Source organism: Flavobacterium sp. (assembly GCF_036741995.1).
Taxonomy (GTDB): Bacteria; Bacteroidota; Bacteroidia; order Flavobacteriales; family Flavobacteriaceae; genus Flavobacterium.
In genome coordinates this window covers 1-57,671 of record NZ_DAINRG010000002.1, presented here as the reverse complement: position 1 = coordinate 57,671, position 57,671 = coordinate 1, and the positions used below count along the sequence as shown (strand labels likewise).

At 39.0% G+C, this 57,671-nt stretch carries 49 protein-coding genes, 2 tRNA genes and 1 pseudogene (1 of these 52 running past the window's edge); 21 read left to right on the top strand and 31 right to left on the bottom strand.

All coding sequences use genetic code 11. The features are described 5' to 3' along the window. The 10 genes from V7D82_RS01670 to V7D82_RS01625 all read right to left on the bottom strand — a co-directional run. Positions 1–614, bottom strand: the 5' portion of a protein-coding gene (locus V7D82_RS01670) for a pirin family protein (RefSeq protein ID WP_333599236.1). Its footprint begins 67 nt before the window's first position; 614 of the gene's 681 nt are visible here — the first part of the coding sequence; the start codon lies at positions 612–614; its stop codon lies beyond the left edge, outside the window. Between the two features lies 1 nt (position 615). Beyond that, complete coding sequence (locus tag V7D82_RS01665; protein WP_333599235.1) at positions 616–1,299, bottom strand: LytR/AlgR family response regulator transcription factor; 684 nt, start codon at positions 1,297–1,299, stop codon at positions 616–618. After that, entirely contained in the window at positions 1,296–2,321 is a 1,026-nt protein-coding gene (locus V7D82_RS01660) for a sensor histidine kinase (RefSeq protein WP_333599234.1), read from the bottom strand. The genes V7D82_RS01665 and V7D82_RS01660 overlap by 4 nt, the downstream gene beginning before the upstream one ends. A 79-nt stretch (positions 2,322–2,400) precedes the next feature. Next, entirely contained in the window at positions 2,401–3,093 is a 693-nt protein-coding gene (locus V7D82_RS01655) for an SGNH/GDSL hydrolase family protein (protein ID WP_333599233.1), read from the bottom strand. Between the two features lie 48 nt (positions 3,094–3,141). Next, complete coding sequence (locus V7D82_RS01650; RefSeq protein ID WP_333599232.1) at positions 3,142–3,924, bottom strand: DUF3050 domain-containing protein; 783 nt, start codon at positions 3,922–3,924, stop codon at positions 3,142–3,144. Positions 3,925–4,043: 119 nt separating this feature from the next. Then, positions 4,044–5,222 (bottom strand): acyl-CoA dehydrogenase family protein, encoded by a 1,179-nt coding sequence (locus V7D82_RS01645; RefSeq protein WP_333599231.1) that lies wholly within the window; start codon positions 5,220–5,222, stop codon positions 4,044–4,046. Positions 5,223–5,306: 84 nt separating this feature from the next. After that, positions 5,307–6,035, bottom strand: a complete 729-nt coding sequence (locus tag V7D82_RS01640) for a hypothetical protein (RefSeq protein ID WP_333599230.1) — start codon at positions 6,033–6,035, stop codon at positions 5,307–5,309. A gap of 98 nt (positions 6,036–6,133) precedes the next feature. Beyond that, positions 6,134–6,796, bottom strand: coding sequence for a tRNA1(Val) (adenine(37)-N6)-methyltransferase (locus tag V7D82_RS01635; RefSeq protein WP_333599229.1), 663 nt, complete (start codon positions 6,794–6,796; stop codon positions 6,134–6,136). A 139-nt stretch (positions 6,797–6,935) separates the two neighbouring features. Next, positions 6,936–7,460 carry a ribosome maturation factor RimM gene (gene rimM / locus V7D82_RS01630; protein WP_333599228.1) on the bottom strand — a complete coding sequence of 175 codons (525 nt, stop codon included), beginning with the start codon at positions 7,458–7,460 and terminating at the stop codon, positions 6,936–6,938. A 15-nt stretch (positions 7,461–7,475) separates the two neighbouring features. Continuing rightward, positions 7,476–8,126: a 30S ribosomal protein S16 gene (locus tag V7D82_RS01625; RefSeq protein WP_333599227.1), complete on the bottom strand. Its 651-nt coding sequence runs from the start codon at positions 8,124–8,126 to the stop codon at positions 7,476–7,478. A gap of 201 nt (positions 8,127–8,327) precedes the next feature. Between V7D82_RS01625 and V7D82_RS01620 the strand changes: the two genes are divergently transcribed. From V7D82_RS01620 to V7D82_RS01580, 9 genes are all read left to right on the top strand, one after another. After that, complete coding sequence (locus V7D82_RS01620) at positions 8,328–9,044, top strand: DUF6252 family protein (RefSeq protein ID WP_333599226.1); 717 nt, start codon at positions 8,328–8,330, stop codon at positions 9,042–9,044. Positions 9,045–9,173: 129 nt separating this feature from the next. Next, positions 9,174–9,545: an RNA recognition motif domain-containing protein gene (locus V7D82_RS01615; RefSeq protein WP_333599225.1), complete on the top strand. Its 372-nt coding sequence runs from the start codon at positions 9,174–9,176 to the stop codon at positions 9,543–9,545. A gap of 135 nt (positions 9,546–9,680) precedes the next feature. After that, entirely contained in the window at positions 9,681–14,183 is a 4,503-nt protein-coding gene (dnaE, locus tag V7D82_RS01610) for a DNA polymerase III subunit alpha (RefSeq protein ID WP_333599224.1), read from the top strand. A gap of 114 nt (positions 14,184–14,297) precedes the next feature. After that, positions 14,298–14,615 carry a thioredoxin gene (gene trxA / locus V7D82_RS01605; protein ID WP_162126532.1) on the top strand — a complete coding sequence of 106 codons (318 nt, stop codon included), beginning with the start codon at positions 14,298–14,300 and terminating at the stop codon, positions 14,613–14,615. Positions 14,616–14,925: 310 nt separating this feature from the next. Then, a complete protein-coding gene (locus tag V7D82_RS01600) occupies positions 14,926–15,852 on the top strand; it encodes a DUF58 domain-containing protein (RefSeq protein ID WP_333599223.1) in 927 nt (308 codons plus the stop codon). 86 nt (positions 15,853–15,938) lie between these two features. After that, positions 15,939–16,012: transfer RNA gene (locus V7D82_RS01595), tRNA-Asp, on the top strand. 285 nt (positions 16,013–16,297) lie between these two features. Beyond that, complete coding sequence (locus tag V7D82_RS01590; RefSeq protein ID WP_333599222.1) at positions 16,298–19,603, top strand: DUF7619 domain-containing protein; 3,306 nt, start codon at positions 16,298–16,300, stop codon at positions 19,601–19,603. 117 nt (positions 19,604–19,720) lie between these two features. After that, positions 19,721–20,095 carry a hypothetical protein gene (locus tag V7D82_RS01585; RefSeq protein ID WP_333599221.1) on the top strand — a complete coding sequence of 125 codons (375 nt, stop codon included), beginning with the start codon at positions 19,721–19,723 and terminating at the stop codon, positions 20,093–20,095. Continuing rightward, positions 20,095–20,574: a hypothetical protein gene (locus tag V7D82_RS01580; protein WP_333599220.1), complete on the top strand. Its 480-nt coding sequence runs from the start codon at positions 20,095–20,097 to the stop codon at positions 20,572–20,574. Before V7D82_RS01585 ends, V7D82_RS01580 begins: the two co-directional genes overlap by 1 nt. Before the next feature lie 55 nt (positions 20,575–20,629). Here V7D82_RS01580 and V7D82_RS01575 read toward each other — a convergent pair whose 3' ends face one another. Beyond that, positions 20,630–21,763 carry a glycosyltransferase family 2 protein gene (locus V7D82_RS01575; protein ID WP_333599219.1) on the bottom strand — a complete coding sequence of 378 codons (1,134 nt, stop codon included), beginning with the start codon at positions 21,761–21,763 and terminating at the stop codon, positions 20,630–20,632. Further along, the gene (locus V7D82_RS01570; protein ID WP_333599218.1) at positions 21,754–22,677 is read right to left on the bottom strand and encodes a hypothetical protein; all 924 of its coding nucleotides are present in this window, start codon (positions 22,675–22,677) and stop codon (positions 21,754–21,756) included. Before V7D82_RS01570 ends, V7D82_RS01575 begins: the two co-directional genes overlap by 10 nt. Before the next feature lie 25 nt (positions 22,678–22,702). On the opposite strand from V7D82_RS01570, the gene ruvC reads away from it, so the two are divergent. The 6 genes from ruvC to V7D82_RS01540 are packed head-to-tail and all read left to right on the top strand — an operon-like array spanning position 22,703 to position 26,327. Then, positions 22,703–23,257 (top strand): crossover junction endodeoxyribonuclease RuvC, encoded by a 555-nt coding sequence (gene ruvC / locus V7D82_RS01565; RefSeq protein ID WP_333599217.1) that lies wholly within the window; start codon positions 22,703–22,705, stop codon positions 23,255–23,257. A 59-nt stretch (positions 23,258–23,316) separates the two neighbouring features. Beyond that, positions 23,317–24,450 carry a radical SAM family heme chaperone HemW gene (gene hemW, locus V7D82_RS01560; RefSeq protein WP_333599216.1) on the top strand — a complete coding sequence of 378 codons (1,134 nt, stop codon included), beginning with the start codon at positions 23,317–23,319 and terminating at the stop codon, positions 24,448–24,450. Continuing rightward, complete coding sequence (locus tag V7D82_RS01555) at positions 24,450–25,202, top strand: cyclase family protein (RefSeq protein ID WP_333599215.1); 753 nt, start codon at positions 24,450–24,452, stop codon at positions 25,200–25,202. The genes hemW and V7D82_RS01555 overlap by 1 nt, the downstream gene beginning before the upstream one ends. Continuing rightward, on the top strand, positions 25,199–25,600 hold the full coding sequence (locus V7D82_RS01550; RefSeq protein ID WP_333599214.1) for a GNAT family N-acetyltransferase: 402 nt from the start codon (positions 25,199–25,201) through the stop codon (positions 25,598–25,600). The genes V7D82_RS01555 and V7D82_RS01550 overlap by 4 nt, the downstream gene beginning before the upstream one ends. Then, a complete protein-coding gene (locus V7D82_RS01545; RefSeq protein WP_333599213.1) occupies positions 25,597–25,959 on the top strand; it encodes a DUF4260 domain-containing protein in 363 nt (120 codons plus the stop codon). The genes V7D82_RS01550 and V7D82_RS01545 overlap by 4 nt, the downstream gene beginning before the upstream one ends. After that, positions 25,956–26,327, top strand: coding sequence for an MmcQ/YjbR family DNA-binding protein (locus V7D82_RS01540; RefSeq protein WP_333599212.1), 372 nt, complete (start codon positions 25,956–25,958; stop codon positions 26,325–26,327). The genes V7D82_RS01545 and V7D82_RS01540 overlap by 4 nt, the downstream gene beginning before the upstream one ends. Before the next feature lie 12 nt (positions 26,328–26,339). Here V7D82_RS01540 and V7D82_RS01535 read toward each other — a convergent pair whose 3' ends face one another. Next, positions 26,340–27,440 carry a DUF4407 domain-containing protein gene (locus tag V7D82_RS01535; protein ID WP_333599211.1) on the bottom strand — a complete coding sequence of 367 codons (1,101 nt, stop codon included), beginning with the start codon at positions 27,438–27,440 and terminating at the stop codon, positions 26,340–26,342. A gap of 281 nt (positions 27,441–27,721) precedes the next feature. On the opposite strand from V7D82_RS01535, the gene V7D82_RS01530 reads away from it, so the two are divergent. Continuing rightward, on the top strand, positions 27,722–28,531 hold the full coding sequence (locus V7D82_RS01530) for a hypothetical protein (protein WP_333599210.1): 810 nt from the start codon (positions 27,722–27,724) through the stop codon (positions 28,529–28,531). Positions 28,532–28,561: 30 nt separating this feature from the next. Here V7D82_RS01530 and V7D82_RS01525 read toward each other — a convergent pair whose 3' ends face one another. Beyond that, positions 28,562–28,987, bottom strand: a complete 426-nt coding sequence (locus tag V7D82_RS01525) for a hypothetical protein (protein ID WP_333599209.1) — start codon at positions 28,985–28,987, stop codon at positions 28,562–28,564. A 59-nt stretch (positions 28,988–29,046) separates the two neighbouring features. After that, positions 29,047–30,435: a dipeptidase gene (locus tag V7D82_RS01520; RefSeq protein WP_333599208.1), complete on the bottom strand. Its 1,389-nt coding sequence runs from the start codon at positions 30,433–30,435 to the stop codon at positions 29,047–29,049. 107 nt (positions 30,436–30,542) lie between these two features. Here V7D82_RS01520 and V7D82_RS01515 point away from each other — a divergent pair. Both V7D82_RS01515 and V7D82_RS01510 read left to right on the top strand, forming a co-directional pair. Next, positions 30,543–30,624: transfer RNA gene (locus V7D82_RS01515), tRNA-Leu, on the top strand. Between the two features lie 168 nt (positions 30,625–30,792). Beyond that, complete coding sequence (locus V7D82_RS01510) at positions 30,793–31,539, top strand: hypothetical protein (protein WP_333599207.1); 747 nt, start codon at positions 30,793–30,795, stop codon at positions 31,537–31,539. A gap of 34 nt (positions 31,540–31,573) precedes the next feature. Here V7D82_RS01510 and V7D82_RS01505 read toward each other — a convergent pair whose 3' ends face one another. The 6 genes from V7D82_RS01505 to V7D82_RS01480 form a co-directional block, all read right to left on the bottom strand. Then, entirely contained in the window at positions 31,574–33,340 is a 1,767-nt protein-coding gene (locus V7D82_RS01505; protein WP_333599206.1) for a DUF885 domain-containing protein, read from the bottom strand. Between the two features lie 76 nt (positions 33,341–33,416). Next, positions 33,417–33,779, bottom strand: coding sequence for a nuclear transport factor 2 family protein (locus V7D82_RS01500; protein ID WP_333599205.1), 363 nt, complete (start codon positions 33,777–33,779; stop codon positions 33,417–33,419). Positions 33,780–33,841: 62 nt separating this feature from the next. Continuing rightward, positions 33,842–34,753 carry a pseudouridine synthase gene (locus V7D82_RS01495; protein WP_333599204.1) on the bottom strand — a complete coding sequence of 304 codons (912 nt, stop codon included), beginning with the start codon at positions 34,751–34,753 and terminating at the stop codon, positions 33,842–33,844. 145 nt (positions 34,754–34,898) lie between these two features. Further along, the gene (locus V7D82_RS01490; protein WP_333599203.1) at positions 34,899–35,819 is read right to left on the bottom strand and encodes a geranylgeranylglycerol-phosphate geranylgeranyltransferase; all 921 of its coding nucleotides are present in this window, start codon (positions 35,817–35,819) and stop codon (positions 34,899–34,901) included. 18 nt (positions 35,820–35,837) lie between these two features. Beyond that, positions 35,838–36,776 carry a mevalonate kinase family protein gene (locus V7D82_RS01485; RefSeq protein ID WP_333599202.1) on the bottom strand — a complete coding sequence of 313 codons (939 nt, stop codon included), beginning with the start codon at positions 36,774–36,776 and terminating at the stop codon, positions 35,838–35,840. Next, complete coding sequence (locus V7D82_RS01480) at positions 36,773–37,858, bottom strand: diphosphomevalonate/mevalonate 3,5-bisphosphate decarboxylase family protein (protein ID WP_333599201.1); 1,086 nt, start codon at positions 37,856–37,858, stop codon at positions 36,773–36,775. Before V7D82_RS01480 ends, V7D82_RS01485 begins: the two co-directional genes overlap by 4 nt. A 79-nt stretch (positions 37,859–37,937) precedes the next feature. Here V7D82_RS01480 and V7D82_RS01475 point away from each other — a divergent pair, with 79 nt between their 5' ends. Further along, positions 37,938–38,414, top strand: a complete 477-nt coding sequence (locus tag V7D82_RS01475) for a TspO/MBR family protein (protein WP_333599200.1) — start codon at positions 37,938–37,940, stop codon at positions 38,412–38,414. 39 nt (positions 38,415–38,453) lie between these two features. Here the strand turns inward: V7D82_RS01475 and V7D82_RS01470 are convergent, their stop codons facing one another. The 10 genes from V7D82_RS01470 to V7D82_RS01425 all read right to left on the bottom strand — a co-directional run bounded on the left by V7D82_RS01470 (position 38,454) and on the right by V7D82_RS01425 (position 54,291). After that, complete coding sequence (locus V7D82_RS01470) at positions 38,454–40,745, bottom strand: T9SS type A sorting domain-containing protein (protein WP_333599199.1); 2,292 nt, start codon at positions 40,743–40,745, stop codon at positions 38,454–38,456. 62 nt (positions 40,746–40,807) lie between these two features. Then, the gene (locus V7D82_RS01465) at positions 40,808–42,022 is read right to left on the bottom strand and encodes an NAD(P)/FAD-dependent oxidoreductase (RefSeq protein ID WP_333599198.1); all 1,215 of its coding nucleotides are present in this window, start codon (positions 42,020–42,022) and stop codon (positions 40,808–40,810) included. Further along, on the bottom strand, positions 42,019–42,666 hold the full coding sequence (locus V7D82_RS01460) for a glycerophosphodiester phosphodiesterase (protein ID WP_333599197.1): 648 nt from the start codon (positions 42,664–42,666) through the stop codon (positions 42,019–42,021). Before V7D82_RS01460 ends, V7D82_RS01465 begins: the two co-directional genes overlap by 4 nt. Before the next feature lie 6 nt (positions 42,667–42,672). After that, positions 42,673–44,325, bottom strand: a complete 1,653-nt coding sequence (locus V7D82_RS01455) for an alpha-amylase family glycosyl hydrolase (RefSeq protein WP_333599196.1) — start codon at positions 44,323–44,325, stop codon at positions 42,673–42,675. A gap of 4 nt (positions 44,326–44,329) precedes the next feature. Beyond that, positions 44,330–46,693: a glycoside hydrolase family 31 protein gene (locus V7D82_RS01450; protein ID WP_333599195.1), complete on the bottom strand. Its 2,364-nt coding sequence runs from the start codon at positions 46,691–46,693 to the stop codon at positions 44,330–44,332. A gap of 4 nt (positions 46,694–46,697) precedes the next feature. Continuing rightward, positions 46,698–48,530 (bottom strand): glycoside hydrolase family 13 protein, encoded by a 1,833-nt coding sequence (locus V7D82_RS01445; protein ID WP_333599194.1) that lies wholly within the window; start codon positions 48,528–48,530, stop codon positions 46,698–46,700. Positions 48,531–48,592: 62 nt separating this feature from the next. After that, entirely contained in the window at positions 48,593–50,902 is a 2,310-nt protein-coding gene (locus V7D82_RS01440) for a glycoside hydrolase family 65 protein (RefSeq protein ID WP_333599193.1), read from the bottom strand. A 34-nt stretch (positions 50,903–50,936) separates the two neighbouring features. Next, positions 50,937–51,590 carry a beta-phosphoglucomutase gene (gene pgmB, locus V7D82_RS01435; protein WP_333599192.1) on the bottom strand — a complete coding sequence of 218 codons (654 nt, stop codon included), beginning with the start codon at positions 51,588–51,590 and terminating at the stop codon, positions 50,937–50,939. After that, positions 51,583–53,112 carry an MFS transporter gene (locus V7D82_RS01430; RefSeq protein ID WP_333599191.1) on the bottom strand — a complete coding sequence of 510 codons (1,530 nt, stop codon included), beginning with the start codon at positions 53,110–53,112 and terminating at the stop codon, positions 51,583–51,585. The genes pgmB and V7D82_RS01430 overlap by 8 nt, the downstream gene beginning before the upstream one ends. Before the next feature lie 156 nt (positions 53,113–53,268). Then, the gene (locus V7D82_RS01425; RefSeq protein WP_333599190.1) at positions 53,269–54,291 is read right to left on the bottom strand and encodes a LacI family DNA-binding transcriptional regulator; all 1,023 of its coding nucleotides are present in this window, start codon (positions 54,289–54,291) and stop codon (positions 53,269–53,271) included. Positions 54,292–54,517: 226 nt separating this feature from the next. On the opposite strand from V7D82_RS01425, the gene V7D82_RS01420 reads away from it, so the two are divergent. After that, positions 54,518–57,454: a SusC/RagA family TonB-linked outer membrane protein gene (locus V7D82_RS01420; RefSeq protein ID WP_333599189.1), complete on the top strand. Its 2,937-nt coding sequence runs from the start codon at positions 54,518–54,520 to the stop codon at positions 57,452–57,454. Positions 57,455–57,464: 10 nt separating this feature from the next. Continuing rightward, positions 57,465–57,671: pseudogene (locus tag V7D82_RS01415) on the top strand (RagB/SusD family nutrient uptake outer membrane protein); the annotation flags it as partial.

The window sequence follows — 57,671 nt, the reverse complement described above, 5'->3', positions numbered from 1 at the left end:
TCGGCAGTTTCCCAAATGGCTAAGCCGTCACGAGATTCTACTAATCGGTTTTGAAATTCAAAAGCGCCATTGATGACAAAGGCAAAAACGCCATTGTTGTTTGCTGCCAAATGATACAAACCGTCGTTTCTGGAATCAAAAATTCCAATGGAAACTTTGGTGTTTTCATTTTCATAAATAGAAAACAATTCATTCCGGGTTGAAAAATGAAAAGCCCTTTTCTCCAAGTGATTCCCGATAATTTCCGGAGAATGTAATCGAATCTGCAGGTAATTAATCAACTCGTTTTCATACGGATTTTGGATTTGAAAAGAGGTTCCTTTTTGGGCTTTAAAAATCTGAATTTCTTCGGTGTTGCAATAGTTTTTGTTGCCAAACTCAATCGTTCCTACCAACGGTAGCAAAAGAATTTCGGTGTCTTCTTCCAGCAAAAATGATTTTGTTTTTTGAGCGTACAACGTTTCATCATTTAGCACCGTTATTCCGCCGAATGGTTTTCGGTTGCTGTCGAAATAATCGCCAAAGTTGAAAGTAGACAAACAGCGATAGTTTTCATCTTCCTGATGTCCCCGGAATTGCGCTTTGTATATTTGTGACGGACCTTGAGGAAGCATTTTATTGGAAGATTTTCAGAATTTCTTCTTTGTACGTTTCACCAATCGGCACCGAAAATTCAGCTACCTGAATTACTTTGTTCTGAATGGTTTTCACCTTGTTAATCGGAATAATAAATGAACGGTGCACTCTTAGGAATTTGGTTTCCGGCAATTTTCCCAAAATATTTTTCATCGAAAGACGCGCCACGATTTTGGTTTTATTTTTCAAATGAATCTGAATATAATCGTCTAAGCCTTCAATGAGTAAAATGTCTTCAAATTCAATGCGGTTCAGCTTATAATCGGCGCGAATCATCAAATGCGTTTGCACCGAAGTATTGTTTTTGAACTGATATTCGTTGCGCGCTTTTTGCACGGCCACTTCAAATCTTTCAAACGAAAAAGGCTTTAACAAATAATCCGTTGCATTGACATTAAATCCTTCTACAGCATATTCACTATGGGCGGTGGTAAAAATGACCATGACATCATTTTCCAATAGTTTAAAGAAATCGATGCCGTTTTTATTGGGCATTTGAATGTCTAGAAACAGCAAATCCACCGGGAATTTCTTCAAATGTTTCAGCGCTTCGCTTTGCTTGGTGAATGTTTTTTCGAGCGATACAAAATCAATTTGCTCACAGAAATGTGCAATCACCTGGAGTGCTAACGGTTCGTCATCTATGGCTATGGCGCGTATCATAACAGTTCAATTTTTAAGCGTACATCATAGGTTTTTTCATCTTGACTGACCTCCAAAGCGTAATTGCCCGAGTAAATTAAATCCAATCGTTTTTGGGTGTTTTTCAATCCTTCTTCGGTTTTAAACTCTTCCTCAATTTGACTGACCACAATGGCATTTTGCACATTCATCTGCAGCGTTTTATTTTGTATGGCAATGATTATTTTGATAAAAGAATCTTCATCGGGATTGATGCCATATTTGAATGCATTTTCAATAAACGGAATTAAAATCAGTGGCGCAATGACTCTTCCGGTGGGATTGCCTTCCACTACAAACGAAAGAGCAACACTACTGTCTAAGCGCAGTTTTTGCAATTCTATATAATCTTTGATATAGTTGAGTTCTTTGTCGAGTGACACAAATTCCTGAGCACTTTCGGTCACCACATACCGCATGATACTGGACAGTTTCAGCACGGCATTCGGGGCTTCGTTCGATTTTTGTAAAGTCAAAGCATACAGGCTGTTGAGTGTGTTAAACAGAAAATGTGGATTGATTTGTGCTTTGAGATAAGACACTTCGGCATTGAGTTTTTCGTCGTGAATTTCATTCAGTCGATTGTTGATTTTGATCAAAAAAGCCAAAGCAATCACCAATAGAAACGGAATTAGCATTTGGGAATCAAAAAAATCTGAATGTTCTGGTGGTTGCGGAAAATCCTGTGGGGAATTGTGTTTCGGAAAATGATTTTGTTGACCAAAAACGGCTTCGGTCAAACCGATTAAAACAAAATAAGAAGCCAGGACAGCGCCGGCAAAGAGCCATTTTTTGTTGTTGAAATATAACTTTGGAATGAAGTAATAATAGGAAGTGTAAAACAGTCCAAGCAACAAAATAAAGCGCACAAAACTTTTTTGAAACGGATTGATGTGAATCAGATTCCAGCCTTCTCCAAAATCGGGCGAAGAGAAAACCGGGATGCTCAAAAAGGCCAAACATCCTAAAAAATGAATCAAAAAAAGGCGTGTTGAATTCTTCATACGGTTTGCTGCTACTCAAAAGTAATCAGAATATTTTTGAATTGTACACGAAATGCGAGGAACAACAATTATTTGTAGGTCAATCGGTTAATTTGATTTTGACTTCCGGCAGAATTCGTTCGATGAATTTGGAGTAGGCTAACGTTGAAGGATGCAGCCCATCGCTTGCCACTAGTTCGGGTTGGAGCAAGCCCAATCGGGTAATGTCGGTAATGTTGATGAAAGTAATGTTATTGGCCTCGCAGTAACTTTTGGCGAAAGCATTATACTGATAAACGCCTCCCGAAATTGCCATGGAACCTTGACCAAATGGCGTATACGCATAATCAGGAATGGAAACCACGATGAGGTTTTTTTTGTCGCCTTTGGCAAAACCAATCGCTTGGTTGACCAACTCCGGAAATTCCTGTTCGTAAAGACTGAAAGGTTTGCCTTGGTATTGATTGTTAACGCCAATTAATAGCGTCACCAAATCATAATCACTAGTAGGGTTTTCAGCAGTAATAGCCGATTTTAAATTGGTTGTTGTCCAGCCCGTTTGTGCAATCATCTTGATTTGAAACGTGTCATTAGCATTTAAATACTGGTGAATGCTGTCTTTCAGTTGTTCTGGAAAACGGCAGGTTTCGCAAACACTTTGACCATAAGTATAGCTGTCGCCCAGCGCCAAATACTTGTAGTTTTTTGGCGGAACTACGGTGTTGTTTTCGGCACTGCAGCCTAATAAAAAGCTAATGCTGAACAGGAAAAATAAAGCGGTGCTGTATTTCATAAGTAATAATTCAATACAGGCATTTACGGTAAAGCAACGGCTTTAGTTTTATGCCAAGGTTAAACTGGCTTCGATTTTTTCTTCAATGGCGTTCCAAAGCCCGATTCTTTTTTCCAAAGCTAAGCGGGAAACTTCTTCCGTTTCTTTCCATTTTTGAGCATCGTCCTGACAAAGTTCATTAATCATGTGCATGGCCATTGGCCCGTGTTCATCGGCATCCAATTCGATATGTCTTTCAAAATAGTAAATCAGTTGGGACAAATCCACATCGGGGAAACTTTGTTGGAAATTTTTCAGGATTTGGGTGAACATAGTCGGAATCAAATCTTCCCGGCCAAAGGTAAAGGCAGCGGCAATTTTGTGTGCTTTTCCTTCTTCAATCACGCGGAAAGTAAAGTCGAGGAAGTCTTTAATTTTGGGATGCAAATCACTTTGTTTGATGGCGATAAAAACGTTTTTGGTATCGATAACACTTTGTAAAAAAGTATTTAATTCAGTAGTGTTGGCACCGCAACTGTGCATGGCTTCCACATACATTTCAAAATGGCTTAGTCGTTTTCCGTCTAAAGTCAAATCGCTTTCTTCGGCCAGTACAATTTCGTTGATTAAATAGCGTATTTCCGGATTTTTAGAAGCAAACCAGGGAGTCGTTGTACAAGTCAGTTTGCTTTGTAATGCTTTTAGCAACGACATAAAATCCCAAACGGCATAGACATGGCTTTCCAAAAATTGATGCAAATCATCAATGGTTTTTACTTTTTCATACAACGGATGTTGCAGTAAGATGGTTTTTTGAGACTTAATATTGTCGTTGATGGTGGAAGTATTCATGGCTTTTTTTAGATATATACGTAGAACAAAAAGGATGAGATTTTACCCTACAGCACAAAAGTAAAAATGCTCCTCCGAATAGAGAAGCATTTTATATAAATTTTATTTATTGTTTATTCTTATTTGAAAGCAGCGATGCCGGTGATGTCCATTCCGGTTATTAATAAATGGATATCGTGGGTTCCTTCGTACGTGATTACACTTTCTAAATTCATCATGTGACGCATGATAGAATATTCTCCGGTGATTCCCATTCCCCCTAATATTTGACGCGCTTCACGGGCAATGTGAATGGCCATATCCACATTATTTCTTTTCGCCATGGAGATTTGTGCTGAAGTCGCTCGACCTTCATTTCTCAATACTCCTAATCTCCAAGTTAATAATTGTGCTTTGGTGATTTCGGTAATCATTTCGGCCAATTTCTTTTGTTGCAATTGGGTTCCGGCGATAGGTTTGTCAAACTGAATTCTTTCTTTGGCATAACGCAAAGCAGTATCGTAACAATCCATCGCAGCACCGATAGCACCCCAGGCAATCCCGTAACGAGCCGAATCTAAACAACCAAGCGGTGCGCCTAATCCGGATTTGTTTGGCAATAAGTTTTCTTTAGGTACTTTAACATTGTCAAAAATCAATTCACCTGTTGCCGAAGCCCGAAGTGACCATTTGTTATGCGTTTCCGGAGTGGTAAAACCTTCCATGCCTCTTTCCACAATTAAACCGTGAATTCTTCCGGTTTCGTCTTTTGCCCAAACCACGGCAATGTCAGCAAACGGTGCATTCGAAATCCACATTTTGGCTCCGTTCAACAAATAATGGTCGCCCATGTCTTTGAAGTTGGTTGTCATCCCGCCAGGATTCGATCCGTGGTCAGGTTCGGTTAAACCAAAACAACCGATGAATTCTCCGGTAGCCAGTTTTGGTAAATATTTCATGCGTTGCTCTTCGTTTCCGTATTTCCAAATCGGATACATTACTAACGAAGATTGTACCGATGAGGTAGAACGCACACCAGAGTCTCCTCTTTCAATTTCCTGCATGATTAAACCATACGAAATCTGGTCTAAACCGGCACCGCCATATTCCTCAGGAATATACGGACCGAAACCGCCAATTTCGCCCAAACCTTTGATGATTTGTTTTGGAAATTCAGCACGTTGTGCATACTCTTCAATGATAGGGGAAACTTCGCGTTTCACCCACGCACGAGCCGAATCACGTACTAATTTGTGTTCTTCCGTTAGTAAATCGTCTAATAAATAGTAATCGGGAGCTTGAAATAAATCTGGTTTCATAAGATGTATGATGTATAGTATAAACTGTATATTCGTTTTACGAAAACGTTTGCAAAGGTATGCAAACTTAACCAAAAGCAAAAACTATTTTAGGGTATCAAATTCGCTTTTTTTAGTCAGTAGGAATTCTAAAATGGCAAGTTCGTCATTTTTCTCGATTGCCGTTTTTGATTTAGAATCGGCTTCACAATAGTCAAGAAAGCGGGGCGTTTCATCAGGTTTTAATTTGAGCGTTTTGGAAAAGAAAGATTCGTTAAAATTGGTTTTGGCATACTCTTTAAAATTCATGGTTTCCTCAGCCTTTTTGCTCTTAGGGTTTTTGCTTTTGAATAACTTTCCAACCATTTTCCCTATCTGGATAAAGTCAACACCATTCTCAATTTCTCCGGTATAAACATCCTTGTTTTTAGGTCTTGCGGCATCTTTTTGAATTTTGGCCATCTTCAGATCATTATACGAAACCGACTCGATTTTGATGGCTTTCACCTGATTGATTTCTACTTCTTCAAGCGGAATAGGTTTGTCTATCAATTTGATGAAAAGTGTTTTTTTCTGAAAGTCTTTGGCGGTCAGCGTATATTTTTGGTCTGCGAAATTTTCAGACATAAAAATGAGGACGTCGTTAATTTTGGCTTCTATATCAAATTCTCCCAAAGTATTGGTCTGAGTGATTTTTTTAGTGGTGAAATTGATAACATCAATGTTTTTCTGATAGCTATCCTGATAGGAAACTTTTCCGTGAATGACTTTTGCATTTTGCGAAAAGCAGACGCAAGAGAGGAATAGTAATACTATGGAGGTAATTTTTGACATGAGTATTGGAACAGATTGAATTCGAATACTAAAGTTAGTCAAATCACCTTACTTAAATTCAGAAGGGTTTGTTAAAAGTTTAATGCGAAAAGTTAAACTTACATTTTTAAGTAAAAATCCTTTGTCAAAGCAATGTATTCAGGAGTGTAGTGATGACGCGCCGTTTCGATGACAAGTTCGTCTATGGTAAAATTCACCTTTTCGCTATAGGAAAAAGCGAGTAAACTCCGTTTGATTTCGGTGGTGGAGGTTCCTTTTACGCGAGTAATTTTGAAAGGAAATAAGTTGCAGTCTTTGGCTAGGCCAATAAACCTGGTCTCTTCTTTGAATGGAATAATCACGGAGAAGATTCCGTTTTCGGAAAGTAAGACTGAAGCGGCTTCTACTAAATCTTCAAAAGGTAAAGCATCCTGGAACCGAGCTAAATCTCTTTGTTCGCTGTCGGTTTTGTAATCTTCGGCATAAAACGGTGGATTGGAAACAATCAAATCGTATTCATCTTCGGGTTCTTCCATGAACTCGTCTAAGTCGGCATGATAACAATACAAGCGGTCGGGCCAAGGCGAATTCTCGAAATTTTCGACGCATTGTTCAAAGGCATTTTCATCAATTTCAATCGCGTCAATTTGTTCTGCGTTGCTTCTTTGTGCCAGCATCAACGACAAAATTCCGGTTCCGGCACCAATATCTAAAACCGAAAACGGACGATTTGAGATTGGTGTCCAAGCACCAAGCAAAACCCCATCGGTGCCAATTTTCATGGCGCAACGGTCTTGATTAACTGTAAATTGTTTGAATTGGAATTGAGACACCTTTGATTTCTTAGATTATTAGACTTCTTAGATTTTTTTCTAAAGCGAAGCGTTTCTAACAATCTAAAAGCGCAGCGCATCTATAAATCTAAAGGTACATTTCGATTAAACCTTCCGGCAAATCCATCACCACTTTTTTGTTTTTGCGGTCGATTTCCACTAAAAAATGATCAATCATGGGAATCAGAATTTCCACTTCGCCATTCAACACTTCAAAAAGCGGTTGAGCACTGGTATCATTGATGGATTGAATGATGCCGACAACACCAAGGCGTTTGTCTTCTACTTCAAAACCAACAACTTCATGGAAATAAAACTTGTTGCCTTCGAGTTTTGGCAACATGGATAAAGGAAGATAAATATCGCAACCAATTAGTGTGTCGGCTTCGGCTTCGGAGTCAACATCTTCAAATTGTACGCGAAGAAAATCATTTTTGTGCAGGGCACTGTTTTCAATAAAAAATGGAACCAGATTTTTGTTGAACTCAACAAATACTGATTCCATATTTTCATATAACTCGGGTTCGTCTGTGTCTAAATAGATGAGAACTTCCCCTTTGAAACTAAATTTTTTAGCAATTTTACCTAAATAGAAACAATCTTCTTTACGCATAATTGCCTGAAAATATTAAGCTTCTGTTTCTTCGCTAGCTTCTTCAGCAGCAGGAGCCTCTTCAACAGCCGGTGCTTCTTCAGCAACAACTTCAGGAGCTTCTTCGGCAGCAGGAGTTTCCTCTACAGCTACTTCAGCAACTACTTCCGGAGTTTCTTCTACAGCAGTTTCAACTGCTACTTCTTCAGCAACATCAGCTACTTCTTCTACTTTTGCAGCTTCAACAGCGGCAGCAGCACGTTTTTCATTAGCTGCTTTTTCAGCTTTTAAAGCTTTTGCTTTAGCCGCTTCCTGTGCTTTTGATAAACCTTCTTTTTTAGAATCTACTTTTCCAGCTTTTTCTTCCAACCATTTCGCCAATTTAGCATCAGCTTGCTCTTGTGTTAAAGCTCCTTTACGAACGCCACCATCAAGGTGATGTTTCATTAAGGCACCTTTGTAAGAAAGGATAGCTCTTGCCGTATCGGTTGGTTGAGCACCATTGTGTAGCCATTGTACCGCTTGGTCAAGGTTTAAATCAATAGTAGCAGGATTGGTGTTTGGATTGTAAATTCCTAATTTTTCTAAGAATCTACCATCTCTTTTTGAACGAGCATCAGCGGCTACAATCCAATAAAAAGGTTTCCCTTTTTTTCCGTGTCTTTGTAATCTAATTTTTACTGACATAATCTTTTTGATTAATTTGAGGTACTCGACCTCGGTTATTTAAGGGCGCAAAGATAGTTTTTTTTCGCAAACAAACAATTAGAATTGTATTTTTTATAAATGGGAACAGATTGAAACTTACTCTTTAACATTATTTTTTTGAAAATATGTTAGCATTTTTGCATTAAAAAACTATTTTTGTGGAGTAATACTATGAAAGTTATGAAAAGATTTTTGCCCCTATTTATAATCGCCATCGCCTTTTCTTCTTGCCAAGAAGATTTGAAGCCCAATAATCCCGGATTTCAAGGTTTGAAAGATGATGTTTTTTGGAGAGCTAATGATGCCAGGGCTTATGTTTCGGCAACAGGAAAACTTACTGTTGAGGCTTACACAGAATATGAGCAAGTTACATTAAATACAAATAGCACGAGTCCCGGAATTTATGTCTTAGGTACGACTAATAGTAATAATGCGGCAAGTTATTCTTCCAGTTTTGACGATATTGACCTTGAATATGGAACAATAGCCGCTTTAGGTCCGGTTTCGAGTGTAGCTGTTGTGGCTCAAGGAACAGGATACACTAGTGGAACTTCTATCGCTACAACCGGTGGAACCGGAAGTGGTTTGACTTTCAATATTACAGCAAATGCTTCGGGTGCCGTTACCACTGCTACGCTTTCTTCACGTGGGAATGGGTATGTGGCCGGAGATATAGTTACCATTGCTGGTGGAGATTTAAATTGTAAATATGTTGTAGTGAATGTTCAAAATAGCAACGGTGAAATTGAAATCACGGAGTATGATAATTTAACGATGACTGTTTCGGGCAAGTTTAAATTCAATGCGGCTAACGCCAATAATAGTCCATTTGGAGGGCCGATTTTGAATTTCCAATATGGTGAATTCTACAGAGTGCCTATTTATCCATCCTTATAATTGTCAAACACTTAAGTATACAAAACCATCCTCGGATGGTTTTTTTGTTAATAATATAATAAAGTCCAAATTAATAGCGGTTTACACTTTATTTCAATTACCTTTGTAGCTGAATTTTAAATATAAAATATGAACATTTTTGTTGGGAGTCTTCCGTTTAGTATAGACGAAGCAGATTTAAGAGAATCTTTCGAGGTTTATGGTACGGTTAATTCCGTAAAAATTATTACTGATAAATTTACTGGTAGAAGTAAAGGTTTCGGATTTGTGGAAATGGAGAATGACACAGAAGCTGAAAAAGCAATTCAGGAATTAAATGGTGCAACCGTTGACGGTCGTACGATTGTAGTTAACAAATCAGAACCGAAACCGGAAGGCGAAAGAAGATCTTTTAACAACAACCGTTCAGGTGGTGGTGGTTACAACGGCGGTGGAAATTCACGTGGTGGCGGAAGCTACAGTGGTGGAAACAGCGGTGGAGGAAATAGAGGAAGATACTAGTTACATTCTAATATAGATACTTAAAAAGCCAACTCAATCGAGTTGGCTTTTTTGTTTTTTGTTGATAACTAAAATTGATTCTTACCCTTTGAAAATGTATTTTTGAAAAGTTAGAATTCCTTCAAATCTCCTTGCATGTATTTAATTTTTGATACCGAAACCACCGGATTACCAAAACGTTGGGGTGCTCCTATATCCGACACCGATAACTGGCCAAGATGTATCCAGATTGCCTGGCAGTTGCACGATGCGATGGGAAATCTTATCGAGCATCAGGATTATTTGGTTAAGCCTGAAGGATTCAACATTCCGTATGATGCCGAAAGGATTCATGGTATTTCTACAGAATTAGCCGAAGCACAAGGAATCTCATTAGCCGAAGTATTAGAGAAATTTAATATTGCTTTAGCCAAAGCCAAATTCATAGTCGGACAAAACGTTGGCTTCGATGTTAACATCATGGGCTGTGAGTTTTACCGACTTGGAGTGAACTCTCCTATGGCATCCATGCCGGTATTAGATACTTGTACCGAAGTTACGGCATCTCTTTTAAAGTTACCCGGAGGACGTGGCGGAAAGTTCAAATTACCAACCTTAACCGAATTACACAGTTATCTTTTCAACGTTCCGTTTGCCGAAGCCCACAATGCTACTGCCGACGTAGAAGCCACTACCCGTTGCTTTTTAGAATTAATTCGAAGAGAAATTTTCACCAAAGAAGAACTCGATGTTCCGGTGGATTATTTCAGAGAGTTTGGCCAAAATAATCCAAAAGAAATTCCACTCATTGGATTAAAGCACATCAATCTGAAACAGGCTTCGGACGAAATTCGGAAACAATTTCAGAAGAAAGAAGAAGTTGTTGTTCCAAGTCAGGAAGACAAACAAATTCACCATGAGGTTGCCGAAATTGATTTTGTGCATTTGCACAATCATACTCAGTTTTCGGTGTTGCAATCGACTATAAGTGTTGCCGATTTAGTCAAAGCGGCGGTTCAAAATAAAATGCCGGCCGTGGCCATGACCGATCATGCCAATTTGATGGGTGCTTTTCATTTTGTCCGCGATATTTTATACCACAATAAATCGGCTCAAGCCAAAAATAAACTAGCCGAAGAAAACGGCGAAACACCCACAGAAACTATCGTTAAACCTATTGTAGGCTGCGAGTTTTATGTGTGTGAGGATTTAAAAGACAAGTCCCGAAAAGACAACGGCTACCAAATCGTTTTTTTAGCCAAAACCAAAAAGGGCTATCACAATTTGGCTAAATTATCTTCCATAGCTTACACCGAAGGTTTTTATTATGTGCCAAGAATTGATCGAAAAGCCATCCAACAATACAAAGAAGACATCATTGTTTTATCCGGAAATCTCTATGGGGAAATACCGAGTAAAGTTTTAAATATAGGTGAAAACCAAGCCGAAGAAGCTTTGGTTTGGTGGAAACAGGAATTTGGCGATGATTTTTATATCGAGTTAATGCGCCATAATCAGGAAGATGAAAATAGGGTGAATGCTTCGCTACTTACTTTGGCCAAAAAACACCAAGTCAAAACCGTTGCGACAAACAACGTGTTCTACATCAATAAAGAAGATGCCAACGCTCACGATATTTTGTTATGTGTACGCGATGGTGAAAAACAATCTACGCCAATCGGTCGTGGTCGCGGCTATCGCTACGGATTTAACAATCAGGAATACTATTTCAAATCAGGTGACGAGATGAAAAAGCTATTTCACGATTTGCCCGAAGCCATCACGACGACAGAAGAAATTGTCAATAAAATAGAAATCTACGATTTGTCACGAGAAGTATTACTTCCCAAATTTGACATCCCCGAAGAGTTTATGGTTGCCGAAGACGAAGCAGATTCGGGCAAACGAGGGGAGAATAAATATCTGGCACATCTCACTTTTGAGGGGGCTAAAAGACGCTACGGAGAAATCACACCGGAAATCCAGGAGCGCATCGATTTCGAATTAAAAACCATTGAAAACACAGGGTATCCCGGCTACTTCTTGATTGTGCAGGATTTCATCGCCGCTGCCCGGAAAATGGATGTGTCCGTAGGACCAGGTCGTGGTTCTGCTGCGGGTTCCGTGGTAGCGTATTGTCTCGGAATTACCAATATCGATCCGTTGCTGTACGATTTGCTTTTTGAGCGTTTCCTAAATCCGGATCGTGTGTCGATGCCCGATATTGATATCGATTTTGATGACGAAGGCAGAAGCCGTGTGATGGATTATGTTATCAATAAATACGGTTCCAAACAAGTAGCACAGATTATTACTTATGGAACCATGGCGGCCAAATCATCGGTTCGTGATACCGCTCGTGTGCTGGATTTACCGTTGTTTGAAGCCGATAAAATTGCCAAGTTAATTCCAACCACGTTGAATTTGGCCAAAATTTTTACTCTCGATAACGACAAGTTAAAAGCAGCATTGCGTTCCGAAGAATATGATAAAGTCAAGGAGTTAATCGAGTTAGCCAATGCCAATGATTTAGGTGGCGAAACGATTCAACAAGCCAAAATATTAGAAGGAAACCTAAGAAATACTGGGATTCACGCTTGTGGTGTGATTATTACGCCAAGTGATATTACCAATTTCGTTCCCGTAGCTACGGCTAAGGATTCCGATTTATATGTGACCCAATTTGACAACTCGGTCGTTGAAAGTGCCGGATTATTGAAGATGGACTTCTTGGGTTTGAAAACCCTAACGTTGATAAAAGATACTGTTAAACTTGTAAAATACAGAACGGGTGTTGAGCTTGATCCGGATGCTTTCCCGATTGATGATGTGAAGACCTATGAGTTGTTCCAAAGAGGCGAAACGGTTGGGATTTTCCAATACGAGTCGCCCGGAATGCAAAAATATTTGAAGGATTTAAAACCGACAGTTTTCGGCGATTTGATTGCCATGAATGCTTTGTATCGACCGGGACCACTGGAGTATATTCCGTCTTTCGTTCGTCGTAAAAATGGGGAAGAAGAAATAACATACGACTTAGAAGCCAACGAAGAATATCTGAAAGAAACCTACGGAATCACCGTTTACCAAGAGCAGGTAATGCTTTTGTCGCAAAAACTGGCCAATTTTTCCAAAGGTGATGCCGACGTCTTGCGTAAAGCAATGGGGAAAAAACAAAAAGATGTTTTGGATAAAATGAAATCCAAATTCATTGAACAAGCGGTAGCCAATGGTCATGCCGAAGACAAACTCGAAAAAATCTGGAAAGACTGGGAAGCCTTTGCACAATATGCTTTCAATAAATCACACTCCACTTGCTATGCTTGGATTGCCTACCAAACGGCCTATTTAAAAGCGCATTACCCAGCAGAATATATGGCGGCGGTGCTTTCCAATAATATGAACGATATCAAACAGGTGTCGTTCTTTATGGAGGAATGTAAGCGCATGGGATTGCAAGTTCTTGGTCCAGATGTGAATGAGAGTTTCTATAAATTTACGGTGAATGAAAATTACGCTGTTCGTTTTGGTATGGGCGCTGTCAAAGGAGTCGGTATGGGTGCAGTTGAAACAATTGTTGCCAATAGAAAAGAAGCCAATTACAAATCCATTTTTGATTTGGCTAAGCGAATTGACTTGCGGGCTGCCAATAAAAAAGCGTTTGAAAACTTAGCTTTGGCGGGCGGTTTTGACTGTTTTTCCGATACTCATCGAGCGCAATATTTCCATACCGATGGTGATAATATTACATTTTATGAAAAAGCCATTCGCTATGGTGCCAAGTTTCAGGAAAATGAAAATTCCTCTCAAGTGAGTTTGTTTGGCGATGCCAGTGATGTTCAAATTGCCGAACCCACAGTGCCGCCTTGCGAAGATTGGAGCACAATGGAGAAATTGGCCAAAGAAAAAGAAGTGGTTGGAATATACATTTCCGGGCATCCTTTGGATGATTACCGTTTTGAAATGAAATATTTCTGCAACAGTAAATTGGAATATTTAAAAAGTTTAGGAAACTATATTGGGAAGAATTTAACCTTTGCCGGAATAGTTACCAATGTGCAATATAAAACCGCGAAAAACGGAAAAGATTGGGCGATGTTTACGCTGGAAGGGTATGATGAAAGCCATGATTTCAGGATTTTTGACGAAGAGTATTTGAAATTCCGACATTTCTTGGTCAACAACCAATTTGTGTATTTTAAAGTTACCGTGAAGGATGGTTGGGTGAATCGAGAAACCGGAAAAAAATCAGAGCCTAGATTACAGTTTTTAGATGTCAAACAATTGCAGGATGTACTGCCGCAGTTTGCGAAAAAGCTAAGTATTCAAATGGATATTAACGATTTGCAACAGAATTTCATACAGCAATTAAATGATGTTTTCAGTTCTAACAAAGGCGATAATACCGTTACGTTTGAAATTGTCGAATTGGAAAAAGTCAAGAAAGTCGCTCCGGCTGTTCCGAAAATAATTGTCGAAGAAACAGCTAATTTTGATTCAGATAATTTGGAAGAAATCGAAATGGAGATTCCAATTGAAGAGGAACAGATTCAAGTAGCGACTAAGATTTCTTTGCCAAGTCGAAAATTAAAAATCAAAATTTCGAATGAATTATTGATAGAGTTAGAAAAAATGAATGTCAAATTCAGTTTAAATTAAGTATCAGTTCTGCCAATGAATTAATAGCCAAAACTGATTTTTTTAGCAGTGAAAACCAAAATAAAATGTCTAATTTTGTCCTCAAATAAATACAATAATTTAAAAATAAAAAATATGGCTTTAGCAATTACCGATGCTACTTTTGACGAGGTAGTATTAAAATCAAATAAACCGGTTGTAGTAGATTTTTGGGCAGCTTGGTGTGGACCATGTAGAATGGTCGGACCCGTTATTGATGAGATTTCTTCAGAATATGAAGGAAAAGCTGTTGTTGGAAAAGTGGATGTGGATGCCAACCAAGAATTTGCAGCCAAATACGGCGTTCGTAATATACCAACGGTTTTGGTCTTTCAAAACGGAGAAGTGGTAGGACGTCAAGTGGGCGTAGCTCCTAAAAAGACTTATACAGACGCTATCGACGCTTTGTTATAATCGAAAAATAAATAGCATTAAAGAAGGTTTGGCGAAAGTCAAGCCTTTTTTAGTTAATAGAAGCACCTGTTTAGTGCTTTTAGGAAATGCCCACCCGCTGTCCGCACTACATGGTAGCCGGCTTCCATCGGGGCTATGATTCACGGTTTGTAATTTTTAGGATAATTTCTTCTAAAGGCAGTTGGTAAAATACCTGACTGCCACTGGCAGTCCTCCTCTTAATATCAAATCATCGGGGCTAAAAGACACGATTTGTAATTTTTAGGATAATTTTCAAATTTTCAAATTTTCAAATCCCTATATTTGGGCTATGAACATCGAATCACAAATAGAAAAAATATCGAGTTTTCAGCATTTGGAGTTGCTGGCCAATCAAGTGGTAGAGGGCTTTATTTCAGGCATGCACAAGAGTCCGTTTCACGGATTTTCAGCTGAATTTGCCGAGCATAAAGTGTATAATTCCGGCGAAAGCACCAAGCATATCGATTGGAAATTATTTGCCAAAACCGATAGATTGTATACCAAGAAATTTGAAGAAGAAACCAATCTTCGCTGTCATTTGATTATCGATAATTCCTCGTCGATGCATTATCCGAAGTTGAAAAGCGACGAACTTTTTTACCACAATAAAATAGGATTTTCAGTATTGGCTTCGGCGGTTTTGATGAATTTATTGAAAAAACAACGCGATGCGGTTGGACTAAGTGTGTATTCGGATACGTATGAATATTATGCCCCCGAAAAAGGCAGCGATCGTCACCACCGCATGATTTTGAATAAACTCGAGAATCTGCTGGAAAACCCCAAAGAGTCTAAGAGCACGGATACAGTTACTTTTTTGCATCAAATAGCCGAAAAAATTCACCGACGTTCCATGATTGTTTTGTTTACGGATATGTTTCAAACCGGCAATAATGAAGCGCTTTTCAATGCTTTACAACATTTGAAGCACAATAAACACAAAGTAGTTGTCTTCCATGTTATTGATAAAAAAACGGAAATCAACTTCAATTTTGACAATGCCCCGCGAAAATTCATTGATTTAGAAACGGGTGAAGAGATAAATATTTTTGCCGATACGATAAAAGAAGCCTACGAAGAAAAAGTAAATGCCTATTTCAAAACGCTGGCCATGACTTGTGCCCAAAACAAAATTAAGTACGTTCCGGTGGCTGTGGAAGAAAGTTTTGAAAAGATTTTGACTACATATTTGGTTGAGAAACAAATGTTTGGTTGATAATAATAAATACAAATTGTTTTTTTTGTAAAAAAGACTTGCAGATTTCAAAAACGATTGTATATTTGCAACCGCAATAACGCAGAGGTTTGGTAGTTCAGTTGGTTAGAATACATGCCTGTCACGCATGGGGTCGCGGGTTCGAGTCCCGTCCAGACCGCGAAATTGGGAAAAGGTTTTCAGAAATGAAAACCTTTTTTGCCCAAAATAATAATCTTCAAAAGGTTATAATTTAGGCTCCCCAAAAAGCATTTAAGATTAGTTGTGTTGTTTCGCTACGACTTTGTAACTCGTAGCACACGGTTTAGTAGTTAGACCAATGAAAAGCTTTCCACTTTATTGTGGATGGCTTTTTTGCTTTTAGACACTTTGAGGTTTGGTGTAATTAACTGGAAATTTGTATATTGCCTTGCTTTAAGCAACAAACTAACCAATCAACTATTCTATGAAAAAACTACTACTAATTATTGCTTTGTTTTTTTCAACTTCAATCCTGTTGGCACAAAGTCCGAATCAACCCTCACAATTTAATACAGTCTGTGATGAAAATAATGATGGAATTGCATTGTTTTACATGCAGGAAATAGCAGCTGAAATAACAGCTAACAATCAAAATTTAGTGGTGACCCACCATTTGACACAAGCGGATGCGGCTAATAATGTAAATCCGCTGCCCAATGATTACACGAATACATCCAATCCACAATTAATTTTTGCCAGAGTTTTAAATACAGTAACCAATCAGGTACAGATTACTACGTATTACCTTACTGTGAGTCAACCAACCATTGGGAATACATTTACTTTAACCAATTGTCAAAGCGTTAGTGGTTTTTCTTGTTGGGATTTAAATAGCATGGGTTCTCAAATTGGGCAAGGTGAATCAGGCGCATCGATTACTTATTTTGTAACACAAGCCGACGCCATGGCGAATACTAATGTAATCAACGAACCAAGTTGTTACATCAGTGCCATAGCAGAACCAAATCAACCCCCCGTTTTTTATAGAATTGATCATTTATTTAGTGGGCAATGTCCCACCATCGGAATGGTCGAGTTAGTGACGATTGATTGTTCCATAACTTGTCCGGCACCAACAGCAGTTGTAGCCACCAATATTACCGGTACTTCTGCTGTAATTTCATGGACAGCGACAGGAAACGAAACCTCTTGGTTCATCAATTTAGCCTTAAACGGAACGCCTGCGACAACCTTAGTCACATCACAAAACCCTTATGTATTGACGGGGTTGAATTGTGGTGCTGTTTATACCGTAACGATTACTTCCATTTGTACGGTGGGACAAAATGCCAGTACAACTCCCTATACCTTTTCAACTCAGGCCTGCATTCCATATGCCGGTCAACCCACCAATTTGTCGCAATGCAGCGATAATGGGACAGCCTGTTTTAATTTAACAGCCAATACGCCATTAATACTAAACACATTAAATCCTGCCGATTATACAGTAACTTATTATGTTTCACAAACTAATGCTGATGCGGGTGTATCACCAATAATTCCAGAGTCAAATTTTTGTGGGCCTAATGGTCAGATAATTTATGCCCGATTAGAAAATACTGCAACGCAGGAATACCAGGTTTTTTCTTTCGCCTTAATAACGGAAACTATTACTGACCCGGTTATTACACTGTCTAATATGGATCAGTGTGATGATAACAACGACTCGGTCATAACATTTAATTTAACAACCATAGAGGCTCAAATTAATACTGCCAATAGTTTAGAATATTATACGGCTTTATCAAACGCCCAAAATCAAGTGGTGCCAATTACCAATCCATCCAACTTTACGGTGGGTGTGCAGTCGCCTATAACCTATATTTATGTTAGAGAAATTGTTCCGAACGCTTGTGATATCATTTATACTTTCCAGGCGAGAGCTTACGCTATTTGTAATTTAGCTTATACTTGTCCGCAAGCCAATTCGCTCTGTAATGCCTTGGGTGTTCCTTTTGCCAACACCCATCAGGGTATTCAGGCAGAAGCAGGAAACAACTATGGTTGTTTGGGAAGCCAACCCAATCCAACTTGGTTCTATTTACCGGTTAGTGGGAATGGAGTAATCAATTTGAAGATTGAGCAAAATACCTCCATTGCCTTTACCGGAAATCAATTAGATGTTGACTACATCGTCTATGGCCCTTTTACCAATCCGGTTACCCCTTGTAGTGGGCAATTGACACAAAACACGGTGGTAAGTTGCAGTTTTTCTCCTGCAGCAATAGAGTTGCCAGTAATACCAAATGCGCAGACCGGTCAATATTACATAATAATGGTAACCAATTACAGCGGTCAAGACGGATTCATTAGAATTTCCGAATTGTCTAATACTGTTGGCGCCATTGATTGTTCGGGCTTCCGATTGAATGCTTTTTTAGATGCTAATAACAACGGAACGCAAGACAACAACGAACAAAATTTCCCTTTAGGACATTTTACTTATGAAGTAAATAACAACGGAAACGTTCACAACATTATTTCTCCTAACGGAGTGTATAACATCTATGATACCAATGCTGCGAATTCATACGACATCACTTATGCTGTTGATGCCAGTTATGCTGCGTTATACAATGTTTCTCCTGCTTCGTATACTAACGTGAATGTAGTAATAGGCGGCGGAATGGCAGTCTATAATTTCCCGGTCACTGTGGTGCAGGCTTATAATGATTTGGCGGTAACCATTGCACCAATCAGTGCTCCAAGACCCGGATTTACGTATCAAAACAAAATCATTTATACCAATAACGGAAATCAGACCATCGCTTCGGGAACGGTAACATTCAATAAAGACGCTTTGGTTACCATTACCGGAAATACACAAACGGGAACCACGCCAACAGCCAACGGATTTACGTATGTCTTTAGCAGTCTGTTGCCGTTTGAGTCAAGATCGATGACCGTTACAATGCAAGTGCCATCGTTACCAATGGTCGCTATTGGAGGTTTATTAACCACTACTGCAACCATCGCTCCGATTGCCGGAGATGTAGTGCCGGCGAACAACTCAGCAAGCAATTCGCAAATCATTATTGGGGCTTACGATCCAAATGACAAAATGGAATCGCACGGAGAAAGAATACAATATTCAGCGTTTACATCCAATGATTATTTATATTACACCCTTCGATTTGAAAATACAGGAACAGCCAGTGCCATCAATGTCAGAGTCGATGATGTGTTGGATGCTAAACTGGATGAAACTACAGTGAAGATGGTGAGTGCCAGCAACCCTTATGTAATGGATAGAGTCGGTAATAATTTGACTTGGAAATTTGACAACATTCAATTGCCACCATCGGTGGCTAATACCAGCACCGGAAAGGGCTATATTATGTTTAGCGTGAAACCAAAACCAGGTTATGCCGTTGGGGATATCATTCCAAACACAGCGGCCATTTATTTTGATTTCAATCCGGCCATAGTAACCAATACCTTCAACACCGAATTTGTAGCGCAGCTTGGTTTGAATGAATTTGAGAATGGAGACTTTATCTTCTATCCAAATCCGGTTAGAGATATCGTAACTGTCGCATTGAAAAACGACGGAAGTATTGCCAATATTGCAGTTTACGATGTGTTAGGTAAATTGATTTTAAATCAAAAACCGAATAGTGGTGCGGCTTCACAAACAGTAGATTTGTCAACAATTTCTAAAGGTGTTTACCTTTTAGAGGTGACTACCGACACGAATTTAAAAGTTGTTAAGAAATTAATAGTGGATTAAAAACCACAAAAAAACATAAAGAAGCTCTCAGTTTTTGGGAGCTTTTCTTTTTTTGGCAAACCTCAGACGTAGTGAATATAATTTCTTATTTTTGAAAATGTTAATTTGGAAACCCCAATGAAAAAAATAATACAAATTGCGATTTTTATTTTGTTCCTTTTTGGAATGACCAATACGGTGTTCGGGCAGGAAAAAGCAGCCAACGATCCCGATAGTCAATTGAAAGAGACGTTATATAAAAAATATAAAAGAGAAGCGCAAACCTATGATAAGAAAGAATTTGACGCCTTGTTTTTAGAGTTTTTCCAAAAACAAAGAGATCAAAAACTGACACTTACCAAAGAAGAGTTTTACACCTACACCCTCAAAATTGCAGCCTATTCTGAAAAGCTAGGCCTTCTGTACAAAGATCAAAAAGAAGAAGCACAACGCACCAAACAGGAATGGTTTGGGAAAAGTTATGCAGAGTATTTACAATCCAAAAAGCAATAATGTTGAAAAGACTCTTAGCAATACTATTGGTTTTTCTTTTCCAATCTTGTCAATACTTTGAGAAGAAGGTTCCTTCTGAAAAAGAATTGCTGGAAAAACGCATGAAAGAAATCAACTGGCAGGAAGTTGATGAATATCCTTCGGTGTCGGATTGTGAAACCCTGACCGATGAAGCCCAGCGCAAACAATGCTTTTTCGAGTTTTTAACCACTACCATTCAACAAAAACTAGCGGTCGACACTTTGGCAACGATGTTTCCTAAATTAGACACTATCGAAGTAAAAGTAACCGTTTTGCCCAATGCCAGCTTAACCTTCGAGCCGCAGTTCCCCAAAGATTCCGTGGCGTACGATACCATCAAAATCGACAGCATTCTGCATGCCCGCTTGGTAGACTTCCCCAAAGTGAATCCGGCGATTAAACGTGGTATTCCGGTGAAAACGCAGTTTGTGCTTCCCGTGATTATTAAACAGGAATAGTGTTAGGAGCTGTTTCCCGCTTTCCGCGCTACATGGTAGCTAGCTACAATAGGGGCTATTTGGAAAATGTTCTTCCCTTCCAGGTAAAGCTTCCAAACAACGAATAAATGCCAACCAAACTCGAGAAAAACGGATAAATAATGCTGCTCGCCAACGGTAGTATAAATTTTCCTTTCAGCAAATATGCATTCGTTTTATAAAGCAATACATAATCCACCACATATTTGATTACAAACACTTTAACAAGGATTCTCCAATCCAAACCATCAGCAATCCACAATGCAAAGCTAACCACCAAACTTAGGTTCATCAGCAATACGATAACTGCCAGGGATTTAGCATAACTACTTTGGTATCCTGTTGTTTTGCTGGCCCAGCGCACCCGCTGCATAAAGAGCTTGAACAAATCGTTTTCGGGTTTTGTCTTAACAATGCTGTCTGTGTTTTTTATATAATGTACTTGAGCCAAATGATTCTTAACTGCTTTTTGCAACAGGAAAACATCATCGCCGCTGGCCATTTTATTGTTTCCGTTGAAACCGTCCAGTTCATTAAACAATTTTTTAGTGTAGGCAAAATTAGCGCCGTTGCACATAAACGGTTTTCCAATACCGAAACTGCCAATCGTGGCACCTTGCAGACTCAACAAATCCAATTGCTGAAAACGGTGAAACCAGTTGTTTTTGGTTTTGTATACCACAGCGCCTACAATCATTTCAGGTTGGTTGGTCTGAATGTAATGGTCCAACGTCAGCAACCAGTTTTTGTTTACGGTACAATCGGCATCCGTCGTGATAATCCAGTTGTGCTTGATGATGGGAACCGCTCGTCCGATGGCATCTTTTTTCGGGGAATTGGATAAACGTAAATTTTCCAAAAGTGTGGTGTCAAGATGGTCATGGTCCAAACGCCATTTGATGCAAACACGCTCCGAACTGTCCGTCGAAAAATCGTCCACCATCACAATTTCTACTAACTGATGAGGATAATTCAAATTGGAAATCGATTGCAAGAGCTTGGGCAAATTCTTCTCTTCATTGCGGAAAGGAATGATGATAGAGAAAGCGGTTTGAGGTGCCAAATTGGTGCTTTCAAACGTTTTTATTTTCCGGGAACCAAAGATGAGTTGGAGTATCAAAAGAGAGTAAACCAATAAAATCAAATATAAAACGATGGTGATTATTTCCATTTCGGTTTGAATTTAAGTACATAATAACTTCCGATAACGACCGGCAACACCACGTTTAAAAACCACATCAGTGTAGAGATGAATACCACAATCCACTCGTTGACGCCCAATTTTCCAAAGAAAAAAACCGCCATGCTGCCTTTGACGGCAAAGTCCAAAAACTGAAAACTCGGCAAAGATGAAGCCAAAAAATAAACGGTAGCAATCGTAGCCATCATCGTTAGATAAGGTAAATCTACATCAAAAGCCAGAAATAAAAAATAGTATTGATGCGAAAAGACCAAATAGCGGCAAGTCGCCAGCAGCATGTTTTTCTGATGAATGCGTTTCGGGATTTCGTTGATTTTATGAGTCAGTTTTTGAATGGAATAGCCTTTAATCTTGATGTTTTTAGAGATAACAGCTACCAGATAAAAGAGAAGTAACAGTAAGATGATGGCTGAAGCCCATTTCCAATAGCCCAAAACAAACAATCCAACCGTTCCGAAAATCACCGTCAAAATCATTTGAATACCGTTGCAGATGAGATTCAGAAAGATGATTTTTTTGGTTTTAATTTTTTCAAAAAACAACGCTTTCCCGGCGTATTCTCCGAGACCATTTGGCGTGAAAATCCCAGCAGTTAAAGCACCAAGCACTTGTTTTGTAGATTCGCCAATGGAAATCGGTTTAAAGAAGGAAACCAAGTTTTGCCACTTCAAAATCTCTAAATACCGATTGGCAACACTGAAGGAAAGCAAAAAGAGAATTCCAGCAACCGATTGCTTTTCCTGAAGCTTCGCCATGAATTTGGTCCAGTCTAATTTGTCATTGTGAACAAGTTGATTGTAGATGAAATAAAAAGCCGCAGTAACAATCAAAAGTTTGACGATAAAAACGGCGAATTGCTTAGCTTTGTGAGGAATTGTAATCATTGGTACAAAATAACGAAAATAAAAATTGGCAAACGAACGCATCATATTAGGAATTGACCCGGGCACCACCATTATGGGTTTTGGGTTGATTAAAGTCGTCAACAAAAAAATGGAATTCCTTCAGTTGAACGAATTGATTTTGAGCAAATATGACGATCATTATACCAAGCTGAAAGTTATTTTTGAGCGTACCATAGAACTCATCGAAACCCACCATCCTGACGAAATTGCCATTGAAGCTCCGTTTTTCGGAAAGAATGTACAATCAATGTTGAAGCTAGGAAGAGCGCAAGGTGTGGCGATGGCTGCGGGTTTATCACGCCAAATTCCGATTACGGAATACGAACCCAAAAAAATTAAAATGGCCATCACCGGCAACGGAAATGCCAGCAAAGAGCAAGTGGCCAAAATGTTGCAACAACTTTTGGGATTAAAAGAACTACCCAAAAATCTGGATTCTACCGATGGTTTGGCTGCTGCGGTTTGTCACTTTTTCAACTCAGGAAAAGTCACAGGAAGCAAGAGCTATACCGGTTGGGATGCCTTTGTAAAACAAAATGAAGAACGAATAAAAAAATAGTTTTCAGTTTCAGTTTTCAGTCTCAGAACTGTTAACTGCGACTGCGACTGCAAACTAAAATGAGCGGCATCTACATCCATATTCCTTTCTGCAAGCAGGCTTGCCATTATTGTGACTTTCATTTTTCGACTTCATTGAAGAAGAAAGACGAGATGGTTTTGGCTTTGGCCAAAGAAATCCAATTGCGAAAAGGCGAGTTCAAAGAGGAGATAGTCGAAACGATTTACTTCGGTGGGGGAACGCCAAGCATACTGGAAGTTTCTGATTTGAAATTGTTGATTGATACTGTTTATGAAAATTATGATGTCATTGAAAATCCTGAAATTACGGTAGAAGCCAATCCTGACGATTTAACAGAAGAAAGAATCATCGCATTAGCCAACAACCGGATTAACCGCTTAAGCATCGGCATTCAGTCTTTTTTTGAAGACGATTTGAAACTGATGAACCGCGCGCACAATTCGGCGGAAGCCAAAAAATGTTTGGAAATTGCCACTCAATATTTCGATAACATTACGATTGATTTAATCTATGGCATGCCGAATATGAGCAATGAAAAATGGCTGCAAAATATCGAAACGGCTCTGTCTTTCAACATTCCGCACATTTCCAGTTATGCTTTGACGATCGAGCCCAAAACGGCTTTGCATAAGTTTATCCAGCAGGGAATCATTCCGCAACTGGATGATGAAGTGGCGCAGGAACATTTTCATCTGTTGGTTGACAAACTAGAGGAAAACGGATTCATTCATTATGAACTGTCCAATTTTGGCAAAGAAAATTTTTTTTCCAAAAACAACTCGAGTTATTGGCTGGGCAAAAAATACATTGGGATTGGTCCTTCGGCACATAGTTATGACGGCGAAAAACGCGGTTGGAATGTCTCGAATAACACTGTTTATTTAAAATCAATTGCGGAAAATAAGCTGCCAATAGAAACGGAAACCTTAACCAAAACTGACCGCTACAACGAATACATCATGACGGGCTTACGAACCATTTGGGGCGTTTCACTGGATAGAATTGAACATGAATTTGGCAAATCCTATTTAGATTATCTAAACCAACAAGCGGCGAAATACATTGAAGATCATTTGCTTTTTATAGACGATAACATTTTGCGCACCACCAAAAGCGGGAAGTTTTTGGGCGACGGGATTGCGTCAGACTTATTTTTGCTAAATTTGGAATAATGAAAGCACTAATCAATACTCAATTCGAAATCGATTTGTCAAAACCGATTGATATTTCGATTCCGTTATCCAATACCGATAAAAATCCGATTGCGTGGTATATTGAAAAACCCGTGATAGAACCGGTGAGATTTGGCGACTGGGTTGGAAAAGTTTCCGAAGGCAGCTCGACGAATTTCAACAATATTTTCTTCAACCCACACGGACATGGCACGCACACGGAATGTCTAGGGCATATCACGCGTGAGTTTTACAGCATCAATCAGTGCCTGCAACAGTTTTTCTTTTTGGCCGAATTGATTTCGGTTGAACCCAAAAGCATTGGGAAAGATTTAGTCATTACCAAAGAACAAATTGAAATCGCTTTAAACGGAAAAAAACCGGAAGCCCTTGTCATTCGAACGTTGCCGAATGCAGTCGCTAAAAAATCTAAAAACTATTCCAAAACCAATCCGCCCTACCTGGAAGAAGCCGCTGCGACTTTTATCCGCGAAAGCGGTATCAAGCACTTGCTGATTGATTTGCCAAGCGTAGATAGGGAAGAAGATGAAGGAAAGTTATTGTCGCACAAAGCGTTTTGGAATGTGAAAGATGTCAATACTTTAAATGCCGATGCCCGATTGGATTGTACCATTACCGAGATGATTTTTGTAAACGATAACGTCAAAGACGGAAGCTATGTTTTGAATTTGCAAATCGCTTCGTTTGAAAATGATGCTTCACCAAGTAAACCTGTTTTATACCAAATATGATTAGCGTTTCTACCGATAAAAGCAAACTCGATGTTCCGTTTATTCAAAACTTTTTGAAAGATATTTATTGGGCAGCCGGAAGAACGATGGAAGAAGTGCAAACCACGATTGACGCTTCAGTTTGCTTTGGGATTTATTTGGATGACGAACAAATTGGTTTCGCCCGAGTGATTACCGACTATGTCGTTTTTGCTTACTTGATGGATGTTTTTATTGATGAAAAACATCGCGGCAAAGGCTATGCTTCGATTTTGATTGAGGCCATGATGCAAGAGCCACAGCTACACCAAGTCAAAATTTGGCGACTGGCCACTTCAGATGCCCATTTTTTATATGAAAAATTCGGATTCACTGCCTTGGCACATCCGGAGAAAATGATGGAAAAAGTTATCAAATGAAAACAACCTTACAATTAGAAGAATTAGGATTGTTCCTGTTGGGAATATTTCTTTTTAATCAACTGGAATTTGCCTGGTGGTGGTTTCTGGTTCTACTCTTAGCGCCCGATTTATCAATGATTGGCTATGCTTTTGGGAATAAAGTTGGCGCTTTTAGCTATAATTTATTTCACCATCGTGCTGTGGCAGTTTTGGTTTATGTTTTGGGGTTGCATTATGCAAATGATGGAATTCAATTAGCCGGAATAATCCTCTTTGCTCATGCTTCGATGGATAGGATTTTTGGCTACGGATTAAAATATGAAACCGGATTTAAGTTTACACATTTAGGCGAAATCGGAAAACAGCAACAAAAATGAACATTCAACAACTCTACGAATTCTGTCTTTCTAAAAAAGCAGTGACCGAACACTTTCCGTTTGATGAAGATACCTTGGTGTTTAAAGTGGGTGGTAAAATGTTTTGCCTGACATCGTTAAAAGAATGGGAAAAAGGAACACCGGCACTCAATTTAAAATGCGACCCGGAGCGTGCCGAAGAACTCCGTGCCGAATATGACGCGATTAATCCCGGTTTTCACATGAGTAAAACGCATTGGAATACGGTAGATTTCAATAACGATGTTTCGGATAAAATGATGTGTGAACTGATTAATCATTCCTATGATTTGGTGTATAAAAGTTTGACTAAAAAACTTCGAGAGGAAATAGAAAAGGAAGCTGAGTAGCTTCCTTTATTTTTACATGGATTTTTTCTGTTTTTCTACAAAACCATCGGCCTGGAGTTTCAGCAACTCAATCGCTCCTTTTTTCTTGTAGTTATATAATTCCTTGTCTTCTTTGATATCGGCATAGACTTTATCATAGATGTCGGCATCGGTTTGTTTTTGCAATTCGCTTTGGTAACGGTTTTGCGAAATCACATTTTTAATGCCCATTTCTTTGTCTTCCTGTTTGAAATCGTATTCGCCTTTTGGCGATAATAATTTGGCAATGATTGGCGAGGTTTCAATGGCTAAAAATAGTAGCATAATGAAGAATGAAGGTAGCCAAGGTAATTTGTTCAACGCGTTGATGCGCGCCATTAATCCGTCGAAACTGTCGATGATGGGTTGGGTCTCGGTCACTTTTTTGTCTAAATCCGTTTGCAGTGTTTTGGCTCTGGTTTCTTTTTCGGCAATGATTTTGGCATTCGTAATTTTTAAGGAATCCAATTGTTTGGCGGCCAAATCATGGGCTAATCGTTTCTCTTTATAAATCGAACCTTTTCCTATTTTCTTTGTTCCGGCAGAACCTTCTGCTTCGGTGATATACGAATTGTATAAGGCTGCTACTTCTTTTTCTTTTTTGGCAATGCCCGATTTTAGGCTGTCGATTTCGGCTTTGTTCTTATCGACATCGCTTTTGAAATAATTGGAGACCTGAGTTTTATTGGCGGCAGCCAATTCATTTTTCTCTTTTAATAAAACGGTATTGATTTCTTTTTCAAAAATTTTGATTTCCAATGGTTTTGAAATCACAATAGCAATGATAATTGCCAATACAATTCGCGGAGATGCCTGTATGAATTCGTCTAAAAAGTGATCTCTTTTCTTGATGGTCGAAACAATAAACCGATCCAAATTGAAGATTAAAAATCCCCAAATCAATCCGAAGAAAACAGCGGTATAAACGTTGTCAAAAACGGTAAAGAGCGTATAACTACTGGCAATGAATGCCATGACGGCGGTAAAGAAAACCGTAGCGCCAATGCCGGCATATTTGTTTTGTTCGCCGTTGGAACAGCTGTTCACAATGTCACTATCGACACCCGAACAAAGGAGGAAAAAACGTTTTAACATGATGATTGATTTTGATTGATGATGATTAGTACAAATTTAAAGCCAAAAGTTTCAAAGAACTGTCTTTCCGAGTACTATTTATTTAATTGTAAGATAAAACACTGTTTTGTGGTGAATTATTGTCAAATGTGTAAATAATTTATTATCAATAAGATAGCGATGCTAAAATTTTGTAAATTAGAGTCCCTCAAAAAAATATCCCCCTCAAATCATTTTCTGTCCCAAATTTCAAATTTGTAATCAATAACCAATTATAAACAAACTTTGAAATTATGAAAGCAATGAAATCAATTTTTTTAGTAGCGCTTTTGAGCTTGCTGCTAATGGGCAATAAGAGTATTGCTCAGGACGACAAAAGTTATTTGGTAACAGTAACGAAACTCCACTGGAATCAGGACATGAAAAACTTCAACATGGATGACTGGAAGGCAGTTGAGAAGGAATATTTAGATAAAGTGGTTAAGAAAAATCCATTTATCCTGGGTCAGGAAATTTTACTCCATAGTTTCACCGAAGACAATTCAGAAATTTTATTGGTAACCAGATATGAAAATTGGGATGCCATTGAAAAAGCAGGGGACAAAGATGACGAACTAATCAAAGCCGCTTGGCCGGATGAAAAAGCCAGAAATGCTTATTTCGAAAAAAGAAGCGCTTATTATGCGCACAACCATTCGGATGAAATTTATGCAACGATACCCGGCGGGAAAATCCCAAAAGGGAACTTTGACAAAGACATGCTGTACTACGTGAGAGTGAGCCATTTTGCCTTTCCTAACGACGGAACGCAGAAAGAGTACAAAGAGTTGAGCAAACAATATTTCGATGCAGTACTCAACAAAAATGATTTAATCAAAGCGTATTATCCCAACCGTCACGCTTGGGGAGCCGACAATACCCAGTTTACCGAAGTGTTCGTGGTGGAATCTTTGGCTGACTTAGACAGTGCGCTAAATAAAAACAGAGATTTGTTCAAAGCGGCCTGGGCTGATGAAGCCAAGCGTAAAGAATTTAATGAAAAGTTCGGAAAATATTTCACAGGGAAACACAGCGATTATATTTATAAATCAGTACACGAGCTGACGAAATAGCAACGAAAAGGCGACCAATTGGTCGCCTTTTTAATTTATTTTTTCTTCGGAAATTAATACACCTTTTAGGTATTTTTTAATTTTTATGATTTTACGATTACCATCAAAAAAAAGCCAATCTCCATTTATGTACCAATGTGTTCCGTCTTTTTCATCTAATATCATTGATTGGCCCATAGCTATTACTCTACCTTTCTTATCAAAAGTTTTGATGTTGCAAATAGTGTCCTGATATTTTTCAGTTTTGACAAGTTTCCGATTTTCGAAATATTTCCAAGTTTTGATTTCACAACTTTTGCTATACCGGCCTTTTGATTTATAAAGAGTACCATTTACAGTGTCTTTATAAACCCATTTGCCTTCCTTAAGATGGTTGATAGTTTTGTTGGTTTTGCATCCACTTAAAATTACAAGCAAAAGAAAAGAGAGAAAGGCAAAGAGTCGTCTTATATTCATCCTAACAATAAAAAAATTCGTTTAGTAATAAACGAATTTTTAAATGATTTATTGTTTTTTTATTTACTCAACTCCACAAAATATTTATAAAACAACGGAATCGTCTCAATCCCTTTCAGGTAATTAAAAATGCCGAAATGTTCGTTTGGCGAGTGAATCGCGTCGCTGTCTAACCCAAATCCCATTAAAATGGTTTTGCTTTTTAGTTCTTTTTCAAACAAGGCGACAATAGGAATACTACCACCGGAACGCACCGGAATAGCTGGCACTCCAAAGGTTTCCGTATACGCTTTGTTTGCTGCTTGGTAACCAATACTGTCAATTGGCGTAACATAGCCTTGTCCGCCGTGATGTGGAGTTACTTTTACCGTTACCGCCTTGGGTGCAATGCTTTCAAAATGTTTTGAAAACAATTCGGTGATTTCTTCCCAATCCTGGTGCGGTACTAAACGCATCGAGATTTTCGCATAAGCTTTGCTGGCAATAACCGTTTTGGCACCTTCGCCGGTATAACCACCCCAGATTCCGTTTACGTCTAGTGTCGGACGAATCGAGTTTCTTTCGTTGGTTACATAGCCGGTTTCACCATATACATCAGCAATGTCTAAGGCTTTTTTATAATTTTCTAAAGAGAACGGGGCTTTGGCCATTTCGGCTCTTTCGGCAGCAGTCAATTCTTCTACTTTTTCATAAAATCCCGGAATGGTAATGTGATTGTTTTCATCGTGAAGCGAAGCAATCATTTTGGTTAATACATTGATAGGATTCGCCACAGCGCCACCATACAATCCGGAATGCAAATCACGGTTTGGTCCGGTAACTTCTACTTCTACATAACTCAAACCGCGTAAACCCGTAGTAATACTTGGCTGTTGATTGGAAATCATTCCGGTATCCGAAATCAAAATCACATCGTTCGCCAGCTTTTCTTGATTTCTTTCCACAAACCAACTTAAACTTTTGGAACCCACTTCTTCTTCGCCTTCAATCATGAATTTCACATTGCAAGGCAAGCAGTTGTTTTGAATCATGTATTCAAAAGCTTTTACGTGCATGTACATCTGACCTTTGTCATCACAAGCTCCTCGCGCAAAAATGGCGCCTTCGGGATGAATTTCGGTGGTTTTGATGACCGGTTCAAAAGGAGGAGACGTCCATAATTCCATCGGATCCGGTGGTTGCACATCATAATGGCCGTAAACCAAAACCGTTGGCAGGTTTTTATCTATAGTTTTTTCGCCATACACAATCGGATAGCCTGGTGTTTCGCAAATTTCTACTAAGTCGCAACCGGCTTTTTCCAATGAAGCTTTTACCGCGTTGGCGGTGTCAATAACGTCCTGAGCATAAGCACTATCGGCGCTTACGGAAGGAATTTTTAACAATTCGGTTAATTCAGAAATAAAACGTTCTTTGTTTTGTTGAACGTAGTTTTTTATGTTGTCCATGGGTTTAATTTTGATAGAAATCAAAAGTACAAAAATGCTTGTAATTTTTTTTTAAATATTTTCCTTTGAAAGTTTGAAGTTATGATTATATTTGCACTCACAATTTTGCGGGTATGGTGAAATTGGTAGACATGCCAGACTTAGGATCTGGTGCCGCAAGGCGTGTAGGTTCGAGTCCTATTACCCGCACAGAAAAGCTTCAACTTAGGTTGGAGCTTTTTCATTTTCAACAATTTGGTTAATAAAATGTTCAAAGTTTCTTTTGGGATGTCTTCACAACCTGAGGAAATGCTGTTATTTTTACTGCAGTAATTCATATTTGAATTTATTGTATTCTAAATGAAAGGGAAACGGCTTATGATGACTGCGTTATTGGCAATTTTTGGATTTGTTCTGTTGGCATTGTCCGTATATCTGCTAACTAAAAACAATTCCAATACCATTACTGCCGACAAACAAAAACAATTGGATGAAGCCATCAAACAAATAGAGGTGCTTCATGCCGAAATTTTGGAAAAAGACAAAATTGTTTCTGAAAACGAACAAAAACTGAAAAGTTTAAAATCAGAATCGATGAGCCATGCTATGGGACAAAACATGCCTATCATTGAAATTGTCGATAATGATTTGAGCGAAGGCACTCCAAGTGAAGAAGGACCTAAGAAAGTACACAAACTGATGTACCACCACCAAATTCGATTCTTCTTATTGAATGCCGGAAAAAACTCTTTGAAGGATGTGATTTTCTCTGTTAAAGATGATTACAATCGGAATAAAGACAAAAAAAAGAAAGCCACTGCCACCGCCAATGTAGATTATACCGGGAAAAAAGTAGATAGCGATGAGTTGGGTGTTTATGAAAACATAGAAGTCAACACGCTCAATCTAAAATCCAAAAAACTGATTTACACCAGCAATCTTCCAGGCAGTTTCGGTGTTGGTGACTACGAATACCATTTGATTATCGAATGGAGCCAAGGATTCTACCAAATGCTGGTGAAGATTGAGGAAATAGACGGAAAACTGAAATACAACTACGAATTCTTTGATGTTGACGGCAAGCCGATTGATTTCAAAAGTATGGAAACCAGTATGGCCAATTAAAAAAGCCTCTCGATGGAGAGGCTTTTTCTTTTCTTTATTTTCCGGTGGCAATCCAGTTGTTGATTTTCTTTTCTAACAACTCCAATGGCAACACTCCTGATTCTAATACTTTTTGGTGGAAGACTTTGATGTCGAATTTGTCTTTCATCTTTTCTTTGGCTTTTTGGCGCAATTCCAAAATTTTCAACTGCCCGATTTTGTAGGACAACGCTTGTCCGGGAATGGCCATATAACGCTCAATTTCTGTCGTAATTCCGGCTTCGCTTTCGGCTTCATTGTCTAAGGAATATTGGATGGCTTGTTCACGTGTCCAGCCTTTGCTGTGTAAGCCCGTATCCACCACTAAACGGATGGCTCGGTGCATTTCGTCGTTCAGCATGCCTAAGTATTGGTAAGGGTCTTTATAAAGTCCTAATTCTTTTCCTAAGCTCTCACAATACAATGCCCAGCCTTCGCCATAAGCGCCAAACCAATTGAACTTTCTAAAGTCCGGTAAATTTTTATTCTCCTGTTGCAACGAAATTTGGAAATGATGTCCCGGAATGGCTTCGTGCAAAAACAAATCCTCATCTTCCAAAACGTTATAGCTTTTCACATCCGGAATCGGAACGTAGAAAGTTCCTGGTCGGCTTCCGTCTGCCGAACCCTGCATGTATTCGGCGCTGGCACTTTTTTCTCTGAAAGCTTCAGTTCTTTTGATTTGGAAAGGGGTCTTTGGTTGCAAGGCAAATAACTTATCTACATTCGGCTGTATGATTTTATGAATGCGTTCAAAATTATCCAACACTTGTTGTGGATCCGTGAAAGGTCTTAGTTCTTTTTTGTCGCGAACGTCGTTCAGGAATTCTTTCAAAGTGCCTTTGAAACCAACTTCATTTTTCACTTTTTCCATTTCGGCGTTCAGTTTCGCCACTTCTTTCAAACCTAATTCATGAATTTGATCCGGAGTCATTTCGGTGGTAGTCCATTGTTTTACCAGAGTGGCATACAATTCTTTTCCGTTTGGTAAACTGCCAATGCCGCTTGTGGTTCTGGAAGCCGGTAAATATTCGGTATTTAAGAAAGCTACCATTTTTTGAAACTGCGGCTCTAGTTTTTCAGTAATCACAGCCGTATATTCTTTTTTCAAGGCGTCTTTTTGGGCATCCGTAAAGTCATTTGGCATTGATTTTATCGTAGTATAAAACAAATTGTCTTCTACTTTTGGCGTAATCATATTTTCAAACTGCGGAATCACTTTTACGGTAAGGGCTTTTGGCAACACCATTCCTTTTTGCATTCCTTTTTTCATATACACGATAGAAGAATCAACCCAAACGGAAAGTAATTCCATCCTTTTCAGGAAATTTCGATAATCTTTTTCGGTTTTGAAAGGCTGCGCACTGCTTCCGCTGGCAAATTGTCCCATCGTTAAATGTGTTCCCCAAAACTGTTCCACAGGCATCAGATTAGTATCGTGTTTCAGCATGTCTTTTCCAATAGAAACTTCCCATTCGATAATGCCATAACTGTTTTTTTCTTCTTCCGATAACTTTGTAGTGTCAACGGTGGCCAAGGCTTTCTCATATTTATCAAAAAAAGCGCTTTGTTTTTTTCGATAGGAATCGGTCATTTCAAAAACCAATTGATCATTGTATTCTTTTTGATTATTTACGGTGGCATCCAGTGGATTCAATGCGTTTTTATCGTCAAAATAGTTTTTGGTGATGGCTGTGAAGTCGCCTGTCTTTTCTTCTGATTTACAGTTTACAAAAAGCAATGACAACAAAAGCATGGCCATACAAGAGGATACGTTTTTCATGTGTAAATTTTTGGTTGATTTTAATTAGTCAGCAGTGATTCAGATTTGTTTCAGTTTTTAACAGCAAATGTTGCGATTATCCGTGATATACCCGCGAAGCGATGATTCGGCCTTCTTTCACTTCCAGTACTTCGGCAACAAGCATATCGTCTTCATTCGCCACGGTTCGGATGTATTCCATAAAAACCCTGTCCGAATTCGAAGTCAGAGAAGTAACTTTATAATGCAAAGTCGGCAATCGGTCAAAAGCATCCTGCCACCAGGTGCGCAGCGCTTCTTTTCCGGTAACTAAACCATTGGTTTCCGGATGTCTCATTTTTAATTTCGGACTGAAATGTTCGGCTTCGTCATCGTATAACGACAATAATTTTTCCAGATTATGAGCATTGAAGGCTTCAAACCAAAGATGGGCAATCGATAAATTTTTTTCTGCTGACATAGTTTTTCAAATAAAAAATCCCAAACAGTTGGGATTTTTATGTGGGTAAATATACTTTATTTTTATACGTTTTTCAAATTGATAATTTCCTGTTCTGTCAGGAAACGCCAATTGCCACGCGGTAAATTTTTCTTAGTCAGACCGGCAAACGAAACGCGGTCAATTCGCAATACATCGTATTTGAAACTTTCAAAAATGGCACGCACCACTTTCACGTTGGGGGTTCTTAATTTCAATCCGATTTCGGTTTTTGGTTCGTTTTCGATGTATGAAATTTCATCCACGTATAGCTTGTGACCATCAAGAGTAACGCCACCGGCAATCTTCTCTAAATCTTCAAACTTCAGGTTTTTGTCCAAAGTTACTTGGTAAATCTTAGTTGATTTTTGATTGGGCAAACTGAATTTTCGAACCATATCGGTATCGTTGGTAAACAATAATAAGCCTGTGGTATTCTTGTCCATTCTGCCTATCGGTTGAATTTTGGCATTGGTTGCGGCCCGCACTAACTCCAACACATTTCTGTGGTCCGCATCATCTTCGTTGGATGTGGTGAAGTTTTTGGGTTTGTTCAATACAATGTATTCCTTGCGCTCCGGCGTTAAAACAGAACCGTCAAAGTTGACAACATCGCCCGGTTTTACTTTGTATCCCATTTCGGTAATCACGATATTATTCACCTTCACATTCCCTGATTGGATGTAAATATCGGCATCACGACGCGAGCAGGCACCCGAGTTGGAAATGTATTTATTCAAACGAATATCGTCTGATTTCAACGGTTTTGGCACATTGTTTTGCACGGCTTTGGCAGGTTTTGGTGTGCGTTTTGCCGTTGCGTCATCCGTCGTTGGTTTTGCTTTTTTAGGCCCTTGAGCTCTCTTAGCCATGGCAGGTTTTGGCTTATTCGAACTTGGTCGCGTGCTGTTTGGACGTGAGCCTCCTCGTTTGTTATTGCCTTCCTTCTTATTCATAAATGCTTAAATTTGAGTGCAAAGATACGGTTTTAAAAAGTATAAAAGCCATGGATTGTTTTTAGCCCCGATTGCAACGGCACCTTGTAGAGTGGAAAGCGGGAAAATGGTGTAGCAATGGCGCTGACCATTCGCTTCTAATTAGTTATAATTTCAGTAATCTTTTGCCGTGAATAAGCACTTCGGGGTTGATGAGCATAATGCTGAAAACACCCGAAACTACGAGGAATTTCAGGATGTTGTGGAGTTTTAAATAATCGGGTTTGGAGTTGGATTTCCACAGTTTTTGCAGGAAGAATATCAGCACAATCATACTCACGTAAAAATATATATCCATATAACCCACTTCAAAGATTTCGACTAAAAAGTAAATGGGGATGATGGTAGAAACCGTTAACATCGTGATGATTTTTTTAGAAAATCCTTCGCCAAAAAGCACCGGAATCGTTTGATAATCGTTAGCAATATCGCCTTTAATGTTTTCCAAATCCTTTATCATTTCCCGAATTAGAATCAATAAAAACAGGAAAGTGGCGTGGGCAAAAATCTGCGGGTATAAGTTTTTGTAATACAGCAAAATCGCAAAGAAGGGAAGCACCGCCAGGAATGAAGCCGTTAAGTTGCCAATGACCACCATTTTTTTGAGTTTGTGCGAATAAAACCAAATCAAGAAAATATAAGTCGAGAAGAACAAAACCGCGCGAAACGAAACGAAGCAAGCCAATAATGCCACAATAAAATTCACCGTGAAATAAACCTGCAGCTTGGTTTTTTGACTGACTAACCGATCGAGTTGGGATTTGTTGGGTCGGTTGATTAAGTCTTTTTTGCTGTCGTAAAAGTTATTGATGATATAGCCGGAAGCGATAGTCAAACTCGAAACCAAAACGATAATGAATAAATTGAAATCGAGTAAAACACTCAGCGCCCTTTTGTTTTCGGGAGCCAAAATAAAGATAGCCGATAGGTATTGTGCTAATGCAATGACAGGAATATTATAGCCGCGAACTACAGAAAACAAACTGATAATTTTCATTACGAGAAGCTTGTTTTTACGGCTAAGCATTGGTGTTTTTTGAGTAAATTAGAATTGGTAAACCACTTCCAGTTTATAGTCTTTCAAAGATTGTTTTGCTTTTTCCAAATCTTGCGTAAATCCTAAGATGTAACCGCCACCACCGGAACCGCAAAGCTTTAAGTAGTAGTCATTAGTATCAATTCCTTTTTGCCAAACCCCGTGAAATGCTTCTGGGATCATAGGTTTGAAGTTGTTCAAGACAACTTTTGACAGTTGTTTGGTATTTTCAAAAAGCGACTTCATATCGCCACCCAGGAAATTTTCCACACAGGCATCGGTGTATTTTACGAATTGGTTTTTCAGCATTTTACGGAAACCTTCTTCTTTTAGATTTTCCATGAAAATATTCACCATAGGAGCGGTTTCGCCAACAATTCCGGAATCTAATAAGAATACGGCACCTTTTCCGGTAGCACTTTGTGACGGAATGCCGGTGGCTTCAATGTTGTCTTTGGAATTAATCAAAATCGGAATGCTCAAATAACTGTTTAATGGGTCAAGACCTGAACTTTTGCCGTGGAAAAAGGATTCCATTTGAGCAAAAATGGCTTTCAACTGCAATAGTTTTTCACGCGTTAAATTCTCTAAAACGGTGATTTTGGCATTGGCATATTTATCATAAATAGCAGCCACGAGTGCTCCGCTACTGCCTACACCATACCCTTGCGGAATACTCGAGTCAAAGTACATGCCGCGTTCTACATCGGTTTTTAAAACGTCAATGTTGAACGTTACCAATTCCGGTTGATCCTTTTGTAATTGCTCCAAATACGTTACAAACCGTCTTAAACTTGCGTTTGACTTCACTGCTTCTTGCGATGGATTTTCGTCCACTTTCAGTGCGCCGTTGTAAAAGTTATAAGGAATGGATAAGCCTTTAGAATCTTTGATAATTCCGTATTCTCCGAAGAGAAGAATCTTTGAGTAAAATAAGGGTCCTTTCATAGAATGTTAATTGCTCCGGTTCCAATTGCATCACAAATATACTGACCATTTTGACAATAGCCAACTAATTCGTCTTTAATAAATTGCAAGCAGGCCTCTCTAACGTTTTCGGGATACAAAACATGCACATTGGCTCCGGCATCGAGTGTAAAACAGATAGGAATTTTCGTTTCGTTTCTAAACTTCCAGATTTTGTTAATGATTTCCAGTGTGTTGGGTTTCATTAGGATGAAATAAGGAAGGGAAGTCATCATCATGGCATGCAGGGTCAAGGCTTCGCTTTCCACAATCTGTATGAATGCTTCTAAATCACCGTTTTCCAGCACTGATTGTATAGCGGATAAATTATGATGGGCTTGTGCAAAACGTTGTTCGGCAAAAGGATGGTTGTGCATTAAATCATGACCCACCGTACTGGAAACCTGTTTCTCTCCTTTGTCAACCAATAGAATCGTATCTTGAAAATTCATAAAATTGTCATGAAGTTTTGCCGGAAATTCTACACCAAATAAATCAGAACTGTTTTCCATTTCGGCATGATTTCCCCAAACGACTACGCTCCCTTTCACGCTTCGGCAAGCGCTTCCCGAACCCAATCGCGCTAAGAATGATGCTTTTTGATAAAAGTATTCGGTTGTCATTTCTGGATTCAAAGTTTTTTCCAGACTCATAATATTCATCGCCAAAGCGGCCATTCCGGAAGCGGAAGAAGCAATCCCGGAACTGTGCGGAAATGTATTCTGAGTATCAATCGTGAAATGATAATTCTTCAAATAAGGGCAATAGATGGCAATGCGCTCCAGAAATTTTTGGATTTTAGGTTTGAAATCTTCTTTGGGTTGGCCTTCAAATAACAAGTCAAAAGAGAAGTTCCCGTCGTTTTCTTTTTTGGCGAAAGCCAAATTAGTAATGGTTTTACAGCTATTCAACGTAAAACTGATAGAAGGATTGGCTGGAATTTGATGGGCCTTTTTACCCCAATATTTGACTAAAGCAATGTTGCTCGGAGCACTCCATTGGAAATTTCCATTTTCCGGAGTGGCGGCCAGATTGGAAGCAATAAAATCCTTTTCGGAAACCATAGCGTTGAAATTTGGGCAAAGATACTTTTTTTAAAAATAGTAAAAAATTGTATGGTATATTTGGATAAAATAATTTGATATGCAAAAAATAGTACGGATAGTAACGGTAATCGCAGCTTGTTTGGCGGTGGGTTACTTGTCGAGCATCGTGACCCGGGAAAATATCCCAACTTGGTACGCCATTATTAAAAAGCCAAGTTTCAATCCACCCGATTGGATTTTTGCCCCGGTTTGGACCTTATTATATATCATGATGGGCTACGCAGCAGGCCGAATTTGGAACAGAGTTGATGAAGATAGAGACAAGGTGAAAAGTGCTTTTATTTACTTTTTGGTGCAATTGCTGCTCAATGCGTTGTGGTCGTTTTTATTCTTTGGCCTGCAAAACCCAATGTTGGCGTTCTTCGAAATCTTATTGCTCTGGGCTATGATTTATGAAACTTATTGTCAGTTCAGGAAAATTGATACGGTGGCGGCTTATCTGTTGCTGCCTTATTTGGCCTGGGTGAGTTTTGCTACTCTTTTAACCGGAAGTATTTGGTACTTGAATCCATAAAAAAAGCCCCTAATTTTAGGGGCTTTTTTGTGCAGTATATTATTGAACGATTAATTTTTTAACCTGTTTCAAGTTGGTGCCTGTTGTAATTTCTACAAAATAAACTCCTTTGGCCAATGCCGAAATATCGACAGTAGTTTGTGTAATTGATAGGTTTGAAATTCTTGTCACAGCTTTGCCGGAGATGTCATAAAAAACAATGGCGGCTATAGTTTCATTCACCGAAGTTGTAATTTGAACATTCCCATGAGCAGGATTTGGGTACAGCCCAATGCTGCTGTTAGTAAATGTTGGATTGCTCAAACTTTGTACAAACTCAGTATTGAAAGTATTGGTAACTATAGGCGGATTGTAATCAAAATAAATGTCGGCTGTATTAGGAATGATGTCTCCAATGGCATACCCTGGTTTCGGTTTTATTCTGAAATAGACAAATCCATGACTGTTTTCCGCATCAATACTGGTTGGTGGCAATTGGGTATCATAGAAATGCCAAGTTAGCTGATTGCCGTCTCTTCTAGTGTTAACCGGGTGACTGGCTGCTATCATTTCAAATGAGTTTTCATCCAGTTGACTGTCTAAAAGGTCTTCTACTCTGATAAATTCGGTACTGGCATTTCCGGTATTTTCAAAACGAATGGTATAATACAAATAGTCATTAGCCGTAAAATCCTGATGGACAATTTTCCCGCCATGGGATTCGCTTTTGTCATTAGGATCATAAGAACCAACAATAGCCTGGCTATAAGTTGCCGAATTATTAGAACCATTAACATCATTAACAGTTTGAATGGTAACGCTGTTGGTTACCAATTGTCCAATGGTTACGGCTGGAATAGTGGGTACTAAAAGCGATATTTGAATATGTCTGAATTCATTTGGCGCCAAGTTGGTAAAATCATAGGTAAAACCGGTTGCGGTGCTTACTATGCCAGTTTGGGAAACGGAAGAAATAGTTAGGTTTGGATCCTTGGTAAACGTTAGAGTCCCGGCAGCAATGGGATCTAAGCCATAATTGGCGTAAGTAATGGTCATATTGTAAAGAAAACCGGGTCTTGGATTGTTCTGATTATACAGAAAAACTCTGGCATCTGTGTAGGGTTGTATTACGGTAATCGGGAAATACAGATAATTGGCACCGCTTCCATCGGGTAATGTTACGTTGCTATAGGTTGTGGCAGAAGCGTAATAGCCGCTTAATTCCGGGTTTACCGCAAAATTAATATCATAAGAATTAGCCGGATTGGCATCAAAAATATAATAAGAACCCTGATTGGTAGTGCCGTATAAATCGGTGCCTGAATCATTTATTTGGTAAGTAAAGTTTCCGTAATTAAAATTAACTTCACCACTGTCTTTAACACCATTATTGTTAGCATCTATGAAAGCATTCAGGATCAACGCTTCCGAGCAGCTTCCGCTGTTGGCACAATTGGCCATGCAAATAGTAACTGGAGCTGACCACTCACTGGAATGGCTAACGTCGCAATATTTTTTCAAGTAGACAGAATAACAACCATTCGGACTCAAACCTGTTATCATTGCAGAGGTTTGCTGATTAAGTATATCAATATAAGGGGAGGATGAAGAAAGGGGTTCTCCAAAAGGCAATACCACTATTCTGGTAAAAATACCCAAACCGGTCCAATTGACATAAAATGTTGTATCGGTAACGTTACTAATGGTTATTGTTCCAGGTACATGACAGGTCGTGTCACAAGTGTTAGTGTTTAGTGTTAAAGTGGTTGTAGTAAAGCAACCCGTGGAAGGATTTTCAACTCGGGCATAAAGGGTTTGTATTCCGGTTTGTACTAAAGGCATTCCGGTAATTGGAGCCGTCGCAGCATTTGCATCCGCTTGAGTGTAATAAAATGTTACAACGGCATTCGGATCGGTTGTTATTTGAGGAATGGCAGTATTCAGGTCATAAACCGGGAGTTCGTTTGGATCGCAAAACGATAGGGTAGCCGGATTGGCAGTTGGAGTAGGGAGTACTCTTACATCAATTGTGGAAAAGAAGACCTCACTAGTTAACGTGTTTACTACTCTGATATAAACAGTTTGAACAAACGGATTAATATTCGCAAAATTATTGGGATTGACAATAGCATTGGCGCCAACTTGAGCATCAGTGAACGTTTCATGAAAGGTAACGACAGTAGTCGCAGGATTCATTCCCGATAAAATTTCCGGAATCATTACCGTTAAATCAAAAATGCCAGTTCCGTCGTTGTTGTTGTCACAAAAATTTAAAGGCGGATAAGAGCTTTGAATTTGTGCGTTGCTAGTGGCACTCAAAATAAGAAACAAAAGGAGTAGTAGTTTTTTCATGGGTCTGGAATTTGAAACCCAAATTTAATTGATTTTTAACAAACTACTATAAAAAAGTGTTATTATTCTGTAATTTTTTGAGCCACAATAAACCCGCTGGTCCAGGCATTTTGAAAATTAAACCCACCGGTTATGGCATCAATATTGACAATTTCTCCGGCAAAGAAAAGATTTTCATGGAGTTTACTTTCCATCGTTTTGAAGTTGATTTCTTTTAAATCAATGCCGCCAGCTGTGACAAATTCTTCCTTAAAAGTACTTTTGCCATTCACCTGAAATTGTCCGTTAGTGAGTTGGTTGGCCAAATCGGTTAATTGCTTTTTGGATAAATCGGCCCATTTAGTTTCATTCAAAATTCCGGAAGCCAGTACCAAACTTTCCCACAATCGGTTCGGAAAATCAAATGGGGATTTTTTGGACACCGCTTTTTTGGCGTGTTCTTGTTTTAAGTTTTTGAGCGTTTCCAAAGCGTCTTCAAAAGGCACTTCATGGAGCCAATTGACTTCCAATACAAATTGATACTGTTTGTCAAAAAGTTCCCGCGCTCCCCAGGCGGAAAGCCTCAAAATTCCGGGGCCGCTCATGCCCCAGTGTGTGATTAATAAAGGTCCAGCAGCTTCCAGTTTGCTGTTTTTCACTTTCACATTGGCAAAAGCCGAAAGCCCCATCAAATCTTTGATGCGCGCATCTTTGATATTAAAAGTAAATAGAGAGGGAACCGGCGGAACAATGGTATGTCCTAAATTATGTAAAAGTTCCCAAATTTTAGGATTGCTACCGGTAGTCATAATCAATTTTTGGCAAGAGAAAGTTTCGTGATGGGTTTCTACTTTCCAATAGCCTTCCCCTTTGAAAAGCGATTGCACACTTTGACCGGTCAAAACTTCTATTTTTAAGTTTTTAACGGCTGTTAGAAAGCAATCAATAATCGTTTGTGAGCTGTCACTTGTTGGGAACATTCGGCCGTCTTCTTCAATTTTCAGTTCCACGCCGTGACGTTCAAACCAGGCAATGGTATCGCCCGAACAAAACTGGTGAAACGGACCGCGCAATTCTTTTTCACCCCGAGGATAAAATTTCACTAAATCATTCGGAACAAAACATGCATGTGTCACATTACAACGCCCACCGCCCGAAATGCGGACTTTTTCCAAAACGGTTTTGCCGCGTTCCAGTATGGCCACTTTTAGTTTCGGATTGTTTTCTACAAGGTTGATGGCCGTAAAAAAACCGGCGGCACCTCCGCCAACAATTATAATGTCAAAGTTTGAATTCATAGTCTGTCCGGAAAATCCGTTATGATGCCGTCCACCTGTAACGACCGCACAAAGATAATGTCTTCCGCCTGATTAACCGTCCACGGGAAAACTTTAAAGTTTTTGGCTTGCATTTGCTGCGTGTTTGCTGCTGTCAGCAAATGATAATAGGGATGAATGGAATAGGCTTTGATAAATTTGGCGAAAGCCATGGCCAAGTCTAAATCAGTTTCAGTCAAAACACCAATTCTAATGGCATTATCGTGAAAACGAACCTCCTGCAAAGCATTCCAGTCAAAGCTGGAAATCAGTAATTTGTCTTTATTAAAATCACTGGAATCGACTAAATCCAAAACACTTTTAGTTGCTTCAAACCGTTTGATTTCGATGTTAATGTCACATTGAGTAGTAACCAATTTAAAAACTTCTTCCAAAGTCGGAATGCCGAATTGTTGTAATTCCGTTGCCGTAAAATCAGCAACCAAACCGCTGCCCAAAGTCGTTCTGTCAATGGTTTTATCGTGAATCACCATTGGAACGTTGTCCTTACTCTGATACACATCGAGCTCAATCATGTCAACGCCCAGCGCAATAGCTTTTTGGAAGGAAGCCAACGTATTTTCGGGGGCATGACCTTTGGCTCCGCGGTGACCAATTTTGAGCATGATGGTTTATGATTTTTCCAATAGAACAAGTTCAAACTCAGAATCAACGATTACTTTTCCTTTAACAACCGTGGCTGTTTTGCCGGAATAAGCATCTTTGACTTTGCTGCCGTTGGCGAAAATGGTTCCCACCGGAATTTCCTTTTTGCCTTTGGTCAAATCCAATCCAACGACCACTTTATCGGTAAATTTTCCTTTGACAAAGGTTCTGCTGAACACATAAGGGGCGCTCGAAATTTGAGTATGAATGCCACCGCCTACTGCAGGATGTTTTTTTCGGAAGTTGCCCAATTTTTGCCAATGTGCCAACACTTCTTTGGTTTTAGCGTCATTTGCCAGAGCCTCCCAATTCATGTCAGAGCGCAAGGTAGCATCGCCCTGTGTGCCTTCAATGTCAAGTGAACGCGCGCTTTCATCTCCATAATACACTTGTGAAATTCCCGGAGCCAATAATAACTTGGTGCCACTTTCAAATGGTTTTTCGCGTTTTTTGTCAAAAGGATAACCGTCATCGTGTGAGGAAACATAGTTCATCACAGTGTGCCCTTTCAAGTCATTTTGCAGGATGTTAGAATATTTAGAAAACAATTCTTCGTAGTTCATTTTGGCTTCATTTCTGAAATCAAAATTGATTAAACCGGTAAAGCCGTTTTCGAAATAATTTACTTTTTTATCCCCAAAATCAAATAGCTGTTTGTTGCTAATGTTATAGCCATATACTTCGCCAACCGTAAAGAAAGGATTGTTATCCAATACTTTTTTTGGATTGTTTTTCTTGTATTCGGCGAAAGCCTGATCACAGACTTTTTTGAAATCGGCCCAAACATCTTCCGTGGTGTGTTTAGCCGTGTCCACTCGGTATCCGTCAATGCCATACTCACGGATATAATCCGAAAGCCATTTCATGATGTAATATTTCGGCGCTCTTGGATAACCGGTTTTTTTGAAGAAAACATCCAACGAAGCTACTTCTTTGTCATAACGGCCTTCTTTTTTCCATTTATTGGCCAAAAATGCTGGTAATTCTACATTGTCATTGCTCTCTGTTTTTACATCCGGTAGGTTGTCAACCAAAGTACAATTGATATAGGTGTCGTATGATTTATAAGTACATTTTGGAGATGTTCGAACCCAGTCACTCGGATAAACCGAATCCTCGGGAGTCACCGGGCCAGTGTGATTGATCACTGCATCGAGCATAATTCGGATGCCGTGAGCATGCGCTTTTTGAACCAATTCGGCTAAATCCTGTTTGTTCCCCACACTTGGGTCAATCGAACTCCAATCACGTGTCCAATACCCATGAAAAGCATAAGTGAATCCGGTGCCTTCATCCACACCGTCGTGAATTTGCTCTACAATTGGCGTCATCCAAATCACATTGATGCCCAGTTTGTCAAAATAACCTTCGTCCAGTTTTTGAATCACACCGCGAATGTCACCGCCGTCAAACCCGCGTAATTTCCCTGTTGGTTTGTTTCGGTTGAAGGTGTGGTCGTTGGTTTTGTCCCCGTTGTTGAATCTGTCTGTTACGATGAAATACACATTGGCACTTTCCCAAACAAAAGGGGTTTTGGTTACTGCTGTTTTCTTTTTTTGAGCAAATGTATTGCCGCAAAGAGCAAAAGCGACCAGGAGTAATAAGGTTGTTTTCTTCATAAGATTAGTATTCGATTTTTATTTCCTGAACCGTTTCTTTTTTCCAATCAACGGAAATCTGAAGTGGCTCGCTGAATTTTTTATAGACTCTTTCCTGACCATTTACAAAAATGCGCTTGGCTTTGATGTTATGAATCAAAACGGAAACGGTTTTATCGGTAGTTTGGAAATTTTTCCCGGTTTCGGTATTTAATTTTAGGGTTAACACCTTGTCTTTGTTGGTGCTGCTGAAATGCAACAGTTCATAAGCTCCTTTTTCAAAATCATTCGGCGTCAGACCGTCATCGTTATAGATTTTTCCGGTTGAATTGGCTACGGTATCGTCAAAATAGAAATGCAAATCAAAGTTGGCCAACGAATAGTTTGAAGTATTCTGAATCGTTGAAATCATCGGAATAAAAGCACCACCCCGCACAAATACAGGAAGGTGGTCTTCGGTCACGGTTACTGTTGAAGTGCTTCCGGCAAGTTGTTTTTCAGTAGAATAAAAGTCAAACCAATTGCTGCTTTTTGGGAAATAAATTTCGGCAGAAGTCACAGCTGATTTTGTAATGGGAGTTACTAAAAAGTCATTACCCCAAAGATATGTTTTACTAACTGTTTGTAATTTCAAATTGCTTGGTTCCTCAAAAAATAACGGACGCATCAATGGCGTTCCTTTTTGGTTATTATCAAAAGCCAGGGTGTAATTATAAGGCATTAATTGGTAACGTAACTCGACTTGTTTTTTGGCTTTGGCCATGGTAACAATGTCTTTTCGGGCTACTTCCGATGCTACGTCTTCCTGTGCATGCGGGCGGAATATCGGTTGGAAAACACCGTATTGCAACCAACGTAAATACAATTCGTTGTCAAAATAATCACCGGCAAATCCGCCTAAATCAGAGTGCATGTACGCCATGCCCTGCATGCCCATTTGTAACGAAATTTCCATTTGCGATTGCAAACCGCCCCAACCTCTGCTTACATCACCGCTCCACGGAATCATGCCAAAACGTTGTGAACCGGAATAACCGGCACGCATTAAAATAAACGGACGTTGCGTTGGGAAATCTTTTTTGTAACCGTTAGCTACTAATTTGGCCCAATTGTGTCCGTAAATGTTGTGCACTTCATCGGCTTTGCCACCGGCCGTATTGACTTTTGATGGGAAAACTTCGGGTTCGCCCAAATCGCCCCAAAGACCGCCAACACCTTGATTAATTAAGCGTTTATACACATTCCAAAACCAATCTTTGCCTTCGGGCTTGAAAATATCGACAACACTGGTATTGCCAAAATAGAAATCCCAAGTAGCCGCTTTTCCGGTTTTATCGGTAACTAAAATATTTTTGCTAACGGCTTCCTGCCATTTTGAGGAGGTGGTGAGGATAAAAGGTTCCGTAATCAAAACCGTTTTTACGCCTTTGGCATTCAAATCGGCAATCATTTTATCAGGATTCGGGAAAGTGTCTTTATCCCAATCTAAATTGCCCATGGTGCCTTTTACTGTTTTGCCAAACCAATACAAATCCAAGATGATAGCATCAACCGGGATTTTGCTGTCTTCAAATTTCTTAATGGTGTTTTCAACTTCTTCTTGTGAATGATACCCAAATCGACTGGAGAAATTCCCAAATGCCCAACGTGGTGGCAACGGTTGTTTTCCGGTGAGGTTAGTATAATTGGAAACTAAATCGGTCCAGGAATCACCAACGATAACTTGGTAAGTTTTTCGGCCCGAAATCGTTTCATAAGTTAAAGTATTATTCTTTTTGCTGTCTAAATCCAAATAACCAATAGCCGGATTGTCAAAGTGGACGGCATACATCTTGGAAGACAAAACCATAGGAATGCAAAAATTCATCAACTCGGCGTAGTCTCCATAACCATAATGCGCGCGATTGTATAACTGCAAGCGATTGCCGCGACGGTTCATGCCCAAAGCTCGGGCACCACCGCCATAAAGCGCTTCGTCCGGACTTAGATTGAAATCGATAGTTTCGGTGCTGTCCTTTTTAGTGTAGCCGTTTTTTTCAGACAAAAGCACTTTTCCTTTGCTGGAATAAGTAATTCTTAGCGGAGATTTATTAATGACAATTGTTATTCCTTTGGTGTCTAATGCCAGTGAGCTTTCTGTTTTTTTGAAGGCTGCTTTTACTTTCTCGGGCGTTTTGATCACCGCATGCGAATTGGGATTGAAAGTCTCCCCATTAGGAATAAAGGAAGTTTCGACTATTTTTTCGGAATAAGGCGTTATGCGGTAAGTCCCGTCATTGGTTTTTATTTCCAGAATATTGTTTTTCCAGGTATGCGAAAGGTATTTTCGATTTGCATTTTGAGCAAATGAAACCGAAGTAATCAGTAAGAGTAACAGTAGTTTTTTCATGGTCTTATTTTAATTCCAAAATCAAAACAGATTTGCCTTCAATAGCGATATCATTTTTCAAATCAAATGAGGTATTGGTCAGGACATCTTTTCCGGAAGTATAGTTTTTAATTCTTTCTGTAAACCGACTGGTTTTAAAAGTTTGCTTGTCGTTGCTGTTGTTGATGACTACCATTACCGTTTCTTTTTCGTTGTAACGGAAATACACATACACGTTATTCTCGGGAACATAATGCATCATTTTTCCGAAATGAACCACGTCTGCCGTTTTTCTCCAATTGAATAATTTCGAAGTAAAGTCAAAGTATTTGTTTTGCTCTTCAGTTCTTCCGGATTTGGTAAAGGCATTGTTGGTATCACCATTCCAACCGCCAGGGAAATCATGACGAATATCGCCGTCGCCTTTGCCTTTATCACCGGCCATGCCAATTTCGGAACCGTAATACAACTGCGGAATGCCACGAATGGTAGCAATCAATGTCATGACCATTTGGTATTTTTTGAAATCGTTTTTATACATCTGGTTGAAGCGGTTGGTGTCATGGTTTTCGGCAAAAACAAGCATGTTGTTGATGTTCGGATACAGAAAATCGTTGGTAAAATTGTCGTAGATTTTTATCATGCCTTTGTCCCATTCTCCTTTGTCTTCATTGAAAACCGAGCCCAAGGCATCGTACAAGGTGAAATCCATCACACTGGGTAAATGGGAATTAAAACTTTCAATCGCGCCCACTTTACTGTCTTTTTGCCAATACGCCATTTGCGCTTGGTTGTGCATCCAGACTTCGCCGACGATGTTGAAATTCGGGTATTCATCTGTTATGGCTTTGGTCCATTTGGAGATGCCTTCTTTGTCGTTATACGAATAAGTATCCACACGGAAGCCATCCAAATCGGCGTATTCTATCCACCAAATGGCATTTTGCGTCAGATAATTTAAAACCAAAGGATTCGATTGATTCAGGTCGGGCATCGATTTTACAAACCAACCATCCACACAGTTTTTAGTGTCAATAGCAGAAGCATTGGAGTCAAACTGAGTTGTCATGCGGTAATTCGATTGCGAATAACCAGGGAACTGATGCACCCAGTCATACGTTGGCAAATCTTTATACATCCAATGTTGCCAACCCCAGTGATTGGTCACGTAATCCAAAATATTTTTCATGCCGCGCTTGTGTAATTCGGCACTCAGTTTTAAGTATTCTTCATTGGTTCCAAAACGTGGGTCGATTTTATAAACATCGGATTGGCCGTAAGTATGATAAGAGCCTCTTTCGTCATTGTCTTCGCAAAGCGGCGTTGGCCAAACAGCAGTGGCACCTAGCGATTGGATATAATCTAAGTTATTGATAATTCCTGTAATATCACCGCCGTGTCTTCCGTTAGGATTGGTTCGGTCGGCTTTTTCGGTTACCGAAGCATCGCTGTCGTTGTTGGGATTGCCGTTGGCAAATCGGTCGGACATGATGAGGTAAATCATATCGGAACTGTCATAGCTTTTTCGGAATTTGGAATTGGCTCTTCTGGCTTTTAGCGAATACTTTTTGGTGAATAATTTTTTGCCGTTTTTGAAAGTGAAAACGAAATCCTGAGCCGGTGTGTTTTTAGTGTCGATGGTTACGAAAACGTAGTTAGGATTTTCGGTTTTTTGGATGTCTTTGATCACGATGCCATTGGAAACGGTGACCTCATTCTGAGCAATATTTTTCCCGTAGAACATAATCTGAACATTGGAAAGATTCATGTCACTCCACCAAAAAGGCGGTTCCATTTTTTGAATCTGAGCAAACGAAACAGCAGTGAACAAAAGCGATAGCAGGGCGATTTTTTTCATTTGATAGTAAAATTAAAAACCCGACACATTTTGAAAAACTGCCGGGTTTTGAGTGTTATGATTTATACGGTAACCAAACTGTTAGGCTCCACCAGAATTGCTTTTCCGTTGACATAAACGGTTAGTTCTTTGTCGCCTTCGAGTGAAAATTCGGTTTCTTTTTGATGTACCGAAACTTTTAGGATTTGGTTTCTGAAATTAATTTTAAACGAATAGCCATTCCATTCTGCCGGAATTCTCGGCTCGAAATGCAACGCGTCATTTTTTACCCGCATGCCTCCAAAACCTTCTACGATACTCATCCAGGTTCCGGCCATAGAAGTGATATGCAATCCTTCTTCGACTTCTTTGTTGTAATCGTCTAAGTCTAAACGCGAGGTTCTTAAATAGAAAGTGTAGGCTTGTTCCATTCTGCCCAAAGTAGCAGCCTGAATCGAGTGAACGCAAGGCGAAAGTGAACTTTCATGTACCGTAAACGGTTCGTAGAAATCGAAGTGTTTCTCTAATTGTTCTTTGGTGAAATGATCTTCGAAGAAATAGAATCCTTGCAGCGTGTCAGCTTGTTTGATATAAGGCGAACGCAGGATTCGGTCCCAAGACCATTTTTGGTTGATTGGACGTTGGCTTTTATCCAAATCATGCACTTTGATTAAATCTTTATCCAGGAATCCGTCTTGCTGCAAATACACATCATGTTCTTCAGAATACGGGAAATACATATTGTCGGCAACGGCTTTCCAATGACCGATTTCGGTTTCAGACAACTTAACTTTGCTCATAATCCGAGCATGGTCAGCACTGTATTCTTTTGCCACTTTCTGAATTTGCTCTACGGCATAATCGATACACCATTTGGCCAAATAATTTGTGTAGAAATTGTTGTTGACGTTGTTTTCATATTCATTCGGACCCGTAACTCCTAAAATCACGTATTGATTTTTGTGGGTAGAGTAGGTGGCTCTTTGGTGCCAAAAACGAGCAATGCCGATAAGTACTTCCAATCCTTTTTCCGGAATGTAACTGTAATCGCCGGTGAATCGGTAGTAGTTGAAAATAGCAAAAGCGATAGCGCCGTTTCTATGAATTTCTTCAAAGGTGATTTCCCACTCGTTGTGGCATTCTTCCCCATTCATGGTTACCATCGGATACAAAGCAGCGCCGTTTTTAAACCCTAAGTTTTTCTCGGCATTTTCGATAGCTTTATCCAATTGATTGTAACGATACGTCAATAGGTTTCTGGCTACTTGCTGGTCTTTCGTTGCCATGTAGAATGGAATACAATAGGCTTCGGTATCCCAATAAGTAGAACCTCCGTATTTTTCGCCGGTGAAACCTTTCGGGCCAATGTTCAATCGGGAATCTTTTCCTAAATACGTTTGGTTTAATTGGAAAATATTGAAACGAATGCCTTGTTGTGCTTTGACATCGCCCTCAATGGTGATATCGCTCATTTCCCAAATTTTGGCCCAGGCATCGATTTGGTTTTGTAATAGTTTAGCATACCCCAAAGCCAACCCTTTTTGGATTACGTTTTGCGCTGCCGGAATCAATTGATTGGATTCGTGATTCATGGAAACGGTGTAACCGCCCAGTTTCTGTAAGGCTATGGTTTGTCCTTTAGGAACCAATGTTTCATAAGTAAATACTACTTTGTCTGAAGTGGTGTCTACAAATATGGGTTTGAAGTTTTGATTTACATTGTTAATTAATATAGTATTGTGCATGTAGGTGGCTACCTCGAAATGTGTTTTGAAGGTGCGCGCTACTACGAATGCTTCATTGTCGGTATGTTCAGTCGCTAAGGGTTCCCAAAATTTTTCTTCCCAGTTGGCGTCTTCGTTGTGTACTCCGGCATCTAAAAAGGGCTTAAAAACAATAGTGGCCTCTTGGTTTTTGGGTGTTACTTCGTAATTGATTACTCCTAATTCATCCAAATCTAAAGAAAGAAAACGACGAACGTTAACCGAAACTTCGGTGCCGTTTTTTAATCTAGCATCAAAAGAACGGTGATACCAACCTTCTTTCATGTTGAGCTCTCTTTTAAAATGAGATACTTTGCAGGAGGCTAAATCTAAGGTTTCGCCATTGATTTCTACTAAAATGCCAATCCAGTTGGGAGCGTTTAGCACTTTGGCAAAATATTCAGGATAGCCGTTTTTCCACCAGCCTACTTTGGTTTTATCCGGATAGTAAATCCCGGCGATGTAACTTCCCTGAAAGGTATTCCCAGAATAGAACTCTTCAAAATTGGCACGTTGCCCCATGGCCCCGTTTCCAATACTGAAAAGACTTTCGGAAGATTTTACTTGTTCAACATCAAATCCTTCTTCAATAATCGACCAGTTATCTGGTTTTATATAATCTTGGTTCATTGTAATTTTTTTATTTTCCTTTTATCATTCAATTTCAGTTCATTAATGCTTCGATAAACAAAGTATCCATAAACGTAAAATCTTTAAAATTATATTTTGCTTCGTGTAGAATTTTTTCATCGCCAATCCCTACACTGGTCATGTTGGCAACGTTAGCCGCTTGGATTCCGGCTACTGAATCTTCAAATACTATAGAATTGACATTTTTAGCATTTACTAATTTGGCAGCTCTTAGAAAAACTTCCGGATCCGGTTTGGCATTGGTCACATCGTTACCATCGACAATGGCATCAAACAGATGCAGGATTTTCACTTTTTCTAATATTGGTCGGGCATTTTTACTGGCCGAGCCCAGAGCGATTAGTTGTTTTTTTTCTTTAATAAATTCTAATACATTCAGTACTCCTGGTAAAATTTCACTTTCATCCATGTGCTCAATGTAAGAGAGGTAATCTTCATTTTTCTGGGTTAACCATTTGTTTTTGTCTTCCTGACTGGCTTCGATTTTGCCAAGTGCCAAAATAATGTCAAGAGAACGAACGCGGCTTACGCCTTTTAATTCTTCGTTGTGTTCGGGGGTAAATTCGATGCCGAGTTGGCTTGCTATTTTTTGCCAGGCTAAAAAGTGGTATTTAGCGGTGTCAACAATAACGCCATCCAGATCAAATATGAATGCTTTTTTACTCATTAATTATAATTTTCGATTTGTCATTGATGGTCAGTGCAATGATTCCGGCCAGAATCATAGATGCGCCACCAATTAAAAGTGCATAAATAGGTTCGCTGTTGAAAAACTTAGAAACCAAGAATCCTAAAATAGAAGCCGCCACCAATTGTGGAATTACGATAAAGAAGTTGAAAACGCCCATGTAATAGCCCATTTTACTTGATGGCAAAGCTCCGGAAAGCATAGCGTAAGGAATGGAAAGGATACTGGCCCAGGCAATTCCCACGCCAATCATTGGTAGCCATTCCATAGTGAAGGCTGTTGGTTCTTTGATGAAATAAATAGAAATCAGTCCAAAACCACCAAAAGTTAAGGCGATAAAATGGGTGAATTTTCTACTGGTGTATTTGGCCAACAAAGGCAAAAGGAAAGCAGCTATAGCCGCGATCAGATTGTAATTGGCAAACATTTCTCCTACTTGATTGGCACCGGTGTTATAATCTTCAGAGGTGGTGTCGGTAGTTCCGTAAATGTGTTGTGTCACTGCAAGTGTAGTGTAAATCCACATAGAGAAAAGAGCAAACCAGGAAAAGAATTGTACCCATGCCAGCTGTTTCATGATTTTTGGCATAAACTGAAAATCGTTCATAATCGTAACAAAACCATTGTCCGTATTGTTTGCCTTTTGCATCAATCCGGAAACGAACATGGCCAATCCCCCTAATCCAATTAATCCTAACGAAAGCACATAGAGGTCTTTCTTCAGGTCGTAATGGAAAATGGCAAAAGAAAACAAAATGCTTACGATTAAGAACAGTGCGCCTTTGGTGATGTGTGATTTTCCATTGTTGGCAAACCATTCTGCTGAGTGGGTTTCTTTTTTGTATTCGGTTTCTTTGTGTTTTTCAAAAGCCTCCATTTCTTCCGGAGAATACTCTTTGGAGGTAATGACTGTCCATAAAACAGTTACAATAAAAGCAACGCCGCCAATGTAAAAAGAATATTTCACCGAATCCGGAATGATTCCTAGTGGCGCTGTATTTTTTACATCAAAATGCGTTAAAATTAAAGGAAGTTTTGACGCTACATAAGCCCCAATTCCGATGAAGAAACTTTGCGTGGCAAAACCCATGGTGCGTTGTTTTTCGGGAAGATTATCTCCAACGAAAGCACGAAAAGGTTCCATCGAAACGTTGATGGAAGCATCCATTATCCAAAGCATTCCTGCAGCAAACCAAAGTACAGGAGAGTTAGGCATAATGAACAAGGCCGCCGAAGCTAAAATAGCACCAGCCAGGAAATAAGGTTTTCTTCGACCTAATCGGGTCCAAGTTCTGTCTGAGAAATAACCAATGATGGGTTGAATAATTAAACCAGTCAGAGGAGCAGCCACCCAAAGGATTGGAATGTCATCAATATTGGCCCCTAAAGTTTGGAATATTCTACTAACATTAGAGTTTTGCAAGGCAAAACCCATTTGAATCCCCAGAAATCCGAAACTCATATTCCAGATTTGCCAGAAACCTAATTTACGCTTTTCCATTATCGTAATTTAATGATTTATAACACGATAAGCGCTATGCCTATCAAAACTTACTAATTGTTTTCGAAGTAAAAGTATAAGCTTTGATAATTGGTTGTAAATATATAAAAATTATGAATTGTGGATTGTGAATTGCGAATTATTTTCCGAAATGATTTAAATGGTAGATTCTCTTTCCACTAAATCGGTTTCGATGACTTCAGTTCTGTATTGTTCTTCTTCCTCTTCTTCCGCTTCCAATCTTTCGATAAGCATTTTGGCTGCATTACCGCCCATCTTTATTCCGTTTTGACTAACGGTAGTAATGCTTGGCGAGGAATATTTAGAAATAATACCATCCGTGAATCCAATAACCGAAAGGTCTTCCGGTACTTTTTTACCTTGTTTGTTGGCTTCTTTTATGGCGGTTACGGCAAACAATTCGTTTACGGCAAAAATAGCTTCCAGGTCGGTATTGTTGCGGATTAATTCTTCTATAGAGGCTTCAAAATTCTCGGTGTCTTCGATTTTTAGTATCAGATTTTCATCTACTTTTAAATCGTTGTTTTTTAAAGCTTTGATGTATCCTTCGGTTCTCATTTTACCAACACTGACATAGTCAACGGTGGTGATTAATGCAATTTTTTTGAATCCTTTATCGATTAAAAATTGGGTAGCATTAAAGGCAGCCAAATTATCGTCGATGATTACTTTGTCGCACAAAATGTCATTGGTAACGCGGTCAAACATCACAACGGGCATCCCCTGATTGATAACTTCGACAATATGATGAAAATCTTTCTTTTGTTGTGTTTCTTTGGAGAGCGACATGATGAATCCGTCGATGCTTCCGTTGGCAAGCATTTCCATATTAATAACCTCTTTATCAAAGGATTCGTCAGACAAACAAACTAAAACATTATAGCCGTTTTCATTGGCAACATTTTCCACTCCGCTAATTACTGTGGCAAAAAAATGATGAATAATTTCAGGAATAATAATACAAATGGTCTTGGTTTTTTTGTTTTTCAGACTAAGGGCAATATTGTTGGGTTTGTAGTTGTATAATTTGGCAAAAGCCTGTACTTTTTGACGGGTATCTTCGCTGATTTCCAAGCTGTTGCGCAATGATTTGGAGACGGTAGATATGGAGACGTCCAGCTCTTTGGCTATCTGCTTTAAAGTGACTTTTCTTTTCATGTTGTGGATTTGATAAAAGCTATTTTCTGAATAAAGATATATGTTATTTTTTATTCTGTCAATTTTACTCTTAAATTATTGAAAAATGTAAAAAGTTTTCAACACGAAAACGTTTTCGGTGTAGTTTTAACAAGCGTTTATTCTAAAAGTTGAAATTTTTACATAAATTTAACATTCGAAGTATAAGTATAAGCACAAAATTAAATTTTTAACCTAAACAAAATGTATGAAAACAATTTACAAAAAGTTGTTATTTTTATTCCTGTTACTGCCTTTTAGTGTTCTTGCACAGAGCACTTTGGGGGGTGTTGTCGTTGATAAAAAATCAAATCAGCCACTGCCGGGAGTAAATGTAAATGTTCAAGGCGCCAGTCAAGGCACCTCAACAGATTTTGACGGAAAATTTCAGTTAGGAGGACTAAAAAATGGGGACAAAGTTGTATTCTCGTTTATTGGTTATGACTCTCAAACGATTACTTTTTCGGGCCAGAAATCTGTTAATGTTAGTCTGGAAGAAAGCGCTAATCAGCTGCAAGAAGTTGTAGTTCAAGTGGGGTATGGTACTGTTAAGAAAAAAGACGCAACAGGATCAGTTACTACTTTGGGTGCGAAAGACTTTAATAAAGGGAACAATGTTACAGCAGAGAATTTGCTTAACGGTAGAGTCGCTGGTCTTACTATTAATTCTGGTGGAGGAGCTCCTGGATCAGGTACTCAAATCAGAATCAGAGGAGGGTCATCTTTATTTGCGTCTAATGATCCATTAATCGTTATTGATGGTTTGCCTATTGATTCTAAGACGAATACAGGTTCTACATCATTTTTGGCATCATTGAATCCAAATGATATTGAAAGTTTTAGTGTGTTGAAAGATGCTTCAGCTACTGCGATATACGGTTCAAGAGCGTCAAATGGAGTTATTATTATTACAACCAAGAAAGGTGGAAAAGCACTTGCGGTGGACTACAATTTTCAATATGCTTCTGGTAAAAAGATTGATCAGGTTGATGTGTTTGGTGCAGATGCCTATAGAGCTTTGATTCAACAAGTCAGACCTCAGGATGTTAGTAAACTGGGAACTGCTAATACAAATTGGCAAGATGAAATTTACAGAAGAACAGATTTTGTCGATAATAATGTTTCGATAAGAGGAAGTTTATTCAAAGTAATTCCTGCTCGTTTATCGTTTGGGAACACCTATCAAGAAGGGTTAAGACTGACTAATTCATTCACTAGAAATAATATTTCAACTACTTTAAATCCTAGTTTTTTCGATGATCATTTAAAATTGAGATTGAATGCGACTTATTCTAATGAAAGAAACCGATTTGCAGATGGCGTTGAGGGTGATGCTATTAGATTCAATCCTACACAACCTGTTTATGATCCGGCATCACCGTATGGTGGATTTTTTGAATATTACAGCCCGGATGGTTCATTGGCACCGGGGGCGAGAAATCCTGTAGCACATTTGTTACAAACAGATGACAGAGGGGTTAATAATAGGTTCTTTGGTAACTTTGAAGTTGACTATAAATTCCACTTTTTACCAGCTTTGAGAGCTGTAGTTAGTGTTGGTTTTGATGAGGCAAACGGGAAGAGAAATAAATATATGGGAATTGATGCAGGTTCAGCACCAAGTAACAGTAACATCCCTTATGGTAAAAAAGAGCATGAAGAAAGTATACGAAGAAATAAATTGTTAGATGCTTATTTAGTTTATACTAAAACGTTTGGTAAGTTAGACTTTGAATTGCAAGGAGGATATTCCTATCAAATTCGACAAAATCGTTCTTTTGCTACTGGGAATGTATTAGATCCAAACTTACCGACTAATTTCCCAGAGACAACTACAGATACCGATAACGTATTGATTGGTTATTTTGGAAGAACGAAGTTTTCTTATAACGACACCTATTTGTTTACTTTCACAATGAGAAGAGATGGTTCTTCAACTTTTCCGGTAGATAATAGATATGGAAATTTCCCTTCAGCAGCTTTTGCCTGGAAATTAAAAAATGTAGCTTTCAAAAATTCTAAAACTATTTCTGATTTGAAACTTAGATTAGGATATGGGATAACAGGTCAACAAGAAATTGATGACGCGGCAGCAAGAAACTACTACTTACAACAATATACAACAGGAAGTGGTTCAAGTCAGTACATATTTGGAACATCACCAACGCCAATTGCTATTTCAAATCCATACAATCCGGCATTAAAATGGGAACAAACTACAACCTACAATGTTGGGTTGGATTATGGGCTTTTTAATGACAGAATTTCAGGAGCTTTAGATGTATTTTACAAACAATCAGATGATTTGATTGTTAAAGCTGCTTTTCCTGACGGAGGTAACTTCTCTAACAGCGGATATCAAAATATCGGAAGTTTTACATCCAAAGGGGTAGAGTTTTCCGTAAATGCTGAAATAGTGAAAAGTACTGATTTCAATTGGAATGTAAATTTCAATGTTACTAAGTTTGAAAGAAGAATAAAAGATTTAGCTTTTGGAGCTGATATTCTTACAGGAGGAACGGGAGCTGGAACAGGAGGAACTGCGCAAATCCTTAGAGAAGGATTTACACCATATTCTTTTTATGTATACAAACAATTATACGATACTGCAGGAGCTCCAATAGAAGGTGCTTATGCTGATTTGAATGGCGATGGTATTATCAATGGGGATGACAGATATATTTATAAAAATCCAGATCCTGATGCTACTTTTGGATTTGCATCCAATATGAATTATAAAAACTTTGATTTTTCATTCAACGTCAGAGCAAGTGTTGGTAACAGAATCTTTAATGCTGTGAATGCCGGAAGAGCCCAGTATAATAATTTACAAGATCTTACCGCTATTGCTAACATTCCAACTTCAGTGTTAGATACTAATTTTAGCAATACAGCAGATGTTGTTTTATCGGATTTATACATTGAAAACGGATCGTATTTGAAATTAGACAATATAACTTTAGGGTATACTTTCCCTAAGTGGTTAGAAGGGAAAGCTTCATTGAGATTATACACAGGTGCTCAAAATGTACTTACAATTACCGATTACTCTGGGCTTGATCCTGAGATTAATAATAATGGAATTGATAATACTATATACCCAAGACAAAGGTCAATTTTGTTTGGGGCAAACGTAAAATTTTAATAAAAAAACTATGAAAAAAATGAAAATGAATGCCTTTTATCTGTTGGGTTTTTTCCTTGTACTGACTTCATGTACAAGCGATTTAGACGTAAAGCCAACAGATGATGATATCTTTTTATCTGAACAATTTTTTGCTCAACCGGGAGCCTATAAATCTGGTTTGGCAGGAGTTTATGGTAATTTAGCATTGACAGGCGCTGGCGATGCCGGTTCATCA

Bases quoted from the DNA above. Each gene is read 5' to 3' on its own strand.
- V7D82_RS01485 (WP_333599202.1), bottom strand. From the start codon at position 36,776: ATGAAAGGACCCTTATTTTACTCAAAGATTCTTCTCTTCGGAGAATAC.
- V7D82_RS01620 (WP_333599226.1), top strand. From the start codon at position 8,328: ATGAAAAGATTTTTGCCCCTATTTATAATCGCCATCGCCTTTTCTTCT.
- V7D82_RS01660 (WP_333599234.1), bottom strand. From the start codon at position 2,321: ATGAAGAATTCAACACGCCTTTTTTTGATTCATTTTTTAGGATGTTTG.
- V7D82_RS01525 (WP_333599209.1), bottom strand. From the start codon at position 28,987: ATGAATATAAGACGACTCTTTGCCTTTCTCTCTTTTCTTTTGCTTGTA.
- V7D82_RS01450 (WP_333599195.1), bottom strand. From the start codon at position 46,693: ATGAAAAAACTACTGTTACTCTTACTGATTACTTCGGTTTCATTTGCT.
- V7D82_RS01465 (WP_333599198.1), bottom strand. From the start codon at position 42,022: ATGAATTCAAACTTTGACATTATAATTGTTGGCGGAGGTGCCGCCGGT.
- V7D82_RS01475 (WP_333599200.1), top strand. From the start codon at position 37,938: ATGCAAAAAATAGTACGGATAGTAACGGTAATCGCAGCTTGTTTGGCG.
- V7D82_RS01655 (WP_333599233.1), bottom strand. From the start codon at position 3,093: ATGAAATACAGCACCGCTTTATTTTTCCTGTTCAGCATTAGCTTTTTA.
- V7D82_RS01545 (WP_333599213.1), top strand. From the start codon at position 25,597: ATGAAAACAACCTTACAATTAGAAGAATTAGGATTGTTCCTGTTGGGA.
- V7D82_RS01580 (WP_333599220.1), top strand. From the start codon at position 20,095: ATGTTGAAAAGACTCTTAGCAATACTATTGGTTTTTCTTTTCCAATCT.
- V7D82_RS01510 (WP_333599207.1), top strand. From the start codon at position 30,793: ATGATGACTGCGTTATTGGCAATTTTTGGATTTGTTCTGTTGGCATTG.
- V7D82_RS01570 (WP_333599218.1), bottom strand. From the start codon at position 22,677: ATGATTACAATTCCTCACAAAGCTAAGCAATTCGCCGTTTTTATCGTC.
- dnaE (WP_333599224.1), top strand. From the start codon at position 9,681: ATGTATTTAATTTTTGATACCGAAACCACCGGATTACCAAAACGTTGG.
- V7D82_RS01440 (WP_333599193.1), bottom strand. From the start codon at position 50,902: ATGAACCAAGATTATATAAAACCAGATAACTGGTCGATTATTGAAGAA.
- V7D82_RS01585 (WP_333599221.1), top strand. From the start codon at position 19,721: ATGAAAAAAATAATACAAATTGCGATTTTTATTTTGTTCCTTTTTGGA.
- V7D82_RS01470 (WP_333599199.1), bottom strand. From the start codon at position 40,745: ATGAAAAAACTACTACTCCTTTTGTTTCTTATTTTGAGTGCCACTAGC.
- V7D82_RS01645 (WP_333599231.1), bottom strand. From the start codon at position 5,222: ATGAAACCAGATTTATTTCAAGCTCCCGATTACTATTTATTAGACGAT.
- V7D82_RS01420 (WP_333599189.1), top strand. From the start codon at position 54,518: ATGAAAACAATTTACAAAAAGTTGTTATTTTTATTCCTGTTACTGCCT.
- V7D82_RS01665 (WP_333599235.1), bottom strand. From the start codon at position 1,299: ATGATACGCGCCATAGCCATAGATGACGAACCGTTAGCACTCCAGGTG.
- V7D82_RS01635 (WP_333599229.1), bottom strand. From the start codon at position 6,796: ATGAAAATTGGCACCGATGGGGTTTTGCTTGGTGCTTGGACACCAATC.
- V7D82_RS01500 (WP_333599205.1), bottom strand. From the start codon at position 33,779: ATGTCAGCAGAAAAAAATTTATCGATTGCCCATCTTTGGTTTGAAGCC.
- V7D82_RS01530 (WP_333599210.1), top strand. From the start codon at position 27,722: ATGAAATCAATTTTTTTAGTAGCGCTTTTGAGCTTGCTGCTAATGGGC.
- V7D82_RS01505 (WP_333599206.1), bottom strand. From the start codon at position 33,340: ATGAAAAACGTATCCTCTTGTATGGCCATGCTTTTGTTGTCATTGCTT.
- V7D82_RS01600 (WP_333599223.1), top strand. From the start codon at position 14,926: ATGAACATCGAATCACAAATAGAAAAAATATCGAGTTTTCAGCATTTG.
- V7D82_RS01425 (WP_333599190.1), bottom strand. From the start codon at position 54,291: ATGAAAAGAAAAGTCACTTTAAAGCAGATAGCCAAAGAGCTGGACGTC.
- V7D82_RS01555 (WP_333599215.1), top strand. From the start codon at position 24,450: ATGAAAGCACTAATCAATACTCAATTCGAAATCGATTTGTCAAAACCG.
- V7D82_RS01495 (WP_333599204.1), bottom strand. From the start codon at position 34,753: ATGAATAAGAAGGAAGGCAATAACAAACGAGGAGGCTCACGTCCAAAC.
- V7D82_RS01615 (WP_333599225.1), top strand. From the start codon at position 9,174: ATGAACATTTTTGTTGGGAGTCTTCCGTTTAGTATAGACGAAGCAGAT.
- pgmB (WP_333599192.1), bottom strand. From the start codon at position 51,590: ATGAGTAAAAAAGCATTCATATTTGATCTGGATGGCGTTATTGTTGAC.
- trxA (WP_162126532.1), top strand. From the start codon at position 14,298: ATGGCTTTAGCAATTACCGATGCTACTTTTGACGAGGTAGTATTAAAA.
- V7D82_RS01550 (WP_333599214.1), top strand. From the start codon at position 25,199: ATGATTAGCGTTTCTACCGATAAAAGCAAACTCGATGTTCCGTTTATT.
- V7D82_RS01460 (WP_333599197.1), bottom strand. From the start codon at position 42,666: ATGCTCAAAATTGGTCACCGCGGAGCCAAAGGTCATGCCCCCGAAAAT.
- V7D82_RS01650 (WP_333599232.1), bottom strand. From the start codon at position 3,924: ATGAATACTTCCACCATCAACGACAATATTAAGTCTCAAAAAACCATC.
- V7D82_RS01445 (WP_333599194.1), bottom strand. From the start codon at position 48,530: ATGAAAAAAATCGCCCTGCTATCGCTTTTGTTCACTGCTGTTTCGTTT.
- V7D82_RS01575 (WP_333599219.1), bottom strand. From the start codon at position 21,763: ATGGAAATAATCACCATCGTTTTATATTTGATTTTATTGGTTTACTCT.
- V7D82_RS01640 (WP_333599230.1), bottom strand. From the start codon at position 6,035: ATGTCAAAAATTACCTCCATAGTATTACTATTCCTCTCTTGCGTCTGC.
- V7D82_RS01520 (WP_333599208.1), bottom strand. From the start codon at position 30,435: ATGGACAACATAAAAAACTACGTTCAACAAAACAAAGAACGTTTTATT.
- V7D82_RS01490 (WP_333599203.1), bottom strand. From the start codon at position 35,819: ATGCTTAGCCGTAAAAACAAGCTTCTCGTAATGAAAATTATCAGTTTG.
- V7D82_RS01455 (WP_333599196.1), bottom strand. From the start codon at position 44,325: ATGAAGAAAACAACCTTATTACTCCTGGTCGCTTTTGCTCTTTGCGGC.
- rimM (WP_333599228.1), bottom strand. From the start codon at position 7,460: ATGCGTAAAGAAGATTGTTTCTATTTAGGTAAAATTGCTAAAAAATTT.
- V7D82_RS01430 (WP_333599191.1), bottom strand. From the start codon at position 53,112: ATGGAAAAGCGTAAATTAGGTTTCTGGCAAATCTGGAATATGAGTTTC.
- V7D82_RS01540 (WP_333599212.1), top strand. From the start codon at position 25,956: ATGAACATTCAACAACTCTACGAATTCTGTCTTTCTAAAAAAGCAGTG.
- V7D82_RS01535 (WP_333599211.1), bottom strand. From the start codon at position 27,440: ATGTTAAAACGTTTTTTCCTCCTTTGTTCGGGTGTCGATAGTGACATT.
- hemW (WP_333599216.1), top strand. From the start codon at position 23,317: ATGAGCGGCATCTACATCCATATTCCTTTCTGCAAGCAGGCTTGCCAT.
- V7D82_RS01625 (WP_333599227.1), bottom strand. From the start codon at position 8,126: ATGTCAGTAAAAATTAGATTACAAAGACACGGAAAAAAAGGGAAACCT.
- V7D82_RS01480 (WP_333599201.1), bottom strand. From the start codon at position 37,858: ATGGTTTCCGAAAAGGATTTTATTGCTTCCAATCTGGCCGCCACTCCG.
- V7D82_RS01590 (WP_333599222.1), top strand. From the start codon at position 16,298: ATGAAAAAACTACTACTAATTATTGCTTTGTTTTTTTCAACTTCAATC.